The organism is Streptomyces sp. NPDC041124 (genome assembly GCF_055592385.1).
Map to the genome: position 1 here is coordinate 111,328 of NZ_JBVIYR010000002.1, position 54,899 is coordinate 166,226.

53 protein-coding genes, 1 tRNA gene and 1 pseudogene (1 of these 55 running past the window's edge) are annotated in these 54,899 nt (G+C 71.8%); 21 read left to right on the forward strand and 34 right to left on the reverse strand.

The window, feature by feature from the left end; all coding sequences use genetic code 11:
* From ACZ6A9_RS04885 to ACZ6A9_RS04900, 4 genes are all read right to left on the reverse strand, one after another.
* Positions 1-684 carry the 5' portion of a dihydrodipicolinate synthase family protein gene (locus tag ACZ6A9_RS04885; protein ID WP_468978476.1) on the reverse strand. It extends 225 nt beyond the left edge of the window, so the window shows 684 of its 909 coding nt (coding positions 1-684); it begins with the start codon at positions 682-684; the stop codon falls past the left edge of the window.
* Complete coding sequence (locus ACZ6A9_RS04890; RefSeq protein ID WP_468978478.1) at positions 681-1,361, reverse strand: GntR family transcriptional regulator; 681 nt, start codon at positions 1,359-1,361, stop codon at positions 681-683. The genes ACZ6A9_RS04885 and ACZ6A9_RS04890 overlap by 4 nt, the downstream gene beginning before the upstream one ends.
* 136 nt (positions 1,362-1,497) lie before the next feature.
* Positions 1,498-1,737, reverse strand: a complete 240-nt coding sequence (locus ACZ6A9_RS04895; RefSeq protein WP_468978480.1) for a hypothetical protein — start codon at positions 1,735-1,737, stop codon at positions 1,498-1,500.
* 375 nt (positions 1,738-2,112) lie between these two features.
* The gene (locus tag ACZ6A9_RS04900; protein WP_468978482.1) at positions 2,113-2,706 is read right to left on the reverse strand and encodes a TIGR03086 family metal-binding protein; all 594 of its coding nucleotides are present in this window, start codon (positions 2,704-2,706) and stop codon (positions 2,113-2,115) included.
* Positions 2,707-2,925: 219 nt separating this feature from the next.
* Between ACZ6A9_RS04900 and ACZ6A9_RS04905 the strand changes: the two genes are divergently transcribed.
* On the forward strand, positions 2,926-4,167 hold the full coding sequence (locus ACZ6A9_RS04905; protein WP_468978485.1) for an MFS transporter: 1,242 nt from the start codon (positions 2,926-2,928) through the stop codon (positions 4,165-4,167).
* Between the two features lie 210 nt (positions 4,168-4,377).
* Here the strand turns inward: ACZ6A9_RS04905 and ACZ6A9_RS04910 are convergent, their stop codons facing one another.
* Together ACZ6A9_RS04910 and ACZ6A9_RS04915 are read right to left on the reverse strand one after the other, a co-directional pair.
* Positions 4,378-5,544, reverse strand: a complete 1,167-nt coding sequence (locus ACZ6A9_RS04910) for a hypothetical protein (RefSeq protein WP_468978489.1) — start codon at positions 5,542-5,544, stop codon at positions 4,378-4,380.
* Positions 5,541-6,503: a 5-dehydro-4-deoxyglucarate dehydratase gene (locus ACZ6A9_RS04915; RefSeq protein ID WP_468978491.1), complete on the reverse strand. Its 963-nt coding sequence runs from the start codon at positions 6,501-6,503 to the stop codon at positions 5,541-5,543. The genes ACZ6A9_RS04910 and ACZ6A9_RS04915 overlap by 4 nt, the downstream gene beginning before the upstream one ends.
* Before the next feature lie 235 nt (positions 6,504-6,738).
* Between ACZ6A9_RS04915 and ACZ6A9_RS04920 the strand changes: the two genes are divergently transcribed.
* The 7 genes from ACZ6A9_RS04920 to ACZ6A9_RS04950 all read left to right on the forward strand — a co-directional run bounded on the left by ACZ6A9_RS04920 (position 6,739) and on the right by ACZ6A9_RS04950 (position 14,448).
* Positions 6,739-7,548 carry an NAD-dependent epimerase/dehydratase family protein gene (locus ACZ6A9_RS04920; RefSeq protein WP_468978494.1) on the forward strand — a complete coding sequence of 270 codons (810 nt, stop codon included), beginning with the start codon at positions 6,739-6,741 and terminating at the stop codon, positions 7,546-7,548.
* 288 nt (positions 7,549-7,836) lie between these two features.
* Positions 7,837-8,607 carry a DeoR/GlpR family DNA-binding transcription regulator gene (locus ACZ6A9_RS04925; protein WP_468978496.1) on the forward strand — a complete coding sequence of 257 codons (771 nt, stop codon included), beginning with the start codon at positions 7,837-7,839 and terminating at the stop codon, positions 8,605-8,607.
* Positions 8,608-8,717: 110 nt separating this feature from the next.
* Positions 8,718-10,091 (forward strand): ABC transporter substrate-binding protein, encoded by a 1,374-nt coding sequence (locus ACZ6A9_RS04930; RefSeq protein ID WP_468978498.1) that lies wholly within the window; start codon positions 8,718-8,720, stop codon positions 10,089-10,091.
* Positions 10,088-11,029 carry a carbohydrate ABC transporter permease gene (locus ACZ6A9_RS04935; RefSeq protein ID WP_468978502.1) on the forward strand — a complete coding sequence of 314 codons (942 nt, stop codon included), beginning with the start codon at positions 10,088-10,090 and terminating at the stop codon, positions 11,027-11,029. The genes ACZ6A9_RS04930 and ACZ6A9_RS04935 overlap by 4 nt, the downstream gene beginning before the upstream one ends.
* On the forward strand, positions 11,026-11,877 hold the full coding sequence (locus ACZ6A9_RS04940; protein WP_468978506.1) for a carbohydrate ABC transporter permease: 852 nt from the start codon (positions 11,026-11,028) through the stop codon (positions 11,875-11,877). Before ACZ6A9_RS04935 ends, ACZ6A9_RS04940 begins: the two co-directional genes overlap by 4 nt.
* Entirely contained in the window at positions 11,874-12,863 is a 990-nt protein-coding gene (locus ACZ6A9_RS04945; RefSeq protein ID WP_468978511.1) for a zinc-dependent alcohol dehydrogenase family protein, read from the forward strand. The genes ACZ6A9_RS04940 and ACZ6A9_RS04945 overlap by 4 nt, the downstream gene beginning before the upstream one ends.
* Before the next feature lie 385 nt (positions 12,864-13,248).
* The gene (locus ACZ6A9_RS04950; protein WP_468980623.1) at positions 13,249-14,448 is read left to right on the forward strand and encodes a TerD family protein; all 1,200 of its coding nucleotides are present in this window, start codon (positions 13,249-13,251) and stop codon (positions 14,446-14,448) included.
* Between the two features lie 54 nt (positions 14,449-14,502).
* Here ACZ6A9_RS04950 and ACZ6A9_RS04955 read toward each other — a convergent pair whose 3' ends face one another.
* From ACZ6A9_RS04955 to ACZ6A9_RS04965, 3 genes are all read right to left on the reverse strand, one after another.
* Complete coding sequence (locus tag ACZ6A9_RS04955) at positions 14,503-16,086, reverse strand: TROVE domain-containing protein (protein ID WP_468978516.1); 1,584 nt, start codon at positions 16,084-16,086, stop codon at positions 14,503-14,505.
* Positions 16,087-16,450: 364 nt separating this feature from the next.
* Positions 16,451-16,526, reverse strand: a tRNA-Met gene (locus ACZ6A9_RS04960).
* A gap of 196 nt (positions 16,527-16,722) precedes the next feature.
* Positions 16,723-18,159, reverse strand: coding sequence for a hypothetical protein (locus ACZ6A9_RS04965; protein ID WP_468978522.1), 1,437 nt, complete (start codon positions 18,157-18,159; stop codon positions 16,723-16,725).
* A 212-nt stretch (positions 18,160-18,371) separates the two neighbouring features.
* Between ACZ6A9_RS04965 and ACZ6A9_RS04970 the strand changes: the two genes are divergently transcribed.
* Positions 18,372-20,180 (forward strand): endonuclease/exonuclease/phosphatase family protein, encoded by a 1,809-nt coding sequence (locus ACZ6A9_RS04970; protein WP_468978529.1) that lies wholly within the window; start codon positions 18,372-18,374, stop codon positions 20,178-20,180.
* An 82-nt stretch (positions 20,181-20,262) separates the two neighbouring features.
* Here the strand turns inward: ACZ6A9_RS04970 and ACZ6A9_RS04975 are convergent, their stop codons facing one another.
* Positions 20,263-20,625: a DUF3618 domain-containing protein gene (locus ACZ6A9_RS04975; protein ID WP_468978535.1), complete on the reverse strand. Its 363-nt coding sequence runs from the start codon at positions 20,623-20,625 to the stop codon at positions 20,263-20,265.
* Positions 20,622-21,038 (reverse strand): phage holin family protein, encoded by a 417-nt coding sequence (locus ACZ6A9_RS04980; protein WP_468978540.1) that lies wholly within the window; start codon positions 21,036-21,038, stop codon positions 20,622-20,624. Before ACZ6A9_RS04980 ends, ACZ6A9_RS04975 begins: the two co-directional genes overlap by 4 nt.
* Positions 21,039-21,170: 132 nt before the next feature.
* Between ACZ6A9_RS04980 and dapA the strand changes: the two genes are divergently transcribed.
* A complete protein-coding gene (gene dapA, locus ACZ6A9_RS04985; protein ID WP_468978544.1) occupies positions 21,171-22,055 on the forward strand; it encodes a 4-hydroxy-tetrahydrodipicolinate synthase in 885 nt (294 codons plus the stop codon).
* Positions 22,056-22,061: 6 nt separating this feature from the next.
* Here dapA and ACZ6A9_RS04990 read toward each other — a convergent pair whose 3' ends face one another.
* The 14 genes from ACZ6A9_RS04990 to ACZ6A9_RS05055 all read right to left on the reverse strand — a co-directional run bounded on the left by ACZ6A9_RS04990 (position 22,062) and on the right by ACZ6A9_RS05055 (position 33,058).
* Entirely contained in the window at positions 22,062-23,285 is a 1,224-nt protein-coding gene (locus ACZ6A9_RS04990) for a WD40 repeat domain-containing protein (RefSeq protein ID WP_468978548.1), read from the reverse strand.
* The gene (locus ACZ6A9_RS04995; RefSeq protein ID WP_468978550.1) at positions 23,282-23,842 is read right to left on the reverse strand and encodes a SigE family RNA polymerase sigma factor; all 561 of its coding nucleotides are present in this window, start codon (positions 23,840-23,842) and stop codon (positions 23,282-23,284) included. The genes ACZ6A9_RS04990 and ACZ6A9_RS04995 overlap by 4 nt, the downstream gene beginning before the upstream one ends.
* Before the next feature lie 167 nt (positions 23,843-24,009).
* Complete coding sequence (locus ACZ6A9_RS05000) at positions 24,010-24,249, reverse strand: hypothetical protein (protein ID WP_468978552.1); 240 nt, start codon at positions 24,247-24,249, stop codon at positions 24,010-24,012.
* A gap of 127 nt (positions 24,250-24,376) precedes the next feature.
* Positions 24,377-25,366, reverse strand: coding sequence for a 2,3,4,5-tetrahydropyridine-2,6-dicarboxylate N-succinyltransferase (dapD, locus tag ACZ6A9_RS05005; RefSeq protein ID WP_468978555.1), 990 nt, complete (start codon positions 25,364-25,366; stop codon positions 24,377-24,379).
* Positions 25,367-25,419: 53 nt separating this feature from the next.
* Positions 25,420-26,031 carry a TetR/AcrR family transcriptional regulator gene (locus ACZ6A9_RS05010; RefSeq protein ID WP_468978557.1) on the reverse strand — a complete coding sequence of 204 codons (612 nt, stop codon included), beginning with the start codon at positions 26,029-26,031 and terminating at the stop codon, positions 25,420-25,422.
* Entirely contained in the window at positions 26,031-26,351 is a 321-nt protein-coding gene (locus tag ACZ6A9_RS05015) for a DMT family transporter (protein ID WP_468978560.1), read from the reverse strand. The genes ACZ6A9_RS05010 and ACZ6A9_RS05015 overlap by 1 nt, the downstream gene beginning before the upstream one ends.
* A 104-nt stretch (positions 26,352-26,455) precedes the next feature.
* The gene (locus tag ACZ6A9_RS05020) at positions 26,456-26,788 is read right to left on the reverse strand and encodes a metal-sulfur cluster assembly factor (RefSeq protein ID WP_468456583.1); all 333 of its coding nucleotides are present in this window, start codon (positions 26,786-26,788) and stop codon (positions 26,456-26,458) included.
* Positions 26,785-27,249, reverse strand: coding sequence for a Fe-S cluster assembly sulfur transfer protein SufU (gene sufU, locus ACZ6A9_RS05025; protein WP_468978563.1), 465 nt, complete (start codon positions 27,247-27,249; stop codon positions 26,785-26,787). The genes ACZ6A9_RS05020 and sufU overlap by 4 nt, the downstream gene beginning before the upstream one ends.
* A gap of 11 nt (positions 27,250-27,260) precedes the next feature.
* Positions 27,261-28,517, reverse strand: coding sequence for a cysteine desulfurase (locus tag ACZ6A9_RS05030; RefSeq protein WP_468978565.1), 1,257 nt, complete (start codon positions 28,515-28,517; stop codon positions 27,261-27,263).
* Positions 28,514-29,305 (reverse strand): Fe-S cluster assembly ATPase SufC, encoded by a 792-nt coding sequence (sufC, locus tag ACZ6A9_RS05035; RefSeq protein WP_468978567.1) that lies wholly within the window; start codon positions 29,303-29,305, stop codon positions 28,514-28,516. Before sufC ends, ACZ6A9_RS05030 begins: the two co-directional genes overlap by 4 nt.
* A 7-nt stretch (positions 29,306-29,312) precedes the next feature.
* Entirely contained in the window at positions 29,313-29,630 is a 318-nt protein-coding gene (locus ACZ6A9_RS05040) for a non-heme iron oxygenase ferredoxin subunit (RefSeq protein WP_468978569.1), read from the reverse strand.
* The gene (sufD, locus tag ACZ6A9_RS05045; protein WP_468978572.1) at positions 29,627-30,847 is read right to left on the reverse strand and encodes a Fe-S cluster assembly protein SufD; all 1,221 of its coding nucleotides are present in this window, start codon (positions 30,845-30,847) and stop codon (positions 29,627-29,629) included. Before sufD ends, ACZ6A9_RS05040 begins: the two co-directional genes overlap by 4 nt.
* Positions 30,848-30,926: 79 nt before the next feature.
* Complete coding sequence (sufB, locus tag ACZ6A9_RS05050; protein ID WP_037938665.1) at positions 30,927-32,348, reverse strand: Fe-S cluster assembly protein SufB; 1,422 nt, start codon at positions 32,346-32,348, stop codon at positions 30,927-30,929.
* Complete coding sequence (locus tag ACZ6A9_RS05055; protein ID WP_468978576.1) at positions 32,345-33,058, reverse strand: helix-turn-helix transcriptional regulator; 714 nt, start codon at positions 33,056-33,058, stop codon at positions 32,345-32,347. The genes sufB and ACZ6A9_RS05055 overlap by 4 nt, the downstream gene beginning before the upstream one ends.
* 160 nt (positions 33,059-33,218) lie before the next feature.
* Here ACZ6A9_RS05055 and ACZ6A9_RS05060 point away from each other — a divergent pair.
* The 4 genes and pseudogenes from ACZ6A9_RS05060 (at position 33,219) to ACZ6A9_RS05075 (ending at position 36,501) form a co-directional block, all read left to right on the forward strand.
* Positions 33,219-33,701, forward strand: a pseudogene (locus ACZ6A9_RS05060) (AAC(3) family N-acetyltransferase).
* A 31-nt stretch (positions 33,702-33,732) separates the two neighbouring features.
* A complete protein-coding gene (locus ACZ6A9_RS05065; RefSeq protein ID WP_468978579.1) occupies positions 33,733-34,656 on the forward strand; it encodes an ABC transporter ATP-binding protein in 924 nt (307 codons plus the stop codon).
* The gene (locus tag ACZ6A9_RS05070; protein WP_468978582.1) at positions 34,653-35,423 is read left to right on the forward strand and encodes an ABC transporter permease; all 771 of its coding nucleotides are present in this window, start codon (positions 34,653-34,655) and stop codon (positions 35,421-35,423) included. Before ACZ6A9_RS05065 ends, ACZ6A9_RS05070 begins: the two co-directional genes overlap by 4 nt.
* A gap of 52 nt (positions 35,424-35,475) precedes the next feature.
* The gene (locus ACZ6A9_RS05075) at positions 35,476-36,501 is read left to right on the forward strand and encodes a COX15/CtaA family protein (RefSeq protein WP_468978584.1); all 1,026 of its coding nucleotides are present in this window, start codon (positions 35,476-35,478) and stop codon (positions 36,499-36,501) included.
* Here ACZ6A9_RS05075 and ACZ6A9_RS05080 read toward each other — a convergent pair.
* From ACZ6A9_RS05080 to ACZ6A9_RS05095, 4 genes are all read right to left on the reverse strand, one after another.
* Positions 36,459-37,193, reverse strand: a complete 735-nt coding sequence (locus ACZ6A9_RS05080) for a nucleotidyltransferase (RefSeq protein WP_468978587.1) — start codon at positions 37,191-37,193, stop codon at positions 36,459-36,461. The genes ACZ6A9_RS05075 and ACZ6A9_RS05080 overlap by 43 nt on opposite strands.
* Positions 37,194-37,212: 19 nt before the next feature.
* On the reverse strand, positions 37,213-38,319 hold the full coding sequence (locus ACZ6A9_RS05085; RefSeq protein ID WP_468978589.1) for an amidohydrolase family protein: 1,107 nt from the start codon (positions 38,317-38,319) through the stop codon (positions 37,213-37,215).
* A gap of 82 nt (positions 38,320-38,401) precedes the next feature.
* Positions 38,402-38,734: a hypothetical protein gene (locus tag ACZ6A9_RS05090; RefSeq protein WP_468978592.1), complete on the reverse strand. Its 333-nt coding sequence runs from the start codon at positions 38,732-38,734 to the stop codon at positions 38,402-38,404.
* A gap of 96 nt (positions 38,735-38,830) precedes the next feature.
* The gene (locus ACZ6A9_RS05095; protein ID WP_468978595.1) at positions 38,831-39,784 is read right to left on the reverse strand and encodes a heme o synthase; all 954 of its coding nucleotides are present in this window, start codon (positions 39,782-39,784) and stop codon (positions 38,831-38,833) included.
* 344 nt (positions 39,785-40,128) lie between these two features.
* Between ACZ6A9_RS05095 and tkt the strand changes: the two genes are divergently transcribed.
* From tkt to pgl, 5 genes are read left to right on the forward strand one after another with little or no spacing between them, the layout of a single operon-like run.
* Complete coding sequence (tkt, locus tag ACZ6A9_RS05100; RefSeq protein WP_468978598.1) at positions 40,129-42,216, forward strand: transketolase; 2,088 nt, start codon at positions 40,129-40,131, stop codon at positions 42,214-42,216.
* Between the two features lie 34 nt (positions 42,217-42,250).
* Entirely contained in the window at positions 42,251-43,369 is a 1,119-nt protein-coding gene (gene tal, locus ACZ6A9_RS05105; RefSeq protein ID WP_468978603.1) for a transaldolase, read from the forward strand.
* A 4-nt stretch (positions 43,370-43,373) separates the two neighbouring features.
* Positions 43,374-44,897, forward strand: a complete 1,524-nt coding sequence (gene zwf / locus ACZ6A9_RS05110; protein WP_468978606.1) for a glucose-6-phosphate dehydrogenase — start codon at positions 43,374-43,376, stop codon at positions 44,895-44,897.
* Positions 44,894-45,946, forward strand: coding sequence for a glucose-6-phosphate dehydrogenase assembly protein OpcA (gene opcA, locus ACZ6A9_RS05115; RefSeq protein WP_468978609.1), 1,053 nt, complete (start codon positions 44,894-44,896; stop codon positions 45,944-45,946). The genes zwf and opcA overlap by 4 nt, the downstream gene beginning before the upstream one ends.
* Entirely contained in the window at positions 45,943-46,701 is a 759-nt protein-coding gene (gene pgl, locus ACZ6A9_RS05120) for a 6-phosphogluconolactonase (RefSeq protein WP_468978611.1), read from the forward strand. The genes opcA and pgl overlap by 4 nt, the downstream gene beginning before the upstream one ends.
* Positions 46,702-46,803: 102 nt before the next feature.
* Here pgl and ACZ6A9_RS05125 read toward each other — a convergent pair whose 3' ends face one another.
* From ACZ6A9_RS05125 to ACZ6A9_RS05145, 5 genes are all read right to left on the reverse strand, one after another.
* A complete protein-coding gene (locus ACZ6A9_RS05125; protein ID WP_228968125.1) occupies positions 46,804-47,643 on the reverse strand; it encodes a carbohydrate ABC transporter permease in 840 nt (279 codons plus the stop codon).
* Positions 47,640-49,004 (reverse strand): ABC transporter permease, encoded by a 1,365-nt coding sequence (locus tag ACZ6A9_RS05130; RefSeq protein ID WP_468978615.1) that lies wholly within the window; start codon positions 49,002-49,004, stop codon positions 47,640-47,642. The genes ACZ6A9_RS05125 and ACZ6A9_RS05130 overlap by 4 nt, the downstream gene beginning before the upstream one ends.
* 5 nt (positions 49,005-49,009) lie before the next feature.
* Complete coding sequence (locus tag ACZ6A9_RS05135) at positions 49,010-50,338, reverse strand: ABC transporter substrate-binding protein (protein WP_468978617.1); 1,329 nt, start codon at positions 50,336-50,338, stop codon at positions 49,010-49,012.
* Positions 50,339-50,381: 43 nt separating this feature from the next.
* Positions 50,382-52,001, reverse strand: coding sequence for a glycoside hydrolase family 13 protein (locus ACZ6A9_RS05140; RefSeq protein ID WP_468978620.1), 1,620 nt, complete (start codon positions 51,999-52,001; stop codon positions 50,382-50,384).
* A 195-nt stretch (positions 52,002-52,196) separates the two neighbouring features.
* Entirely contained in the window at positions 52,197-53,468 is a 1,272-nt protein-coding gene (locus tag ACZ6A9_RS05145) for an ABC transporter substrate-binding protein (RefSeq protein WP_468978623.1), read from the reverse strand.
* 127 nt (positions 53,469-53,595) lie between these two features.
* Here ACZ6A9_RS05145 and ACZ6A9_RS05150 point away from each other — a divergent pair, with 127 nt between their 5' ends.
* Both ACZ6A9_RS05150 and ACZ6A9_RS05155 read left to right on the forward strand, forming a co-directional pair.
* Positions 53,596-54,111 carry a PadR family transcriptional regulator gene (locus ACZ6A9_RS05150; protein WP_228968121.1) on the forward strand — a complete coding sequence of 172 codons (516 nt, stop codon included), beginning with the start codon at positions 53,596-53,598 and terminating at the stop codon, positions 54,109-54,111.
* Complete coding sequence (locus ACZ6A9_RS05155) at positions 54,108-54,860, forward strand: ABC transporter ATP-binding protein (RefSeq protein ID WP_468978626.1); 753 nt, start codon at positions 54,108-54,110, stop codon at positions 54,858-54,860. Before ACZ6A9_RS05150 ends, ACZ6A9_RS05155 begins: the two co-directional genes overlap by 4 nt.
* Positions 54,861-54,899: the final 39 nt, after the last annotated feature.

Here is a 54,899-nt window from a genome sequence, read left to right on the forward strand (position 1 = left end):
CTCGATCATGTTCAGCGAGACGGACGGGGCGACGTTGACCAGGCCCGAGGTGAAGCCGGTGGCGCCGGCCGAGAAGTAGGAGGGGGCGTACGGCTCGGCGAGCCCCGCCACCCACACGAACCGTTCCAGTCCCGCGTCCCGGGCGAACGCGGCGAACCGTGCGGCGTCCGGCACCGAGTACTTCACGCCGATGACGTTGGGGCAGGAGTCGGCGAGTTCGGCGAGGCGGGCGCCGGTGAGCCGGTCGTTGCGGATGTAGGGGACGACGCCCAGGTCGGGCACCGCCTCGGCGATGGCGCGGTGGTAGTCGACCCAGCCGCTCTGGGAGACGTAGGGGTGGACGGGCTGGTGCACCATCACCATCTGCGCGCCGAGGTCCCGTGCGTGGCGCGCGGAGTCGATGGCGGTGGGCACGTCGTGTCCGACGCCGACCAGGACCACCGCGCGGCCGCCGGCCTCCTCCATGGTCAGCTCGGTGACCAGACGGCGCTCTTCGGGGGTGAGGGCGTAGAACTCCCCGGTGTTGCCGTTGGGGGTGAGGGTGGTGACGCCACCGTCGAGGAGACGACGCAGCAGGGCCCGGTAGGTGCCTGGGTCGACGGAGCCGTCCTCGGCGAACGGGGTCACCGGGATCGCCACCACGTCGGCCAGGGCCGCCCGCTGGGTCTCGAACGTCGTTGTCATGCCTGACCGTCCTCTTTCTGGGCTTCCGGGGCCGCCTCGAACTCCGCTTCGGGGAAGGCCCGCCGCACGAACGACGCGATGTGCGAGTGCAGGGCGCGCGCCGCGCCGTCCGCGTCCCCGCCGAGGGCGAGCCGCAGGATCTCCCGGTGCTCGCTGGCCTCCCGCTCCCAGGAGGGGTCGGCGGCCCAGGCGACGGCGGAGACCAGAGCGGCCTGGTCACGGACCTCGTCGAGCATCCGGCCGAGCAGCGGGTTGCCGCACGGCACGTAGAGGGCGCGGTGGAACTCGCGGTTGGCCAGGGAGCGTTCCGCGGTGTCCGTGGCCCCGTCGGCCCGGGTCAGCGCGGCGCGTGCTGCGTCGAGGGAGGCCCCTCGGCGCACCGCGCGCTTGAGCGCCTCGGGTTCGAGGAGCAGCCGCACGTCGTACACCTCGCGCGCCATGTCCGCGTCGACCATGCGCACCGTGACGCCCTTGTACTGGCTCATCACGACCAGACCCGTGCCGGCCAGGGTCTTGAGCGCCTCGCGCACCGGGGTCTTGGACACCCCGAACTGCGCGGCGAGGTCGGTCTCGACCAGGGCCTGGCCCGGTGTGAACCGGCCGGTGAGGATGCGGCGTTTGATCTCCTCCAGCACGAACTGCGTGCGTGAGGGGATCGGCGTGGGCACAGAGGTCATGCGCGCCTCTCGGATTGCGCGGGATCAGATCTCGCGTATCGCGTCTCATATATGACGTACGAAGTACGACGCGGTTGACCGTAGGAGCGGGCCGAGAGTTTCGTCAATGCTTCTGACAGAGGAACTTGTTGTTGCCTCACGCGGCGTCGGTGCGGCCTTCCCGGGCGGTGGAGGCGGAGCCGCCGGCGACGGTCGCGGCCCGGACGGTGGAGGCCTCGGGGGCGAGGCGGACCCGTTCGCTGTCGCGACGGGTGTCGGTGTCCGCCTCGAGACGGGACGGGGCCGGCGGCGGCGCGCGTCCGGTGAGGGCGGCGCGGGGAGGGGGCGGTGACCCGGTCCGCGCACGCGGCGCGGAGCTCGCGGATCTCGACGTCATGCATGACGTCGGCGGAGGTGAGAGGGCGAAAGGCGGTGCACGGGGCCGTACACGGCGGCGAGGTGATCACGACGGGGGCACCGGCCGGCCGGGCGAGGTCGGGACCCGGGAGACCGGCGTGCGGGTGGGACGTCCGTCAGGGAGCCGCTCCGCTCCGGTCCGTGTGCCGTCGCAATGCGGTGAACCTCTTGGATCCCGCGTCGGCGCTCCGCCCCGGCACCCCGCCGAGGCGAGGGGTCACCCGGTGCCGGGCCGGTCTGGGCCGGTATGCGAACAGGCCGTGCCGGGGACGGCGGGCGTGGAGGGCGGGCGTACGCGGAGGCCGCGGCGGAGGTTTCTGTCCGCCGCGCCCCGGTCGCATGGGCGGTCGCTTCCTTACGCGGGCCGCGTCCAGCCCGGGTCCCGGCCGCTGAGGCCGATCGTCCGGTCCAGGAGCGGGGCGTCGGACGGGACGGGGACGACGGGGCCGAAGATGCCCTCGCCCCGCTCGCCCTCCTGGGCCGCGACCAGCTGGAAGGCGTGCGCGGCCTCCAGCGCGGCCGGGTCGGGGGTGTACGGCTGTCCGGTGGCGCGGGCCAGGTCCCAGCCGTGGACGACCAGTTCGTCGAGGGCGACCGCGCCGGCGACCTCGCCCGGCAGGTCCACCCCGCCCGCGCGCGTCATGCCGGTCCAGGCGGCCGGATCGCGCCACACCCCGGCGAGCTCGTCGAGCACCTTGGGCAGGTCCTCGCGCCAGCCGGGACCGATGTCCGGCAGGGCGGCGTCCGGGCTGGTGTCGGTGGTGACGCCGAAGTCCTTGCGCCCGGCGTCGCGGAAGGCGACGGCCAGTCCGAGGAGGTGGCCCAGCAGGTGGCGTACGGCGTAGCGCGGACAGGGCGTCGCGTCCGCGAGTCGCGCGTCGGTGACGGCCTCGGCGAGACCCGCCACGACGAGGGTCTGCGGTCCGAGGTCGAGCGTGGTGTCGGTCATGTCCTGCTCCCGGGGAACGGTGGTGTGTCACAGGGGTGGACCGGCCTGGGCGGCGGAACTCATCGGCCGCCGCGCCACTCCCTCCGGGCCCGCTCGGACCGCACCCGTCCTCATGGGCCGGATGACCTACCTGCCCTGTCCCCCGGCCGCCACGCGCGCGCCTCGTCCAGGGCATCCGCCCGATGCGGTCGCCCCGCCTCAGCACCACGATGAGCAGGCATGACGACGACGGTATGGACGGCGGTCCGGGTGGTGCGGGACCGCAACGCGGGCCTCTCCCTCACGGGGGTGGTGATCTCCGGGTTCGGCACGTCCGCGCTGTGGCTGGCCTCCGGGGTGTGGGTCAAGGACCTCACCGGGTCGGACGGGCTCGCCGCCCTGTGCGCGCTGGCGATGTGGGCGCCGGCCCTGGCCGGCCCGCTGCTGGGAACGCTCGCGGACCGGGTGCGCCGCAGGCCGCTGCTGATCGGTACGAGCCTGTTCACGGCGGGACTTGTGCTCACCCTGTGCGGCGTCGGGTCGCCGGACGGGCTGTGGCTGCTGTACGCGGTGCTGTTCGTGTACGGAGCGGTGGGCGTCGTCCACGACGCGGCGGAGTCGGCGCTGATCGCCACCGCTGTGGACCGCTCCCTGCTCGGTGACTTCAACGGGCTGCGGATGACCGCCAACGAGGGCATGAAGCTGCTGGCCCCGCTCGCGGGCGCGGCCCTGTACACGGCGTACGGCGGGGCGGCCGTGGCCTTCCTGGACGCGGTCGCCTTCCTGCTGGCCGCGGGGGTGTACGCGCTGCTGCGGGTACGGGAGGACAGGCCGGCACCCTGGGTCGGCGGCCGGCGGGAGCGGACCGGCAGGGCCGCCGAGGGCGCCCGCCACCTGCGGTCGCATCCGCTCCTGCGTCCCCTCGTCCTGGCGGGCGGCGCGACGATGCTGTGCGCGGGCGTCAACGGGGCGCTGCTCTACGCCGTGGTGGAGGACCTCGGCCGCTCCCCCGCGTACGCCGGTGTGCTGTACGCCGTGCAGGGCGCGGGGTCGATGGCCGTCGGCCTGCTCGCCGGTCCGGCGCTGCGCCGTCTCGGCAACCGGTGTTTCGCCGCCTGCGGCATCGCCCTGCTGTCCGTCGCGGTGGCGCTGCGGGCGGTGCCGGACGACGCTCTGGCGTGGGTGTGCGGCGCGGCGATCGGGGTGGGGCTGCCCGCCGTACTGATCGCCACGCTGACCGCCGTGCAGCAGGAGACCCCGGCCCCGCTGCTGGGCCGGGCCACCGCCACCGCCAACACCCTGGTGTTCTCCCCGAACGTCCTCGGGCTCGCGGCGGGAGCGGCGCTCGTGGACCTGCTGGATCACCGGCTGCTGCTGGTCGTGACCGGGGGCGCCCTGGCGGTTCCGGCGGCGCTGCTGCTCCGGCGCCCGTCCGAGCCCGCCCGCGCCACCGGCCGACGGCCGGACCCCGGCACCCCCTGACGACCGGCACCGCCCGCACCGCGGCGACCTCGGCGTGACGCGGTGTCCCCGTCCCGCTCACGCAGGACTCGCCCGCCGAAGGATCCCGGCCGTGAACCGGTGGGCGTGCTCGACGCCCGCGAACTCCCGGCCGCCGCGGGCAAATTAGCGGCGCCGGACCGGGCCGGACGGCGGTGGCACGGCGCCCGCGCCACCGCCGGCCGACCCGTGTCAGAGCGCCGCGAGCGCCGAGCGCACCGCGTCCAGGTCGGCGTCCGACGCCAACCCCGCGTGATAGAGCCGCAGTTCCGTCGCGCCCAGGCGGCGGGCCTCCGCCGCGTCCGCCGCGAGGGTGGCGGGGCTGCCGCCCATGCCGGCGACGACCGTGAAGTTGGCGGCGAGGACCGCGCCCTCGCGCCCCACCCCCGCGAACGGGGTCAGCGGGCCGGCGCCCGAGGTGCAGGGCACGACGACGCCGTCGGCGACCGAGAGGATGTGCGCCGGGTCGACGCCCGCGTTGGCGCCGCCGTGGTAGGACACGGGGTCGGCGTGCAGGAGGATCCGGAAACCTTCGGGGGCCGCCTCCCGTACGGCGGTGACCGCAGCCTCCTGCAGCGTGCGGGCGACCTCCTCGCGCCACGCGCGCGTGACGTTCGCCGGCGTCTCGCCGAGGAGCTTCTCGACGCCCGCCCAGCCCCCGCCGGAGGGCGCCCCCTGCCACACCGGCTCCAGCGCGGTGCGTACGGAGGCGGCGAGCGCGTCGGCGTCCAGGCCCCGGCCCGCGTAGCCGTCGCGGCAGGCCGGGCAGAAGCACAGCGACATCAGGTACTGTCCGGCGTCCCCGAGACCGACCCCGGCGGTCTTGTCGTGGGCGTGCAGGTGGGCCAGCCCGTACCAGCCGAGCGACTCCAGTTCGGTCCCGCGTGCCCCGGGGCGAACCGCCGCCTCGGCGGCCAGGCCCGTCAGGTAGGCGCGGACGGCGGGCCGGGCGATGCACGGTGCCCAGGGGTAGCGGTCACCGTAGGCGTTGAGCACCGAGGTGTCCGGATGTTCCGCGCCGAGGCGGGAGTTGTGGGCGAGCACCACCCAGGTGTGCACCTCCAGGCCCGCGTCGGCGAGCGCGGCGGCCGCCTCGCCGAAGGCGTCCCCGGGCGCCCAGTCACCGGCCGGGTACGGGCGGAGGTCCCGGCCCGACCAGCGGTCCACCGCCATCGGGTAGAGCACGGCCGCGTGCTCCGCGGTGACGATGCGGTGGCGCGGGTGACGGGGCGTCAGCGCGCGGGTGGAGTGGTAGGCGGAGGCCAGCGTCACCTGTGCCGTGCCGAGCGCGGCGATCCGCGCGGGTGCCTCCGGATCCCCGTTGACGTCCCAGGGGTAGACGAACGCCGACGCCTTCACTTGTCCTCCTCGAGCAGCGCGAGTCCCCGCTCGGTCAGGTGAGCGAGCCGCTTGACATGATCTCCCGCGGGTTCCTGCAGCGGCGGCCGCACCTCCCCCACCTCCAGGCCGCGCATCCGCACCCCGGCCTTGACGAGGGAGACGGCGTAGCCGTGGCCCTGGGCGCGCAGTTCGGCGAACGGCCGGTAGAAGCCGTCGATCAGCCGGTCGACGGTGGCGGTGTCGCCGGTGCGGAAGGCGGTGTGGCAGGCGACGGCGATCTCGGGCACGAAGCAGAACACCGCGGACGAGTACAGGGTGATGCCGATGCCCCGGTAGGCGGACTGGGTGAGTTCGGCGGTGGGCAGCCCGTTGAAGTAGAGGAAGTCCCCGGGAGCCGCCGCACGGACGGCGCTGACCGTCCGCTGCATCAGGTCGAGGTCGCCCTGGCCGTCCTTGAGGCCGATGATCCCGTCGGTGCGGGCCAGCCCGACGACCGTCTCCGGTGTGAAGAGGGCGTTGTCGCGCTGGTAGACGATCACGGGCAGGGAGGTGGCCGCTGCGATCTCCCCGTAGTGCCGCAACAGCCCTTCCTGTCCCGCCTTGACCAGGTAGGGCGGCATGGCGAGCAGCCCGTCCGCCCCGGCACCCTCGGCGAGCCGGGCGCAGCGGACGGCGAGCGCGGTGCCGTACCCGGCGCCCGCGATCACCGGCACGCGGCCTTCGGCGGCCTCCACGGCGGCCCGGACGCAGCTCTCGAACTCCTCCGGTGTCAGCGCGTGGAACTCGCCGGTGCCGCAGCAGGCGAACACGGCGGCGGCCCCGGCCTCCACGCCGCGCCGCACATGGATCCGGTAGGTGTCGAGATCGACGGCGCCGTCCGGTCCGTACGCGGTGACCGGGAAGAACAGGGGCCCGCTGGGGACTTCGAGTCGGGCGGCGAGAGGGGCGGCTGACGTCACAAGCTCTCCCATGTCCATATCCGTGACTAGTGTCCATATCTCTGAACAACTGCCACGCTAAGGCGCCCCGGGACCGCCGGTCAAGCGCCGCGCCGCGCCGCGCACCAGCCGATTCCCGCGCCCGACGGGACGCCGGACGATCACCGGGGGATACTTGACGAGCCGCGCCCGACCTCCTTAGCGTGTCCATGAATATGAATGCCGTGCGCCCATATGTACGGGCGGCCGGCCGGCGCCGCAAGGAGACCCGAGGATGCCCGCTCCCCGCACCGTTCTGCTCACCGGAGCCGCCGGCGGCCTCGGCACCCTCATGCGGAACCTGCTCCCCGAGTACGGCTACACACTGCGCCTGCTCGACCTGCGTCCCGTCGACGGCGAGCCCGACGCGATCGTCGCGGACCTCGCCGACAGGAACGCCGTGCGCGAGGCGGTCCGCGGCGTCGACGCGATCGTCCACCTCGCGGGCATCTCGCTCGAAGCGTCCTTCGACAAGATCCTCAAGGCCAACATCGAGGGCACCTACAACCTGTACGAGGCGGCCCGCGAGGAGGGCGTGAGGCGCGTCGTCTTCGCCTCCTCCAACCACGCCGTCGGCTACACCCCGCGCCCCCGCGGCGGCGACCCCCTCATCCCGGTCGACACCCCGCGCCGCCCGGACACCTTCTACGGCCTGTCCAAGTGCTTCGGCGAGGACCTCGCCCAGCTCTACTGGGACAAGCACGGCCTGGAGACCGTCTCCGTACGCATCGGATCCTGCTTCCCCGAACCGACCAGCGTGCGCATGCTGTCGGTGTGGATGAGCCCCGCCGACGGCGCCCGCCTCCTGCACGCCGCCCTGACCGCCGAGAACGTCGGCCACACCGTGGTCCACGGCTCCTCCGCCAACACCCGCCTGTGGTGGGACCTCACCTCCGCGCGGGCGCTCGGCTACGAACCGCGCGACGACTCCGAGCCGTACGCCGGGAAGCTGATCGCCGAACAGGGCGAGCTGGACCCGGACGACCCCGCGCACGCCTGCCTGGGCGGCCACTTCGTCACCGACCCGCCCCTCTGGCCGTACTGACGACGACCCCCACGCGCCACGACGGCGCGAAACGATCGCATACGGCGGCGGGCGGGCACCGAACGGGCCCGCCCGCCGCCGTATGCGGGCACCGGCGCTGCCCGCTCCCACGCCGGCGCGGGCTCCCTCCCAGGTCCGCGCCGGACACCGCCCCCGCCGAACGGGCACAACCGGGCAGGAACGGACGCGCAACAAGCCTGGTCAGTGACGAACACCCGCTGTAGAACTTCCTGCATGGGCCGCACCGGGCCCGAACGGGCAGCGAGATCAGGAAGCAGGTGTCCGGCCATGCGCAGCAGGACGGCCGAAGAGCGCCAGCGGGAGATCGTGCGGGTGGCACGCTCCACCGGCTCGGTCGACGTGACCGCGCTCGCCGCCGACCTGGGCGTGGCCAGGGAGACCGTACGCCGCGACCTGCGCGCCCTGGAGGACCACGGCCTGGTACGCCGCACCCACGGCGGCGCCTACCCCGTGGAGAGCGCCGGCTTCGAGACGACGCTCGCCTTCCGCGCCACCAGCCACGTCCCCGAGAAACGCAGGGTCGCGGCCGCCGCGGCCGGCCTCCTCGGGGACGCCGAGACCGTCTTCGTCGACGAGGGCTTCACCCCGCAGCTCATCGCCGAGGCCCTGCCCACCGACCGGCCGCTCACCGTGGTCACCGCCTCCCTGCCGGTCGCGGGCGCGCTCGCGGAGACCGGCACCGTGTCCGTCCTGCTGCTCGGCGGGCGGGTCCGCTCCGGCACCCTCGCCACGGTCGACCACTGGACCACGAGGATGCTCGCCGGATTCGTCATCGACCTGGCGTTCATCGGCGCCAACGGGATCTCCCGCGAACACGGACTGACCACGCCCGACCCCGCCGTCAGCGAGGTCAAGGCACAGGCGGTCCGGGCCGCCCGCCGGGTGGTGTTCGCCGGTGTCCACACCAAGTTCGGGGCGGCCGGCTTCTGCCGGTTCGCCGAGGTCGGCGCGCTGGAGGCGATCGTCACCAGCACCCTGCTCCCGGCCGCCGAGGCCCACCGCTACTCCCTGCTCGGACCCCAGGTCATCCGGGTCTGAAGCGCACCGGACCGCCACCGCGGCCCACCCCGTCCATGCCTCTCGGGGCGGAGCCCTGCCCGGCGACGCCCGTCCTCTCCCCCTACGCCGCTTTCGCCGAGGAGTGATCCATGCACACGCAGAGCCGATGGAGGCCGCCGCGCGCCGCGCTCGCCGCGGCCGCCGCAGGGACGCTGCTCGCCCCGCTGCTCTCCGGCTGCTGGGCCGGAGCGGGCGGGGCCGGGTCCGGCGGTGACTCCGTCAACGTCCTGATGGTCAACAACCCGCAGATGGTCGAACTGCAGAAGCTCACCGCGGAACACTTCACCGAGGACACCGGCATCAAGGTCAACTTCACCGTGCTGCCGGAGAACGACGTCCGCGACAAGATCAGCCAGGACTTCGCCAACCAGGCCGGCCAGTACGACGTGGCCACCCTGTCCAACTACGAGATCCCCATCTACGCCCGCAACGGCTGGCTGAAGGAGATGGACTCCTACGTCGCCGACGACCCCGGCTACGACCAGCGGGACGTCCTCGAACCGATGCGCCGCTCCCTCACCGGCGACGACGGCAAGCTCTACGGCCAGCCCTTCTACGGCGAGTCGTCCTTCCTGATGTACCGCAAGGACGTCTTCGAGCGGGAGGGCCTCACCATGCCCGCCCGGCCCACCTGGCGGCAGGTGGCCGGCCTCGCCGCGCGACTCGACGGAGCCGAGCCGGGCATGAAGGGCATCTGCCTGCGCGGACTCCCCGGCTGGGGCGAGGTCATGGCCCCGCTCACCACCGTGGTGAACACCTTCGGCGGCACCTGGTTCGACGAGGACTGGAACGCGAGGCTCGACTCCCCCGAGTGGCAGAAGGCGACGAAGTTCTATGTCGACCTGGTCCGCGAGCACGGCGAATCCGGCGCCCCCCAGGCCGGCTTCGCCGAGTGCCTCAACAACATGACCCAGGGCAAGGTCGCCATGTGGTACGACGCCACCTCCGCCGCCGGCTCGCTCGAAGCGACGGGCTCCCCGGTCAAGGGCAAGGTCGGCTACGCCCCCGCGCCCGTGGAGAGGACCGAGTCCTCCGGCTGGCTCTACACCTGGGCCTGGGGCATCCAGGACGCCTCCCGCAACCCCGACAACGCCTGGAAGTTCGTCTCCTGGGCCTCCAGCAAGGAGTACGAGCAGCTGGTGGGCGACGAGATCGGCTGGTCCAACATCCCGGCCGGCAAGCGCGCCTCCACCTACGCCGACCCCGACTACCGCGCGGAGGCCGCCGCCTTCCAGGAGATGACCAAGGAGGCCATCGAACAGGCCCGGCCCGACGACCCGGGGGTGCAGCCCCGCCCCGCGCCCGGCATCCAGTTCGTCGGCATCCCCGAGTTCACCGATCTCGGCACGCGGGTCTCCCAGGAGATCAGCGCGGCCATCGCCGGACGCCAGTCCGTCGAGTCGGCCCTGAGGAAGTCCCAGCAGCTCGCAGAAGAGATCTCCGAGGAGTACGAGGGCCGATGACCGCCACGACCACGGCCCCCGCGGCCGCGCCAGAGACCCGCCCGGCCCCTCGCCGGTCCTCCGGCCGGCTGCGCGCCTGGGCCGCCCGCGGCCCCCTGCTGCCCGCCCTGATCTTCATGATCGTGGTCACCCAGCTGCCGTTCGTGGCGACCCTGGTGATCTCCTTCTTCGACTGGAACTCCCTCTACCCCGACGCCCGCGGATTCGCCGGCTTCGCGAACTACCAGGAGGTCCTCACCGACGCGGACCTGCGCCGGTCCGTCTGGACGACGATCCTGCTGACCGTGGGGGTCGTCCTGGCCAGCCTGGTCCTCGGACTGCTCCTCGCCCTGCTGCTGGACCGCAGGTTCCGGGGCCGGGGCATCGTCCGCACCCTGCTCATCGCCCCGTTCCTGGTGGTCCCGGTCGCGGCCGCCCTGCTGTGGAAGCACGTCCTCTACAACCCCGAGTACGGGCTCCTCAACGGGCTGCTGCACTACGTCGGCGGCCCCCAGCCCGACTGGATCTCCGCCACCCCGCTGCTGGCCGTCGAGGCCGCGCTGGTGTGGCAGTGGACCCCGTTCATGATGCTGATCCTGCTCGCCGGACTGCAGAGCCGGGACCAGCAGCAGCTGGAGGCCGCCCGCGTCGACGGGGCGAGCGACTGGCAGATCTTCGTCCACCTGACCCTGCCCCACCTGCGCCGCTACCTCGAACTGGGCGCCCTGCTCGGCTCGATCTACATCGTGCAGAACTTCGACGCCGTCTTCACCCTCACCTCCGGCGGCCTGGGTACCGCCAACCTTCCCTACACCGTCTACCAGACCTTCTACCAGGCCCACGAGAACGGCCTCGCCTCGGCCGCCGGCGTCCTGGTCGTCATCGGCTCCATCGTCATCGCGACCTTCGCCCTGCGCGTGGTGTCGTCCCTGTTCCGCGAGGAGGTGTCCCGCGCATGAGCAGCAACGCCGTACGCACCCGCGGCCGGTCCCGCGGCGGAGCGGGCCTGGGCCTGGTCGCCTGGCTGGCCGGCATCGTGTTCTTCCTGCCCATCGCCTGGATGGCCCTGACGTCCTTCCACTCCGAGACGGACGCGGCGACCAACCCGCCGTCCTTCGCCGCCGCCCTCACCCTGGACGGCTACCGCGAGTTCTTCGGCGCGGACGGCGGCGCGAGCCCCTGGCCCGCCCTGACCAACTCCGCGGTGGCGTCCGTCGCCTCCACCCTCCTCGTCCTGCTGCTGGCCCTACCCGCGGCCTACGCCCTGTCCATCCGCCCGGTGAAGCGGTGGACCGACGTGCTGTTCTTCTTCCTCTCCACCAAGATGCTGCCCGTCGTGGCCGGCCTGCTGCCGATCTACCTGTTCGCCAAGAACGCCGGGCTGCTCGACAACATCTGGCTGCTGGTCCTCCTCTACACCTCCATGAACCTGCCGATCGCGGTGTGGATGATGCAGTCCTTCCTCGCCGAGGTCCCGGTCGCGGTCATCGAGGCCGCCCAGATCGACGGCGCCCGGCTGCCGACGGTGCTGGCCCGCGTGGTCGCCCCGATCGCCCTGCCCGGCATCGCGGCGACGGCCCTCATCTGCTTCATCTTCAGCTGGAACGAACTGCTGTTCGCCCGGGTGCTGACGGGCGTGGTCGCCGAGACCGCCCCCGTCTTCCTGACCGGCTTCATCACCAGCCAGGGCCTCTTCCTGGCCAAGGTCTGCGCCGCGTCGCTCGTCATCTCCCTGCCGGTGCTCGCCGCGGGGTTCGCCGCCCAGGACAAACTCGTCCAGGGCCTGTCGTTGGGAGCCGTGAAATGAAGGCCGCCGTCATCGAGTCCGCGGGCAAGGCCGTCGTCACCGAGGTCCCGGACCCGGTGCCAGGGCCCCGCGACGTCGTCGTCGAGGTCGCGGCCTGCGGACTGTGCGGCACCGACCTGCACATCCTCCAGGGCGAGTTCGCCCCCAGGCTCCCGATCGTGCCGGGGCACGAGTTCGCCGGGGAGGTGGTCGGCGTCGGCACCGCGGTCACGGAGGTGTCGGTCGGCGACCAGGTCGCGGTGGACCCCTCCCTCTACTGCCACGAGTGCCGCTACTGCCGCACCGGCCACAACAACCTCTGCGAACGCTGGGCGGCGATCGGCGTCACCACGTCGGGCGGCGCCGCCCGGTACGCCCTCGCCCCGGTGGCGAACTGCGTGAAGCTGCCCGAGCACGTGCGCACCCAGGACGCGGCGCTGATCGAGCCGCTGTCCTGCGCGGTGCGCGGCTACGACGTGCTCCGGGCGCGGCTCGGCGCGCACGTGCTGATCTACGGCTCCGGAACCATGGGGCTGATGATGCTGGAACTGGCGAAGCGGACCGGCGCGGCGAGCGTGGACATGGTGGACCTCAATCCGGCGCGGCTGGAGACGGCCCGGCAGCTCGGTGTCTCCGCGGCGGCGGCGACGCCGGACGAGCTGGACCGGCCGCAGGGGTGGGACCTCGTCATCGACGCGACGGGGAACGCGGCGGCGATCCAGGACGGTCTGGAGCGGGTGGCGAAGGCGGGCACCTTCCTGCAGTTCGGTGTCGCCGACTACGCGACGCGGGTGCGGATCGATCCGTACCGGATCTACAACCAGGAGATCACCATCACCGGGTCGATGGCCGTGCTGCACAGCTACGAGCGCGCGGCGGAGCTGTTCGCGGGCGGCGTCCTGGACCCGGACGTCTTCATCAGCGACCGCCTCCCCCTGGACCGGTACCCCCAGGCCCTGGACCAGTTCGCGGCGGGCGTGGGCCGGAAGATCGTGATCGTGCCCTGAGAGCGCCGGCAGGGCAATCCAGCCTCCGGCGCCTGAGAAGCACGGCCCGGGCCGGAGCCCACTCCCAGCCCCTCCGGCGCTTGACGAGCAGGGTCCGGGGCGAAGCCCACTCCCAGCCCCTCCGGCGCTTGAGGAGCAGGGTCCGGGGCGAAGCCCACTCCCAGCCCCTCCGGCGCTTGACGAGCAGGGTCCGGGCCGGAGCCCACTCCCAGCCCCTCCGGCGCCTGAGGAGCAGGGTCCGGGGCGGAGCCCCGGGTAGGGACGGGAAGGGGCGGCGGGGGCGAGAACACCGGGCGAAACACCTCTCGCCCTCCCACCACCCCCGATCGGACCACAGGTAAGGGAACGGTAAAACGCCCTCGCTCGTTCACCCGGCATGACAGCTATGACCCCCGGCTCGAACATCCCCCTCCCCACCGCCCGCGTGACGGTGGACGTCTCCGCGCCCGTGCGGCTCGACGTTTCGGGCCTGCTGCTCACCGCCGACGGCAAGGTGCGCTCCGACGACGACTTCATCTTCTACAACCAGCCCGCGGGCCCCGGCGTGACCTACCGCTCCGGCGGCGGCTCCGCCCCCGACGCCATCACGGTGGACACCACCGCCGTACCCCCCGGCATCGAGAAGATCGTCGTCACCGCGAGCCCCGACGCCGCGGGACAGACCTTCCAGGGCATCGAGCCCACGGCCACCCTCCGCGACGCGGACAGCAACGCCGTCCTGGCGACGTTCACGCCCCCGGGCCTCGGCTCCGAGACGGCTCTCGTGGTCGTCGAGATCTACCTGCGCAACGGCGCCTGGAAGGCCCGCGCCGTCGGCCAGGGCTACGCCGACGGCCTGGCCGGCATCGCCACCGACTTCGGCGTCACGGTCGAGGAGCCGGCCGCTCCCGCCGCCCCGGCCCAGCCGGCGGCCGCCCCGCAGGCACCCCCCGTGCCGGCCGCCGCCCCTGCCGCCCCCGCCGCTCCCCCGGCTCCGCCCGCCCCGCCGGCCCCCGCCCCCGGTTCCGGGAAGATCAACCTCGACAAGGGCCGGGTCAGTCTCCAGAAGAACCAGACCGTGAGCCTGATGAAGGGCGGCCGCCCGCTGCTCTCCCAGGTCACGATGGGTCTCGGCTGGGAGCCCGCCTACCGCGGCAAGGACATCGACCTGGACGCCTCGGTCATCGCCTACGGCCCGCAGCGCAACCACATCGACAGCTGCTACTTCGGCAAGCTCCAGATCGTGGGCGGCGCGATCCGCCACTCCGGCGACAACCTCACCGGCGAGGGCGGCGGGGACGACGAGACCATCACCGTCGACCTCGGCCGGCTTCCCATGGAGGTCAGCGGCCTGGTCTTCACGGTGAACTCCTTCTCCGGCCAGAAGTTCACCGAGGTCGCCAAGGCGTACTGCCGCCTGTTGGACACCACGACCGGCGAGGAACTGGTCCGCTTCGACCTCACCAGCGCCGAACCGCAGACGGGCGTGATGATGGCGAAGCTGATCCGCCAGTTCTCCGGCGAGTGGGAGATGACCGCGATGGGCGACTTCGTGAAGTCCCGCACCGTCCGCGGCATGGTCAAGCCGGCCGCCCAGGCCCTGTAGCCGCGCGGACGGAAACGCCGGGTGTCCCCCTCCGACGGGGACACCCGGCGTTCCTCACGCCGCCCACGGCCAGTCGGCGTCCCGCCCGGCCTCCAGCAGCGGCACCATCCGGAACGCGGCGTCCGTGAGGCCGCCGAAAGTGTGCCGGTTCGCCGTGCCCGACGGGCCGTGGCCCGCACGGTGGCCCGCCAGGTTCCAGGTGTAGACCGGTACGTGCGCCGGGACCTGCTCCGTCGGGTCACCGTGGTGGCTGAAGGCGTACTGCTCGTCGGTGACGATCAGGACCCGGTCGTGCCCCGCGTAGTGCCGGCGCACCGCCCCGGTGGTGTCGGTGCCTCCGAGGTCACCGAACCGGCCGAGGATCCTCAGCACCGACTCGCCCCGGCGGAAACGCACCGGCCGGCTGGTCGAGCCGAACTCGACGAGGTCCGCCTCGGCCGCCCGCAGCGCGAGGGCCGTGCCGAAGACCGCCGCCGCGTCCGCGCGGGTGAGCTCGGAGCGGTCCGACATCCGGGAGTAGAACATCGAACCCGAGCGGTCCACGAGGACCAGCGTCCGTCCCCGCAGCGCCGGCACGTCGGCCAGCGAGTGCCCGAGCGCCCGCTCCAGCGGGTACGACCAGCGCAGCGACGGCGCGTGCTGGTACGCGGCCAGGTACCGGAAGGGGAACTGACGCGACCGCGCGACCTCCGCCGGGTCCGCGATGCGTGCGGCGACCGACGCGGCGACCTCGTCCGAGACGCCCGCCTCGTCGAAGTTCCGCAGGTTGCGCACCAGCGCCATCGTCCCCATGGACGGAATCACCGCCTCCCAGGCAGCCTTGTCCATCGGCCCCTGCAGCCACCCCGCCAGCGTCTCCCAGGTGAGGCCCGCGGCGGCCAGCCGCTCGGCGCCGCCGGGTGCCGTGACGACCGCGCGCCGCTCCTCCACGGGCAGCGCCATCAGCTCGCGGTGCGCGGTGAGGACCCGGTCCGCGGCGGGCGGCACAGCGGTGTCCGGGTGGTGCCGGCGGTCCAGGGCGTAGCGGAACAGCTCGCCCTGCCACGGCTTGTCCGGGTCGGGGGCCGCGTGCACCAGGTTCAGGATGTCGCCGAAGCGGTAGCCCCTGGAGGCGGTGTCGTACTTCAGCAGCGCCTTGCCCCCGTAGAGGCGGCGCACGGCGTCGGCGACACCGCGCTTGACGGGCTTGGGGATGTTCCGGCCGTAGGTCGCCGTCCAGTAGGCGAGCAGCTCACCGGGCTCGTCGGGGCGCCGCAGCACGCAGTCCACGACCTGCCGGTTCGAGGGGCCGGCGGTCGCTCCGGCGTCGAGCCGGGCCTTGACGTACTCGGCGGCGCCCACCAGGGAGGCGGTCCGCAGGTTGCCCTCGCCGCGCAGCCAGCCGAGCAGGCCGGCCGTCCACGACGGGTCGGTCACGGCGAGTTCGCGCACGAGCTTGACGAACCGGTCGTCACGGCGGTCGCCGCTCTCGTAGAAGGTCTGCTGGGTCACGAAGTGGGAGACGGCGAGCAGGAAGAGCTCGGAGCGAGCGTCACGCTCCTGGCCCCGGCCGCCCTGGTGCGTGGTGAGGACGCGGCCCGTCGACGTCACGCGCGAGGTGGGCCGCGCCTTCGCCGCCCTGGTGTTGAAGCGTGCCATGGTGAATTCCCCCGAATTCCCGTTGTCTTCGGAGGGAGGCGCGAGAAGGAGGGTGCCCGAGGAAGAAGTCGGCGACGGAACATGTCAGGCGCGTCTTCCCTTTCCGCCACATCGGCCCCGGGCCGACGACGGGATTCGAACCCGCAACAAACCTGATCCGAGAAGTATCCGCTGCCTGCGCACCGGGCACCCTGCCCTCTGCTGCGCCTCCCGAGATCAGGTCGGCGGCGGCACGGAATCTTTTTGCAGAAGAAGTAGCCGCAGCCCGCGCACCGGGAGGTGCGTGAAGTTATCGGTGTCCAGAGTTCAGGTCGGCGGAACCGACGATGGTGCTCTACCCCTGAGCTACACCGGCGCGTTGTGCCGGTGACGGGACTCGAACCCGTGACCGCCCCATTATGAGTGGAAGTAGGTCCTGCCTGCGCACTTGGACGTACATCACTCTAAAAGGGCGGCCTCGGCGGGGCGAGCGAATTAGGGCCTGTCCGGCGGATCAGGTCGGAGGAGGGCGTCGACGCGGAGCGTCGACAACCGACGACAACGCCGCGGATGGACGTGCCGGACCCCGCGTCTGCGGCATGGTCCGCCGGACAGGCCCTTGATCGGCGGACGATGCCGGCTCCGGGGCCGCGGAGCTCAGCTCCCGTGCTGCGAGCGTGCCTTGAAGGCGGCCTTGCGTGCTTCCTTGGCGACCTTCTTGTCCGGGTGCAGGCGTCCCATGGCCTCCAGCACGTCCGCGGTGGCCGGGTGGTCCACCCGCCAGGCGGTGTCGAAGAAGCCGCTGTGCTGCCGCGCCAGGCCCTCCACCAGCAAGCGCAGCTCCTCGGAGTTGCCCTCCGCGGCGAGCTGGGCGGCGACGGTGTCGATGGTCAGCCAGAAGATCAGGGCCTCGGACGGGGGCGGCACGTCGGCCGCCCCGTGCTCGGCCAGCCACACCCGGGCCAGGCCGCCCAGTTCGGGGTCGGCCAGGACTTCCCGCAGGGCGGGCTCGGCGGAGGCGCCGACCAGCGACAGCGCCTGCTGGCACCGCAGCCGGCGCAGCGGCGCGCCCGCGTCGCTGCCGCGGGCCGCCGCCAGCAACTCACGGGCGGAGGACAGGGGTTCGCGCCGGGCCAGCCACTGTTCCGTCTCCGCGTGGGCGGCAGCGGGCGGGAAGCCGGCCGTGCCGTCGAGCAGCGCGTCGGCTCCCTTGTCGGTGAGCTCCCCGACCGCCGGCGCCTCGAATCCGGCCTCCAGCAGCCGGGCGCGCAGTCCGTAGAGCCCGAGCGGGGTGAGCCGCACCATGCCGTAGCGGGAGACGTCGGTGTCGTCCACCGGTACGGCGGGCTCCTCGTCGGCGTCGGCCATCAGCGCCTCGTCGACCGGGTGGTACTCGACGAGCCCCACCGGTTCGAGCTCGCGGAACTGGTCGTCGAGCCGCATCATCGCGTCGGAGACCTGCTCCAGGACGTCGTCGGTGGGTTCGGGCATGTCGTCGGGCACGATCACCGACGCGGCGAGCGCGGGCAGCGGCACGGGTGCCCCGCCGGGGCCTTCGTCCCCGACGGTCAGCAGGTACAGGTTGCCGAGCACTCCGTCCAGGAAGTCGGCTTCGGCCTCGGGGTCCCAGTCCAGGGCGTCGAGGTCGAGTTCCCCGGAGCCCTCTCCCTCGGCGATGGCGTCGACGAGCCCTCTCAGGTCGGGGACGCTCACGTCGCCGATCACCGTTTCCAGGGCGGCGAGCCAGACCTCCAGCACGTCCCGTGGCGATCCGCCGGTGAGCAGCGCCAGTTCGGCGCCCGCGGTGACGGTCCCCTCCTCCTCGTCGACGATCTCGACGAGTCCGGTGTCGACGGCGACCCGCCACGCCTCGCTCGCCCAGGCCGCGGCGTCGTCGCCGGTCAGTCCGAGTTCCGCGGCGGCCGCGGCCAGTTGCTCCTCGACGAGCCCGCCGCCGGCGTCGACGCGGGTCCCGGGCCCGGCCCAGCGGGCGAGTCCGGCGGCGCGGGAGAGCACCGGGGTGGACAGGGCGTCGCGCGCCAGCTCCGCTTCGGGGCGCAGCCGCGCCGGCGGCAGGATGGAGCTGTCTGACATCGGCTTGTTTCTCCTAGGGACTCTGACGACTCGGCCGCTCAGCCTAGACGGATTTCCACCCATGCCGCCCGCTTCATCTCCCCTTCAGGCGCCGTACATGGCCGAAACCTTGACAAGTGGCTTGGCCAGGCTGGAGATTGACGCGCGTAGACAGGGAGTGACCCACGCTCCACCCTCGTCCCGGCGTAGATCACGTTCCCGGAGGGAATCCGTTGCCGAGCTTGTCGTCCGCGCGTCTCGCCGCGCTCACCGTTGCCGCCGTGTGCACCGCGGCATCCACCGTCGTCCTCACCTCTCCCGCGCACGCGGACTCGCTGCGCATCCATGACATCCAGGGCGACACCCGCATATCGCCGTACGCGGGTCAGCAGGTCAGCGAGGTGACCGGGATCGTCACCGGCATCCGCACCTACGGCTCGTCCCGCGGTTTCTGGATCCAGGACCCCACCCCCGACTCCGACCCGGCGACCAGTGAGGGCGTCTTCGTCTACACCGGCTCCACGCCGCAGGGTGTCGCGGTCGGCGACTCCGTCAGCGTCACGGGCACGGTGACGGAGTACGTCCCCGGCGGCACCTCGTCCGGCAACCAGTCCCTGACGCAGATCTCCCGCCCGGTCTTCACGGTCCTCTCCAGCGGCAACACCGTGCCGGCCGCGACGCCGGTCACGGCGAGATCGGTCCCGGCCGCCTACGCGCCCACCGCCGACGGCTCCATCAACGGCCTCCCGCTCCGGCCCGCCCGGTACGCGCTGGACCTCTACGAGTCCCTGGAGGGCATGAACGTCCAGGTCTCGGACACCAGGGTGGTCGGCGCGACCGACCCGTACACGGAGCTGTGGGTCACGGTGAAGCCGTGGGAGCACCGCAACGCGCGCGGCGGCACGGTCTACGGCTCGTACGACTCCCAGAACACCGGGCGTCTGCAGATCCAGTCGCTGGGCAGGGCGGCCGACTTCCCCGACGCGAACGTCGGCGACACCCTCACCGGTACGACGGCGGGGCCGCTGGACTACAACCAGTTCGGCGGCTACACGCTGGTGGCGAGCACGCTGGGCACCCTCGACTCCGGTGGCCTGCGGCGCGAGACGACCCGGGCGCAGCACGACTCCGAACTGGCGGTCGCGACGTACAACGTCGAGAACCTGGACCCCTCGGACGACACGTTCGCCGCGCACGCCGCCGCGATCGTGGACCATCTCCGGTCCCCCGACATCGTGTCGCTGGAGGAGATCCAGGACAACAACGGCGCCACCGACGACGGCACGGTGGCCGCCGACCGGACCCTGACCCTGCTGATCGACGCCATCGAGGCGGCGGGCGGCCCGCGCTACGACTGGCGTTCCGTCGACCCGGCCGACAAGGCTGACGGCGGCCAGCCGGGCGGCAACATCCGCCAGGCGTTCCTCTTCAACCCCGAGCGGGTCTCCTTCACCGACCGCCCCGGCGGAGACGCCACCACCCCCACCGACGTCGTCAAGGTCCGGGGCAAGGCCGCGCTGACCCTCTCCCCCGGCCGCGTCGACCCGGCCTCGGAGGCGTTCGCCGACAGCCGCAAGCCGCTGGCCGGCGAGTTCAGCTTCCGGGGCCGTACGGTCATCGTGATCGCCAACCACTTCGCCTCGAAGGGCGGCGACCAGGGCCTGACGTCCCAGTACCAGCCGCCGGCGCGCGGTTCGGAGACCCAGCGCCACCTCCAGGCCCGGGCGGTCCACGACTTCACCGCGAAGGTCCTCAAGACCCAGAAGAACGCCCACGTCGTGGCCCTCGGCGACATCAACGACTTCGAGTTCTCGCGGACCACCGACATCCTCGAGGGCCGCGGCACCCTCTGGTCGGCGATCAAGTCCCTGCCGAAGCCGGAGCGTTACTCCTACGTCTACCAGGGCAACAGCCAGGTCCTGGACCAGATCCTGATCACCCCGTCGATCCGCCGCTTCAGCTACGACAGCGTGCACATCAACGCGGAGTTCCACGACCAGATCAGCGATCACGATCCGCAGATCCTGCGCTTCCGCCCGTAGCGGACGGCCGCGCACGGCGGTGGGGGAGAGAACGGCCGCCCGTTCTCTCCCCCACCGTCTGCCGGGCGGATGGCGCGCCCCGTCAGCACCGGTGGCGCCACACCATCACGCCGCCCACCACCGCGGCGACCGCGGCACCCGCGATGATCATCGGCTTGCGGTGCCGTTTGCCGGCCTCACCGGCGTGCGCGGCGCTGCTGCGCATCTGCACCTTCATCGCCCCGGCCCGGTCCCGCAGCTCCTCGGCCCGCGCCCTCGCCCGCCCCTTGACGTCCATCTTCCCGGCCAGCTCCTCGACGGTGTCGCCGAGCTGGTGTCGCGTCTGCTCGATCTGCCGGCGCAGTTCGTCGGGCCCCTTGGCGCCCCGTCCCGTCGCGGCGGCCTCCGCGGCCGCGTCGACATGGGCTCCGGCGGCGGGCCCCGCGCCCCTCACGTCGTGCGTCATCGGTGCGCCCTTTCCTTGATCTCCTCCACGTCGGCCTTCACGCTGCCGAGTGTCTTCTCCGGTTTGGGCGGCGTGGCCCGTCGCAACTGCCCGCGGCCGGCGGCGGCGAGCACACCGGCGATGAGGAACAGCACGCCCGTGACGATGAGTGCCGCGGCCCACAGGGGCAGCACCAGGTCCAGCGCAGCGACACCCGTCCCGGCCAGCGCCAGCAGCCCGGCGTAGCCGAACGCGCCCGCCGCCCCCAGCATCCCGCCGCCCTTTCCGGCACGGCGGCCCTTCTCCGCCAGTTCTTCCTTGGCGAGTGCCACTTCCTGCCGTGCGAGCCGTGAGATCTGCTCGGTGGCCTGCCCGACGAGCTCACCCACGCTGTGCTCGTCACGAACCGGCCGTCGCTCGATGGTTCCGGTCACGATGCGCCTCCTCTCGGGTCGGGAGGAACCGAGTACCCCTGCGCACCCCGCGCTATCCATAAAGCAATGCTTACGCGTACCCGTCATCACATGTAAGTGGAACTTCACGGGCCGACGGCCGACACTACCCCCATGCATCCTCCTTTCGGCCGCACCCTGTGCGCGATGATCACCCCGTTCACCTCCGCCGGCGCGCTCGACCTGGAGGGCGCGCGGCGTCTCGCCGACCACCTGGTGACCCGGGGCTGCGACGGTCTGGTCCTGTCCGGCACCACGGGCGAGTCCCCCACCACCACGGACGCCGAGAAGTCGGACCTGATCACGGCGGTGCGCGAGGCGGTCGGCACCCGCGCCACGATCGTCGCCGGCGTCGGCACCCCGGACACGGCCCACACCGTCGAGCTGGCCCGCGCGGCGGAGCGGGCGGGCGCCGACGGCCTGCTGGTGGTCGCCCCGTACTACAGCCGTCCGCCGCAGGACGCGGTCGAGGCCCACTTCCTTCACGTGGCCGACGCGACGGGCCTCCCGCTCGCCCTGTACGACATCCCGGCCCGTACCGGCACCCGCATCGAACCCGAGACCCTGCTGCGCCTCGCGGAGCATCCCCGGATCGTGGCGGTGAAGGACTGCAGTTACGACTTCCTGTCGGCGCAGAAGCTGATGTCCCGCACCGACCTCGCGTACTACGCCGGCTGCGACGAGCACAACCTCGCCCTCTACGCGGTCGGCGGCGCCGGTTGTGTCAGCACGGTCGCCAACGTGGTCCCCGAGCACGTGCGCGGCGTACTGGACGCCTTCGACGCCGGCGACACGGCCCGCGCGGCGCACCTCCAGCAGCGGCTGATCCCCCTCATCGAGGCCGTGATGTCGGACGGCCTCCCCGGCACGGTCACCGCGAAGGCCCTCCTCACCGCCCTGGGTCTCCCCGCGGGCCCGGTCCGCGCGCCGCTGAGGCCCGCCGACCGGCTCACCACCGACGGCCTCAGGGCGGCGTACGACGGCCTGACCAGCGCCTGACTCACCTCACCGCCGCACGAACACCGGCTCCCACCGCCCTCTCGTGTCGTCCTTGGGCGACCGGAACCCGCTCAGCGGAACCACCTTGTCGCTGCCCACGGTGACCAGCACCAGCCGCTGGTGGAACTCGTTGCCGTCGGCACCGATGTCCCAGGCGACGAGCGATTCGTCGTCGGCCCAGGCCAGCAGCTGCTGCCCGCGGATCTCGGCGACCTGCTCGCCGGTACGGGGATCGAGGATCCAGGAGGACGTCTGGTGTGACTTCCCCGCGAAGTCACCGGCGAGCCTCCGTCCGTCCGGCGACAGACCGGCGTCGACGTGCCAGATCCGGTGCGCCTCACGGGGCGGGGGCTCGACGGCGTTGCCGGCGAGGTCGAAGTAGTCCAGGGGAATCTCCATGGAGATCCGCCCCGCCCACACGAAGCGGCCGTCGGCGCTGAAGTCGAAGTCCTGGCGCGCGTTGATGGTGCCTGCCGGGCCGGACAGGTCGTTGCTGGTCTCGATCTCGACCCAGGACCCCGCCCCCGAGGCCACGTCGACGACCTGGAAGCCGTTCCGGGGCGACATCTCACGCGACTGCCATCCGACCGACCCGTCCGGGTCCTCGATCCTGTGCAGCACATCGGGATTCTCGCCGTACGTCGTCGCCACGAGCTTGCGGCCGTCCGGTGAGAAGGCCAGGCCCGCGACCTTGTGATCGACCGGGATCCAGCGCTTGACCTCGCCACTGGCGAGATCGAGCAGCCCGATGCGCCCGGCGGGCAGTTCCCGCTCCAGCACGGCCGCGGTCCTCAGCCCCGGGGCCACGGCCACGAACGACCACCGGTCGTCCTTCTCGTACTTCTCGGTCCCCGGGTCGAGCAGCCAGTAGGTGCGCTCGGAAACCCTGCGGTCCTCGGCCAGTTGCACCTTCTCGGTGGTGAAGTACGCGGCCATCGCCACCTCCCCGGCGGCCAGCAGATCCCGCGGCGGCGACTGACCGGCCCGGGCGATGACCTCACCCTGCTCCACCCCACCCGAGGGCCGCACCCCCTCCCCGCCTGCGTCCAGCACGGGCACCCCCACCGAGACCGCGATCACGGCCGTCAGCGCGGCGGCGGCGGAGACCAGCCCGCGGGTCCGGCGGCGCCGCCGCACCGCCAGTACCCGTTCGGCGAATCCCGGTCCGGGAGCGGTCAGTTCCGCCGCCTGCTCACGCAACGCGTCACGCACGAGTTCGTCGACGTTCACGACCGCACCTCCACGGGCGGGTAGTCACCGGACGGCCGTCGCTCGGCCTCGGACGCGCCGAGCGAGCGCAGTTCGGGCGCGAGCGCGCGCAGCCGGGCCAGGGAGCGGTGGGTGGTGGACCGTACGGTGCCCACCGAGCAGCCCAGGATGCGGGCCACCTCGGCCTCGGGCAGGTCCTCGAAGTAGCGCAGCACCAGCATGGTCCGCTGGCGTGCGGTCAGCCGGGCCAGCGCACCCCGCATCACCAGGCGCAGCTCCGCGTCGGCCGAGGCGGAGCCCCCGTCCGTACCGGGTTCCGGCGGCTCGGCCACGCTGAGTTCACGCCCGCGCCACTTCAGCCGCCAGCGGCTGATCTGCTGCCGGTAGAGGATCCGCCGCACGTACGCCTCGGGTTCGTCGATGCGGTGCCAGCGGCCCGCCGCCTTGATCAGCGCGTTCTGCAGCAGGTCCTCGCCCGCGTGCCGGTCGCCGCCGCTCAGCAGGACCGCCGTCTTCAGCAGTGCGGACGACCGGTTCGCCACGAACTCCCGGAAACTGTCCTGCGCCTCGGCATCCATCGTCACCTTCTCGTCACCCGGGAGCGAGCCCTGTGTCCGCTCCCCGCGCCTGTGTGGACGCGCGCGGACGGCTCCCGCTATGCCACCGCACAGCGACTTCACGAAAAGAGCGGGCCGGACCGCGCCGCGTTCCCACGCGGCGCGGTCCGGCCCGCCGGAGCGACCCCTCAGTTCCAGGCGTACCCGTCACCGAACAGCAGGAAGTGTTCCAGTACGTCCTCCGCGGGATCGTCGATCTGACCGACGTTGGCGTTGATCAGTCCGACGCGGTGACCGTTGTGGGAGGCCGTGCTGGTCTCGTCCGCGTGCGCGGAACCGGCCAGCGTGCCGCACAGCATCAGCACGGCCGCCACTGCCATCACTCCGACCGCACAGCGGAGCACGCCCCGCACCCACTCGTTCGTCATCGCCCGTTCGTCCCCATTTCCGTATGTCAGTCGTTCCGGCTTCTGATCGGACCTGCGTCCACCCGTTCATCTGCCAAAACGACCCCGAAGTCACGGGCAGTAGCCCGTACGGGGCGCGGACGGCGGGTCAGTTGTGGCTGTGCAGGACGTCGTTGAGGCCGCCCCAGACCGCGTTGTTCGGGCGGGCCTCGACGGTGCCGGTGACGGAGTTGCGGCGGAAGAGGATGTGGGAGGCGCCGGACAGGTCACGGGCCTTGACGACCTCGCCGTCGGGCATGGTGACCCGGGTACCGGCGGTGACGTACAGGCCGGCCTCGACCACGCACTCGTCGCCGAGGGCGATGCCGACGCCCGCCTCGGCGCCGATCAGGCACCGCTCGCCGACGGAGATGCGCACGTTGCCGCCGCCGGACAGGGTGCCCATGGTGGAGGCGCCGCCGCCGATGTCGGAGCCGTCACCGATGACGACACCGGCCGAGATGCGGCCCTCGACCATCGACGTGCCGAGCGTGCCGGCGTTGAAGTTGACGAAGCCCTCGTGCATCACGGTGGTGCCTTCGGCGAGGTGCGCACCGAGCCGCACCCGGTCGGCGTCGGCGATGCGGACGCCCTTGGGGGCGACGTAGTCCGTCATGCGGGGGAACTTGTCGACGGACGTCACGGCGAGGTGCAGGCCCTCGGCGCGGGCGTTGAGGCGCACCTTCTCCACGTCGTCCACGGCGACCGGGCCGAGCGAGGTCCAGGCGACGTTGGCGAGGTGGGCGAAGATGCCGTCCAGGTTCTGGCCGTGCGGCTTCACCAGGCGGTGCGAGAGCAGGTGCAGGCGCAGGTAGACGTCGTGCGCGTCGACCGGCTTCTCGTCCAGCGAGGAGATGACCGTGCGGACCGCGACGACCTCGACACCCCGGCGTGCGTCCGGTCCCACCGCCGCGGTGGCGGCGCCGCCCAGCAGCTCGGCGGCCCGCTCGGCGGAGAGCCTCTCGGTGCCCGAGGGGCCGGGCTCGGCCACGAGTTCGGGGGCGGGGAACCAGGTGTCGAGGACGGTGCCGTCGGCGGCGAGGGTGGCGAGGCCGGCGGCCACTGCGCCGGTGGTGCTCTGAGCAGTCGTGTCGGTCATAAGGGCAACCTAACCGTCCGGCGCCCACGGACGCGAACCGGTCCCCGGGCATCTCACGTGCCGGTCGGGCCGCGCCGGGGCGTGCGCGCGCCGGCGGCCTGCGCCCGTCCACCGTTCCCGCGCCGTCCCTCCGGGATCACCCGTCGCAGAACGTCCCGCGCGTACGCCTCGTCGTAGGGCGTGCCGGTCAGCAGCACCTGGAGGAAGATGCCGTCCATCAGGGCGACCAGCGCCCGGCCGGTGACCGGGTCGGTGCGGCGGGACAGCCGCTCGACGAGGCCCTCGCCCCACTCGGCCGCCACGGGGCGCAGGGCGGGACGGCGCAGGGCGGCCAGGTACAGCTCGTACTCCAGTTCCACGCCCGTGCGTTCACCGGCGAGCCATTCGCCCATCAGGGCCGCCAGCGAGGTCACCAGGTCGGTGCACGGGTCCTCGAGGCCGCCGCGTGCGGCGACCATGCCGGCGAAGCCCTCGTCGGCGCTGCGCAGGGCGGCGACCAGCAGCTCGTCGAGGGTCTTGAAGTGGTACGTGGTGGAGCCGAGCGGAACGTCGGCCTCGGCGGCGACGCTGCGGTGACTGAGCCCGGCGATGCCGCCGCGGCCCACGACCCGGATCGCGGCGTCCATGATCCGCCGGCGCCGCTCGGGGTCGTAGCGCCGGGCCATCAGTGCGAGCCGCCCAGGTTGAGCACCACGACGCCGATGATGATCAGCGCGATCCCGGCGGCCTTGGCGGCGGTCAGCCCCTCCCCCAGGAACGCCACGCCGATGCCGGCGATGGCCGCGGTGCCCACCCCGGCCCAGATGGCGTAGGCCGTGCCGACGGCGACGGTGCGCAGCGTCTGGGCGAGGAGGCCGAAGGAGACGAGGTATCCGAGCACCGTCAGCAGCGAGGGCCAGAGCCTGCTGAAGCCGTCGCTGTACTTCATGGCGGTGGTGGCGCACACTTCGGCGGCGATGGCGCCGGCGAGCAGCAGGTATCCCATGTGTACGAGCGTACGCAGCGGTGGGGTGTGCTCCCCCGCACCAGGACGCACGAGAACGGCGACGCCCCGGGGGGGCGTCGCCGTTCTTCCGTGCGGAGCGGGTGTCAGACGTTGAAGCCCAGCGCCCGGAGCTGCTCACGACCGTCGTCGGTGATCTTGTCGGGTCCCCACGGCGGCATCCAGACCCAGTTGATGCGCAGTTCGCTGACCAGGCCGTCCGTGGCGGACTTCGCCTGGTCCTCGATGACGTCCGTCAGCGGACAGGCCGCGGACGTCAGGGTCATGTCGACGGTCGCCACGTTGGAGTCGTCGATGTGGACGCCGTAGATCAGGCCGAGGTTGACGACGTCGATGCCCAGCTCGGGGTCGACGACGTCCATCAGCGCCTCCCGGACCTCCTCCTCGGAAGCCGGCTTCATCTCCACGGTCTCGCTCATGCCGTTGTCCTTTCGGCGTCGGCGCCCAGCGCCTGGGCCGTCGCGTCCTTCCACGCCATCCAGCTGAGGAGGGCGCACTTCACCCGGGCGGGATACTTGGACACCCCGGCGAACGCCACCGCGTCCTCCAGGACCTCCTCCATCGCCTCGTCGGGCTCGATCCTCCCCTTGGACTGCATCAGCTCCAGGAAGGTCCCCTGGATCCGCTGCGCCTCGGCGAGGTCCTTGCCGACCAGCAGGTCGTTCAGCACGGAGGCGGAGGCCTGGCTGATGGAACAGCCCTGCCCCTCGTAGCTGACGTCGCTGATCGTCGTGCCGTCGTACTTCACGCGCAGCGTGATCTCGTCACCGCACGTCGGGTTGACGTGGTGCACCTCGGCGTCGCCGTCCCTCAGACCACGCCCGTGCGGGTTCTTGTAGTGGTCCAGGATGACGTCCTGGTACATCGAGTCCAGCTTCACGCCTCAGCCCCTCATCCGAAGAAGTTCCGTACGTGCTCCAGGCCGTCGACCAGTGCGTCGATCTCGGCCGGCGTGGAGTACAGATAGAACGACGCTCGCGTGGTCGCGGGAATTCCGTACCGCAGGCAGACGGGCCGCGCGCAGTGGTGGCCGACCCGGACCGCGATGCCCTGCTCGTCGAGGACCTGGCCCACGTCGTGCGGGTGGATGTCACCGAGCGTGAACGAGATCGCGGCACCGCGGTCCTCGGCCGTGGCGGGGCCGATGATGCGCAGGTCCTCGACCTCGGTGAGCCGCTTGACGGCGTACTCGGTGATGGCGTGCTCGTGGGCGAGGACCTTGTCCATGCCGATGGCCGACAGGTAGTCGATCGCCGCGCCGAGTCCGACCGCCTGGGCGATCGGCGGGGTGCCCGCCTCGAACTTGTGCGGGGCCGGCGCGTAGGTCGACGAGCTCATCGACACGGTCTCGATCATCTCGCCGCCACCGAGGAACGGCGGCAGGTCCTCCAGCAGCTCCTGACGGCCCCAGAGGACGCCGATGCCGGTCGGGCCGCACATCTTGTGGCCGGTGAAGGCGACGAAGTCGGCCTGGAGGGCCTGGACGTCCAGCGGCATGTGCGGCGCGGCCTGCGAGGCGTCGATGCACACCAGCGCGCCGACCTCCTGGGCGCGGCGCACTATCGCCTCGACCGGGTTGACCGTGCCCAGGATGTTGGACACCAGCACGAAGGAGACGATCTTCGTCTTCTCGGTGATGACCTCGTCGATGTTCGACAGGTCGAGCCGGCCGTCGTCGGTCAGCCCGAACCACTTCAGCTTCGCGCCCGTGCGCTGCGCGAGCAGCTGCCAGGGCACGATGTTGGAGTGGTGCTCCATCTCCGTGATGACGATCTCGGTCTCGTGGTCCACCCGGTAGGGCTCGTCGGCCCAGCCGAGCATGTTGGCCACGAGGTTGAGCGACTCGGAGGCGTTCTTGGTGAAGATCACCTCGTCGCGCGAGGGCGCGTTGACGAACTCCGCGACCTTGTCGCGCGCGCCTTCGTACAGCGCCGTGGCCTCCTCGGCGAGCACATGCACACCGCGGTGGACGTTGGCGTTGTAGCGCTCGTAGTACTCGGCGAGAGCGTCCAGCACCTGACGCGGCTTCTGCGAGGTCGCCGCATTGTCCAGGTACACGAGCTTCCGGCCGTCGTGGACCTGGCGGTCCAGGATGGGGAAGTCCTTGCGGATCGCCTCTGTGTCGAGGAGGCCCGGCAGCTGTGTCACGCGACTTCCTCCTTTGAGTGGCCTCCGGCCACGGAGCCACCCTTCACGTATGCCTCGTAGCCCTCGTTCTCCAGCTTGTCCGCGAGCTCCGGACCGCCGGACTCGACGATGCGGCCGTTCGCGAACACGTGGACGTGGTCGGGCTTGATGTAGCGCAGGATGCGCGTGTAGTGCGTGATCAGCAGGGTGCCGACCTCGCCGGACTCGCGGACGCGGTTGACGCCCTCGGAGACGATGCGCAGGGCGTCGACGTCGAGGCCGGAGTCCGTCTCGTCGAGGACCGCGACCTTCGGCTTGAGCAGCTCGAGCTGGAGGATCTCGTGCCGCTTCTTCTCACCGCCGGAGAAGCCCTCGTTGACGTTGCGCTCGGCGAAGGCGGGGTCCATGTTGAGGCGCTCCATGGCCTCCTTGACCTCCTTCACCCAGGTGCGCAGCTTGGGGGCCTCGCCGCGGATGGCGGTGGCGGAGGTGCGCAGGAAGTTGGAGACCGAGACGCCGGGGACCTCGACCGGGTACTGCATGGCGAGGAACAGGCCGGCGCGGGCGCGCTCGTCGACGGACATCTCCAGGACGTCCTCGCCGTCGAGGGTGACGGTGCCGCTGGAGATCGTGTACTTGGGGTGACCGGCGAGCGCGTAGGCGAGGGTCGACTTGCCCGAGCCGTTGGGGCCCATGATGGCGTGCGTCTCGCCCTGCTTCACGGTGAGGTCGACGCCCTTGAGGATCTCCTTCGTGGCGTTGTCGGCCTCGACGGTGACGTGCAGGTCTCGGATTTCAAGCGTTGCCATGGGTGCCTCAGGACTCCTGGGTGACGGAGACGAGCACGTCGTCCCCTTCGATCTTTACGGGGTATACGGGGACCGGGCGCGTCGCCGGGAGGGCGTCGGGCTTGCCGGAACGGAGGTCGAAACGCGAGCCGTGCAGCCAGCACTCGATGTGGCAGTCGTCCACCTCGCCCTCCGAGAGGGAGACGTTGGCGTGCGAGCAGATGTCGTTGATCGCGAACACCTCGCCCTCGGTGAGCACGACGGAGACCGGCGTGCCGTCGAGTTCCACCCGCTTCGGGGTGTCCTCCTCCAGCTCGCTGAGCCCGCAGGCGCGTTGGAAGGTCATCCGACCGCCGCCTCCAGCTCCTCCTCGATCTTGGCGATCAGCCGCTCCTCGATGTCCGGGACGCCGATCTGCTGGACGAGCTCGGCGAAGAAGCCCCGCACGACCAGGCGGCGGGCATCCTTCTCGGCGATGCCGCGGGCCATCAGGTAGAAGAGCTGCTCGTCGTCGAAGCGGCCGGTGGCGGAGGCGTGGCCGGCGCCGACGATCTCGCCGGTCTCGATCTCCAGGTTGGGCACGGAGTCGACGCGGGCGCCGTCGGTGAGCACCAGGTTGCGGTTCATCTCGTAGGTGTCGGTGCCCTCGGCCTTGGCCTCGATGAGCACGTCACCGATCCACACGGCGTGCGCGTCGGTGCCCTGGAGCGCGCCCTTGTAGGCGACGTCGGACTTGCAGTGCGGCACGTTGTGGTCGACCAGGAGGCGGTGCTCCTGGTGCTGGCCGGCGTCCGTGAAGTACAGGCCGTACAGCTCGGCCTCGCCGCCGGGGCCGGCGTAGGCCACGCGCGGGTGGAGGCGGACGACGTCGCCGCCGAAGGTGACGACAACCGACTTGAAGGTGGCGTCGCGTCCGACGAGGGCGTTGTGCTGGGCGACGTGCACCGCCTTGTCGTCCCAGTCCTGGACGGAGACGACGGTCAGCTTGGCGCCGTCACCGAGGACGAAGTCGACGTTGGCGGCGAGTACCGCGTCACCGGTGTGGTCGATGACCACCACGGCTTCGGCGAAGGCGCCGAGCTCGACCAGCTGGTGGCCGTAGGCGGTGCCGCCCTCGCCCCGCACCGCGATGCGGATCGGCTCGGTGAGGACGGTCTCCTTCGGCACGGTCACGACCGAGGCCTGCTCGAAGGCGGAGTACGCCTGGGCGGCGACGCGGTCCACGGGGGTGCCGGCGCGGCCGAGCCGCGCGTCGTCGCGGCCGACGGTCTCGACGGTGACGCCCTCGGGCGCCTCGACGGCGACCTTGACGCCCCCGCCGGTGGCGGTGGCGGTGCCGTCGTGCAGCCCTCGCAGCCGCTCCAGCGGGGTGAACCGCCACTCCTCCTCCCGGCCGTGGGGGACGGGGAAGTCCGCCACGTCGAAGGACGGGGGCGCGCTCATGCGGGTGGCGACGGTCGACTCGGCGGCCACCGCGATCGAGCCCGCGGTGGTGGAACCCACGGGCGGGGGTCCCCCCGCCGGAGCGTAGCCGGAGGTGGGGGAGTTCTGAGCCTCAGCCATGGCTGTCGTAGTGCTCGCTTTCCTTACGTAAGGGGCTTGACGGAACGCCGGGGCGGCCGGTGGCCGCCCCGGGCCGGTGTCAGCCGACCGCGCCTTCCATCTGCAGCTCGATCAGCCGGTTGAGCTCCAGCGCGTACTCCATCGGCAGTTCCTTGGCGATCGGCTCGACGAAGCCGCGCACGATCATCGCCATCGCCTCGAACTCGCTCAGGCCGCGGCTCATCAGGTAGAAGAGCTGGTCCTCGGAGACCTTGGAGACGGTCGCCTCGTGGCCCATGGACACGTCGTCCTCGCGGACGTCCACGTAGGGGTAGGTGTCCGAGCGGGAGATGGTGTCGACGAGCAGCGCGTCGCACAGCACGTTGGACTTGGCGCCCGGGGCGCCCTCGCCGATCTCGATCAGACCGCGGTAGGAGGTGCGGCCGCCGCCGCGCGCCACCGACTTGGAGACGATGTTGGACGAGGTGTTGGGGGCCATGTGGACCATCTTGGCGCCCGCGTCCTGGTGCTGGCCCTCGCCGGCGAAGGCGATGGACAGCGTCTCGCCCTTGGCGTGCTCGCCCATGAGGTAGACGGCCGGGTACTTCATCGTCACCTTGGAGCCGATGTTGCCGTCGACCCACTCCATGGTCGCGCCCTCGTAGGCCACGGCGCGCTTGGTGACCAGGTTGTAGACGTTGTTCGACCAGTTCTGGATGGTCGTGTAGCGGCAGCGGGCGTTCTTCTTGACGATGATCTCGACGACCGCGGAGTGCAGCGAGTCCGACTTGTAGATCGGCGCGGTGCAGCCCTCGACGTAGTGCACGTAGGCACCCTCGTCGACGATGATCAGGGTCCGCTCGAACTGGCCCATGTTCTCGGTGTTGATCCGGAAGTAGGCCTGGAGCGGGATCTCGACGTGCACGCCCGGCGGGACGTAGATGAAGGAGCCGCCCGACCACACGGCGGAGTTCAGCGACGCGAACTTGTTGTCGCCGACGGGGATGACCGTGCCGAAGTACTCCTTGAAGAGCTCCGGGTGCTCCTTCAGGGCCGTGTCGGTGTCGAGGAAGATGACACCCTGCTCCTCCAGGTCCTCACGGATCTGGTGGTAGACGACCTCCGACTCGTACTGGGCGGCGACACCGGCGACGAGGCGCTTCTTCTCGGCCTCCGGGATGCCCAGCTTGTCGTAGGTGTTCTTGATGTCCTCGGGCAGGTCCTCCCAGGACTCGGCCTGCTTCTCCGTGGAGCGCACGAAGTACTTGATGTTGTCGAAGTCGATGCCGGAGAGGTCGGATCCCCAGTTCGGCATGGGCTTCTTCTCGAACAGGCGCAGCCCCTTGAGGCGGAGCTTGGTCATCCACTCCGGCTCGTCCTTCTTCGCGGAGATGTCCCGGACGACGTCCTCGTTCAGGCCGCGGCGCGCCGACGCACCGGCCTCGTCACGGTCGGCCCAGCCGTATTCGTAGGTGCCCAGACCCTCCAGCTCGGGGTGGGCAGTCTCCGTGGGGAGAGTCATGCGGGGTTCCTCCCGGACGTGCTTTCAGATGCGTGGTGGGAAATCTTGGGGATGAACGTCGTGCAGACGCCGTCGCCGTGCGCGATCGTCGCCAGCCGCTGTACGTGTGTACCGAGCAGCTCGGCGAAGAATTCCGTCTCGGCCTCGCACAGCTGCGGGAACTGTTCGGCGGCGTGGGCGACCGGACAGTGGTGCTGGCAGAGCTGTTCGCCGACCGGTGCGCTGCGCGCGGTTGCAGCGTACCCGTCCGCGCTCAGGGCCCTGGCCAGCGCTTCCGTCCGCTGCTCGGGGGCCACGCCCTCGACCGCCTTGCGGTAGGTGTCCGCCTGGGCGGCGATCCGGGCGCGGGCGAAGGCGGCGATCGCCTCGCTGCCTCCCTCCCGCTCGCCGATCCAGCGCAGGGCGTCCACGGCCAGCTTGTCGTACGACTGGTCGAAGGCGTCCCGTCCGCAGTCCGTCAGGGCGAACACCTTGGCCGGGCGCCCGCGCGTGCGAGCGCCGTAGACCCGGCGCTCACGGGCTTCCACGACGTTGTCGGCGGCCAGCGTGTCCAAGTGCCGGCGTACGGCCGCCTGGGTGAGTCCGAGGCGCCCGGCCAGCTCGGCGACGGTCGACGGGCCGTGGTCCAGGATGGAGCGGGCGACGCGGTTGCGGGTGGACCGCTCACCGGTTGCCAGTTCCTCGTGGGAAGCCTCGCCGACGTTTTTCACAACGCCATTGTTGCGTAATTCGTCCGGGACCGGCAAGCCGCGCTTGATCGGCCCCACGGTGCGCTACGTCACTTAGGTAAACCTAATCCGACCTGCGGAAACGATCTCTGATCGATCAGATCGGTGGCGCCCGGCGGCGGCTCCCGCACCCTGCCTGACCATGCCCGCACCCGTTCCGACCGGCCCGCTCGTCACCCGCGGCTCCCTGACGGCGCGGCTCGACGCGCTCGGTGTCCGGCCGGGCGAGATCCTTCTCGCGCACTCCTCGCCCAACCCCTCGGCCGGGTCAACGGCAGCGCTGCCACCGTGGTCCGGGCGCTCCTGGACGTGCTCGGCCCGGACGGCACACTGGTCGTGCCCACGCAGACCGGCGGCCTCTCCGACCCTGCGCTGCGGCAGGCCCCGCCGGTGCCGCACGAGTGGTGGGACACGCGACCGACTGCCGGCTGGGCGAGCACAGTCCGCCTCCGAGGGCTTCGACGAGCTGGGGCACGACGTCGAACGCGACCGTCCCGTCGTACGCGGCACGGTGAGGGCGGCCGGGGCCCGGCTGTTCCCGCTGGCGGACGCGGTGGCCTGCGCCGAGGGCCGGCTGCGCACGCACCGTCCCCGTGAGGAGGAGTTCCAGCACCCCACGGCCTGAGGCCCGGGCGGTCTCCCTAGACTCGTGTCCCATGCGAAGTGAGCCCGTGGTCCAGGTGCAGGCCCTGGTGAAGCGGTACGGCACGAAGACCGCGGTGGACGGCCTCGACCTGCTGGCCCGGCCGGGCGTGACCGCCGTGCTCGGCCCGAACGGGGCGGGCAAGACGACCACGATCGAGACCTGCGAGGGATACCGGCGCCCGGACTCCGGCACCGTACGCGTGCTGGGCCTCGACCCGGTGCGGGAGTCGGCGGCGCTGCGCCCCCGGGTCGGCGTGATGCTCCAGTCCGGCGGCGTCTACTCGGGCGCCCGGGCCGACGAGATGCTCCGGCACGTGGCGAAGCTGCACGCGCATCCGCTGGACGTGGACGCGCTGATCGAGCGCCTGGGGCTCGGCTCCTGCGGCCGGACCTCCTACCGGCGGCTCTCCGGCGGCCAGCAGCAGCGGCTGGCGCTGGCCATGGCCGTGGTCGGGCGCCCCGAGCTGGTGTTCCTGGACGAGCCGACCGCCGGCCTCGACCCGCAGGCCCGCCGCGCCACCTGGGACCTGGTCCGGGACCTGCGCGCCGACGGCGTCTCCGTGATCCTCACCACCCACTACATGGACGAGGCCGAGCAGCTCGCCGACGACGTGGCGGTCATCGACGCCGGCCGGGTGATCGCCCAGGGCTCCCCCGAGGAGCTGTGCCGGGGCGGCGCCGAGAACACGCTCCGCTTCTCGGGGCGGCCGGGGCTGGACGTGGCCTCCCTGCTGAAGGCCCTGCCCTCCGGCTGCACCGCCGCCGAGGTGACCTCGGGCACGTACCGGGTCGTCGGCGACGTCGGGCCGCAGCTGCTCGCCACGGTGACGTCCTGGTGTGCGCAGCACGGCGTGATGCCGGACCGGATCTCGGTGGAGCGGCACACCCTCGAAGACGTCTTCCTGGAACTCACCGGCAAGGAGCTGCGCGCGTGACGGCCACCGGCACCTACTCACCGAAGCCGGGCGCGGCGCCCCTGACCCGCATGATCGCGGCGCAGGCCGTGCTCGAGACGAAGATGCTGCTGCGCAACGGCGAGCAGCTGCTGCTGACCGTGATCATCCCCACGCTGCTGCTGGTGCTGTTCGGCACCGTGGACGTGGTGGACCTCGGCGAGGGCGAGGCGGTGGACTTCCTGGCCCCCGGCATCCTGGCGCTCGCGGTGATGTCGACGGCGTTCACCGGGCAGGCCATCGCGACCGGTTTCGAACGCCGCTACGGCGTGCTGAAGCGGCTGGCCTCGTCCCCGCTGCCCCGCTGGGGGCTGATGACCGCGAAGACCCTGTCGGTGCTGGTCACCGAGGTGCTCCAGGTACTCCTCGTGACGGTGATCGCCCTGGCGCTCGGCTGGTCCCCGCAGGGCGACCCGGTCTCCGTGTTCCTGCTGCTGGTACTCGGCACGGCCGCCTTCTCGGGGCTCGGGCTGCTCATGGCCGGCACCCTGAAGGCCGAGGCGACGCTCGCCGCCGCCAACCTGGTCTTCCTGCTGCTGCTCGTCGGCGGCGGGGTGATCGTCCCGCTCGACAAGTTCCCGGACGCGGCCCAGGCCGTGCTCGGCCTGCTGCCGATCTCGGCCCTCTCGGAAGGGCTGCGGGACGTGCTCCAGCACGGGGCCGGAATGCCGTGGGGCAACCTCGGCGTCCTCGCCGTGTGGGCGGTCGCGGGGCTCGCGGCGGCCGGGAAGTTCTTCCGCTGGGAGTAGTCGCGTGCCCGGAGGCGACCCTCGTGAAAGCGTGCACAAGCGGCGCCTTACGATGGGACGCGTGCCAAACGTGACCCGCGCCGACGCCCCTGCGAGCCGGCGCACCCCCCTCGCCCTCATCGCCGCCCGCTGGACCCCGGATCCCCGGACCGTCCGACGGGCGGCCCTCGCCGCGCTCGTCATGGCCGTGGTCATCGTGGTCACCGGCGGTGCCGTCCGGCTCACCGGGTCCGGCCTGGGCTGCCCGACCTGGCCCAAGTGCACCGAGGACTCGATCACCTCGACCCGTGAGATGGGCCTGCACGGCGTCATCGAGTTCGGCAACCGCCTGCTCACGTACGTGCTGTGTGCCGCCGTCGGATGGGCGATCGTCGCCGCGCGCTCGCAGAAGCCGTTCCGGCGCAGCCTGACCCGGCTGGGCTGGGCGCAGTTCTGGATCGTCATGGGCAACGCGATCCTCGGCGGCATCGTGGTCCTCGTCGGGCTCAACCCGTACACGGTCGCGGCGCACTTCCTGCTGTCCTCGGCGCTGATCGCGGTCGCGACGGTGATGTGGCAGCGCACCCGCGAGGGCGACGGCGAGCCCCGCCCGCTGGTCGGCACGGCCGTGCGGCAGCTGGTGTGGTTCCTGGTGGCCGCCTCCGTGCTGCTGATCGCGGTCGGCACGGTCGTCACCGGCGCCGGCCCGCACGCCGGCGACTCCAGCGAGGTCGCGCGGATGCCGGTGGACTGGGAGACGGTCAGCAAGCTGCACGCCGTGCTGGCGTGGATCGTGGTGACGCTGACGTTCGCCCTGTGGTTCGTCCTCAAGGCGGTCGACGCCCCCGAGGGCCCGCTGGCCCGCACCCGCGAGCTGTTCCTGATCCTGCTCGCCCAGGGCGCCATCGGCTACGTCCAGTACTTCACCGACCTCCCCGAGGTCCTGGTCGGCGTCCACATGTTCGGCTCGTGCGTGATGTGGATCTGGGTGCTCCTGGTCCTGCTGTCCCTGCGCGAACGCCCGGCGCTGTCCGCGGACCCGACCGCGCTGCCGGCTCAGGAGCCCGCCACCAGCGCGTCGATCGCCGGCCCGAGGTAGTCCCGGGTCAGCCGGGCCCTGCGCAGCACCCACTCCCCCCGGGGCGGCGGGGCCCCGTCGTAGCGCCGCCTCCGGATGTCCGCGACGACCTCGCCGGGCGCGCCGAGGCCGGGCAGTACGTCCAGGGCCTCCCGCTTGGAGATCAGGCGCCCCTCGCGCAGGGTGACGGTGGCGCGGGCGAAGGTCAGCAGGCCCAGGTCGACCCACACGTCCTGCGTCCAGTTGGTGGCCCGGTCCACTTCCCGCCGCCAGTAGTCGCGCTGGTCGCGCACCACGAACGCGGCGAGCTCACCGTCCGGCACCGGCGGCAGCACGTCCGCGGGCGGGGCCCCGTGGAGGACTCGGCCGAACGTGTGCAGCTCGGCGCGGGTGACCGGGGTGACCGGGCGCCGGAACAGCTGCTGGTGCGCCCAGGTGAGGTGGCGCCGCCCGGCGTCCGCGGCGGTCGGCGGTGTGAGGTAGGTGCAGTGCAGCCGGCCCGCGAGCGGCGCGGTGCGCAGCCGCGTGTGCAGCAGGGCGATCCGCCACACCGTGCGCGGAGGGATCGGGTGGTCGAGGACCGCGATCAGGTCCAGGTCGCTGCGGCCCTCCACGTAGTCGCCCCCGGCCAGTGAGCCGTGCGCCCATACGGCGACGGGGGCGAGCGGTGTCATGGCGGTCAGGAGGCGGTCGAGCAGGGCGTCGGTCGGCATCCGCCCAGTCTTTCCCGCGTCACCCCAGCCCGTACACCCGCTCCGCGTTGCCCGAGGCGATCAGGCCCGCCACCCGCCGGGCGTCCTGGAGGGACCACGCGCCCTCCGTGACCCAGGTGCCGAGCACCCGGTCGAGCGCCTCGCGGAACAGGTGGGCGGCGACCACGTGCAGCTCGGGCAGGCCGCGGGCGCCGCTGGAGAAGAGGATCTTGCCGAAGGGGGCGAGTTCCAGCACCTCCGCGAGGACGCTCGCCGCACGGGCGCCGGTGCGCACCAGGGCGGCCCCGCAGTCGGCGTAGACGTGCGGGAAGGCACCGGCCAGGTGGGCGGCGTGCCGGTGGTAGGGGTAGCCGTGCAGCAGGACGAGGTCGGTGCGCAGTCCCGCGGTCGCCCGCACGAAGTCGGTCAGCAGGACCGGGTCGGTGCGGTCGACGCGGGCGCCCGGCGCGCCGAGGCCGGCGTGCAGCTGGAGGGGCAGGCCCGAGGCGACCGCGATCCACAGCAGGTGCCGCAGCAGGACCGGGTCGCTCAGCTCGTCCCCGGCCCGGCGCCCGGCCAGCCAGCGTCCGGCCGCGCCGCGCACCTCCCCGGGGCCCGGCGGTTCGGGGGCGAGCGCCAGACCGTGCCGGAGTCCGGCGACGGAGGTGAAGGCGACCGCGTGGGCGGCGGCACCGTGCACGGACTCGGCGAGGTTGGCGAGGAAGGAGCCGACGGTGCCGGAGGTGTCGGCGACCTGTTCGGCGAGCTGTTCGAGGCGGACGATCTCGTGCGCCTCCGCATCACCCGCACGGCCCAGCTCACCGGGCCCGGTGAGGTCGCCGGGCAGGCCGGTGTCGACGAGGTAGGCGGTGATGCCGCTGCCCCGCAGCAGTCGGCGCCCGGCCTCGATCCCGCCCAGTTCACGGCGCCGGGCGAGATACCGGGCGGGCGGGCAGTGCGGCTCCAGGCCGAGCAGGGGCGGGCACCAGCGGCGTACGGCGAACCCGGTCTGGGTGTCGAACAGGGTGGTGCCGGGGGCGGGCGGTCCCTCGGTGCGGGCCAGCTGGGCCTCGAAGGTGCCGAGGCCCAGCTCGGTGCGGAGCACGCCGTGGCAGTGCTGGTCCACGAGGGACGGCGGGTCGATCATCTCCGGGCTCCCCGTGTGGACGCTGTCACTGCCTACAGGTCCTAACGGGTGAACCGGGGTGGAGGTGCTGCCCTCGGCCTGTTCAGCCGTTGGAGGGGCCGCCGACCTGGATCCCGGCCATCCGGCTCCACTCGTACGGGCCCGTCCTCACCTTCGCGGCGAACTCGCCGTCGAAGTCGTCGTGGACGGTGATGCCCGCCTTCTCGACGGCCTTGCGGGCGATGTCCATCGTGGGGGCGAAGACGTCGCCCCACGCGCCGTCCTCGCCCACGAGGACGATCCGGGCTCCGCGCTCCCCGAGGTACGCGACCTGTCCCTCGGCACCGCCGTGCTCCTTGGCGAAGCCGCCGATCCGCTGGGCGAGCCGTGCCGCCTTCTTCTCGGCCTTCGCGTCCACCTGCTGCGTGTCTGCCATGAACAGGATGCTACCGACGGGTAGATCGAACGGCGACGGGCGGGGTCCGTGGCCTTGACCACGTACCCCGCCCGGGCGGTGCCTCAGCCGGTGTGGTCACCGCAGGAACGGGTCCACGGCGACGGCGACGAAGAGCAGCGACACATAGGTGATCGACCAGTGGAAGAGGCGCATCTCCTTGAGCTTGCCGCCGGTCACCTCGGCCTTCGCGCGGTTCAGCAGCGCGTGGGCCTCCCACAGCCACCATCCGCCCGCCGCGAGGGCGACGGCCGTGTAGAACCAGCCGGTGTAGCCGAGCGGGGTGAGCAGCAGGGACACACCGACCATGACCCAGCTGTAGAGCACGATCTGCTTGGCGACCGCCTTGTTGCCGGCGATGACCGGCAGCATCGGCACGCCGACGCGCGCGTAGTCGTCCTTCACCTTCATGGACAGCGGCCAGTAGTGCGGCGGCGTCCAGAAGAAGATGACGAGGAAGAGGATGACCGGCGCCCACGCCATCGAGTTGGTGACCGCGGACCAGCCGATGAGTACCGGCATGCAGCCGGCGATGCCGCCCCAGACGATGTTCTGCGACGTGCGCCGCTTGAGGATCATCGTGTAGACGACGACGTAGAAGAGGAGCGCGCCGAGGGAGAGCCAGGCCGAGAGCCAGTTGACGGTGAGGCCGAAGAGCAGCGTCGATACGACCGCCAGGGTGATGCCGAAGGCGAGGCACTCGCGCGGGCTGACCATCCCGGTCACCAGGGGACGCTGCGAGGTGCGGTCCATCAGCGCGTCGATGTCACGGTCGATGTACATGTTCAGCGCGTTGGCGCCGCCCGCGGAGAGGTAGCCGCCGACGCAGGTCAGCAGCACCAGCGTCAGGTCGGGCACGCCCCGCTCCGCCAGGAACATCACCGGGACGGTGGTGATGAGCAGCAGTTCGATGATCCGCGGCTTGGTGAGCGCCACGAAGGCCATCAGACGGGCCCCGAACGGCCGATGTGCGGTGCTCTGACTGCTACCCAGCACTCCCGCTGGACGGGATTCAACGGCCGTCACGTACACCCCTACAGAGACATCCCAGCAAGCCTGCCCAGGTGAAGTGGCGGTAAAGGCTCGCGCGTACCACGCCACTCTAGACGTTGCCCAGACCCGGACATCCGCGGGGGTCGCCTCGTGTTGGGCCGCGCCCTCCGAGGTGCGGCCCGAAGCTCGATTGAGCACCCGGATGAGCGGCTCCGTATTCATCTGCCGAATGCGGAAACTTCCCAGTCAGGAGGCGGATGCACGGCAGTGCCCGCACTCTGGAACGACTCGGAAATCCGCACGTCCCACGGGGGTAGGCTCGACCACGCCGGTGGGCAGTCACCGGCTGTCCGAATGCATGTGGAGAGGAGCCCTGACTCAGGGTGAGCACACAGCCGACCACCACAGACCTCGAGTGGACCGAGTTGGACCAGCGGGCCGTCGACACCGCCCGCGTCCTGGCCGCCGATGCCGTACAGAAGGTCGGTAACGGCCATCCGGGTACGGCGATGAGCCTGGCGCCTGCCGCGTACACCCTCTTCCAGAAGGTGATGCGGCACGACCCGGCGGACGCCGACTGGGTCGGGCGCGACCGGTTCGTGCTGTCCGCGGGTCACTCGTCCCTGACCCTCTACACCCAGCTGTACCTGGCCGGCTTCGGCCTGGAGCTGGACGACCTCAAGGCGTTCCGCACCTGGGGTTCGAAGACGCCGGGCCACCCGGAGTACGGCCACACCACGGGCGTGGAGACCACGACCGGCCCGCTGGGCCAGGGTGTCGCCAACGCCGTGGGCATGGCGATGGCCGCCCGCTACGAGCGCGGCCTGTTCGACCCGGAGGCCGCCGAGGGCGAGTCCCCCTTCGACCACTTCGTCTACTGCATCGCCGGTGACGGCTGCCTCCAGGAGGGCATCTCCGCCGAGGCGTCCTCCATGGCCGGGCACCAGAAGCTGGGCAACCTGGTGCTGCTGTGGGACGACAACCACATCTCCATCGAGGGCGACACCGAGACGGCCGTCTCGGAGGACACCCTCAAGCGGTACGAGGCGTACGGCTGGCACGTGCAGCGGGTCGCCCCCAAGCCGGACGGCGACCTGGACCCGAACGCGATCTACGACGCGATCCAGGAGGCGAAGAAGGTCACGGACAAGCCGTCCTTCATCGCCCTGCGCTCGATCATCGCCTGGCCCGCCCCGAACGCGCAGAACACCGAGGCGTCGCACGGCTCGGCGCTGGGCGACGACGAGGTCGCGGCCACCAAGCGGGTCCTCGGCTTCGACCCGGAGCAGACCTTCGAGGTCACCGACGAGGTCATCGGCCACACCCGCAGGGCGCTGGAGCGGGGCCGCGCGGCCCGTGCCGTGTGGGAGAAGTCCTACCAGCAGTGGCGGGACAACAACCCCGAGCGCGCCGCCGAGTACGACCGGATCGCCGCGGGCGAGCTGCCCAAGGGCTGGCAGGATTCCATCCCGGTGTTCGAGCCGGGCAAGGGTGTCGCCACCCGTGCCGCGTCCGGCAAGGTGCTCCAGGCGCTCGGCGCGGTGGTGCCGGAGCTGTGGGGCGGTTCGGCCGACCTGGCGGGCTCCAACAACACCACGATCGACAAGACGTCGTCGTTCCTCCCGGCGGGCAACCCGCTGCCGGAGGCGGACCCGTACGGCCGCACGATCCACTTCGGCATCCGCGAGCACGCCATGGCCGCGGAGATGAACGGCATCGCGCTGCACGGCAACACCCGCATCTACGCCGGCACCTTCCTGGTGTTCTCCGACTACATGCGCAACGCGGTGCGGCTGTCGGCGCTGATGCACCTGCCGGTGACGTACGTGTGGACGCACGACTCCATCGGCCTGGGCGAGGACGGCCCGACGCACCAGCCGGTCGAGCACCTGGCCTCGCTGCGCGCCATCCCGGGCCTGAACGTCGTCCGCCCGGCGGACGCCAACGAGACCGCGATCGCCTGGCGGGAGATCCTCACCCGCTGGACGAAGGAGTTCGGCAAGGGCACCCCGCACGGTCTGGCGCTGACCCGCCAGGGCGTGCCGACGTACGAGCCGAACGAGGACGCGGCGCGCGGCGGCTACGTGCTGTTCGAGGCCGAGGGCGGCGAGCCCGAGGTGCTGCTGATCGCGACCGGTTCCGAGGTGCACGTCGCCGTGGAGGCGCGGGAGCGGCTCCAGGCCGGCGGTGTGCCCACGCGCGTGGTGTCGATGCCGTCCGTGGAGTGGTTCGAGGAGCAGGACCAGGGGTACCGGGACAGCGTCCTGCCGCCCTCCGTGAAGGCGCGCGTGGCCGTCGAGGCGGGGATCGGTCTCACCTGGCACAAGTACGTCGGAGACGCCGGCCGCATCGTCTCCCTGGAGCACTTCGGTGCCTCCGCCGATGGCAAGGTGCTGTTCCAGGAGTTCGGCTTCACCGCCGAGAACGTGGCCGCCGCCGCCCGGGAATCGATCGCCGCGGCCCGGCGCTGACGCTCACATACGACACGTAGGAGATGGAATTCCCATGACAGACGCACTGAAGCGCCTTTCCGACGAGGGCGTCGCGATCTGGCTGGACGACCTGTCGCGCAAGCGGATCACGTCCGGCAACCTCGCCGAGCTGATGGACCAGCAGCACGTCGTGGGCGTCACCACCAACCCGACGATCTTCCAGAAGGCGATCTCCGAGGGCGACGGCTACGACACGCAGCTGACCGACCTCGCCGCCCGCAAGGTCACCGTCGAAGAGGCCATCCGGATGATCACCACGGCGGACGTCCGGGACGCCGCCGACATCCTGCGCCCGGTCTACGACGCCACCGACGGCCGCGACGGCCGCGTCTCGATCGAGGTCGACCCGCGCCTGGCGCACGACACCCGCGCGACGGTCGCCGAGGCCAAGCAGCTGGCCTGGCTGGTGGACCGGCCCAACACGCTGATCAAGATCCCGGCGACCGAGGCCGGCATCCCGGCGATCGCCGAGACGATCGGTCTGGGCATCAGCGTCAACGTGACGCTGATCTTCTCCCTGGAGCGCTACCGCAAGGTCATGGACGCCTTCCTGACCGGCCTGGAGAAGGCCAGGGAGCGCGGCCTGGACCTGTCGAAGATCCACTCCGTGGCGTCCTTCTTCGTGTCCCGCGTGGACACCGAGATCGACAAGCGGATCGACGCGCTCGGCACCGACGAGGCCAGGGCGCTGCGCGGCAAGGCCGCCATCGCCAACGCCCGGCTGGCCTACCAGGCGTACGAGGAGGTCTTCGCCACCGACCGCTGGGCCGCGCTGGAGCGCGAGGGCGCCAACAAGCAGCGTCCGCTGTGGGCGTCGACCGGTGTGAAGGACAAGGCGTACAAGGCCACGATGTACGTGGACGAGCTGGTGGCGCCCAACACGGTGAACACCATGCCGGAGGCGACGCTGGCCGCCACCGAGGAGCAGGGCGAGATCCGGGGCAACGCCGTCGCGGGCACCTACGAGCAGGCGCGCGCCGACCTCGACGCGGTCGAGGCGCTCGGCATCTCCTACGACGAGGTGGTGCGGCTCCTGGAGGACGAGGGCGTCGACAAGTTCGAGGCGTCCTGGAACGACCTGCTGAAGTCGACCGAGGCCGAGCTCCAGCGCCTCGCCCCTTCGGAGGGCTGAGACCTTGTCGAGCAGCAATCCGCTGCGTGACCCGGCGGACCGGCGGCTCCCGCGCATCGCGGGGCCGTCGGGCCTGGTCATCTTCGGCGTCACGGGTGACCTGTCGCGCAAGAAGCTCATGCCGGCCGTGTACGACCTCGCCAACCGGGGGCTGCTGCCGCCGGGCTTCTCGCTGGTGGGCTTCGCCCGCCGGGAGTGGGCGAACGAGGACTTCGCCCAGGAGGTGCACGACGCGGTCAAGGAGCACGCCCGCACCCCCTTCCGTGAGGAGGTCTGGCAGCAGCTCATCCAGGGCATGCGCTTCGTGCAGGGCACCTTCGACGACGACGAGTCCTTCGAGCGGCTGCGGGACACGATCGACGAGCTGGACAAGGCCCAGGGCACGGGCGGCAACTTCGCCTTCTACCTGTCGGTGCCGCCGCGTTCCTTCCCGGTGGTCATCCAGCAGCTGAAGAAGCACGGGCTGGCCGACCAGACCGACGGGTCCTGGCGGCGCGCGGTGATCGAGAAGCCGTTCGGGCACGACCTGAAGTCGGCCGAGGAGCTGAACCGAATCGTCCACGAGGTGTTCGCCCCGGACCAGGTGTTCCGGATCGACCACTACCTGGGCAAGGAGACCGTCCAGAACATCCTGGCGCTGCGCTTCGCCAACACGATGTTCGAGCCGATCTGGAACCGGTCCTTCGTGGACCACGTGCAGATCACCATGGCCGAGGACATCGGCATCGGCGGCCGGGCCGGCTACTACGACGGCATCGGCGCCGCCCGCGACGTCATCCAGAACCACCTCCTGCAACTGCTCGCGCTGACCGCGATGGAGGAGCCCGCCTCCTTCGACGCGGACGCGCTGGCCGCGGAGAAGACCAAGGTGCTCGGGGCCGTGAGGCTGCCGAAGGACCTGGGCCGCGACACCGTGCGCGGACAGTACGCGGCGGGCTGGCAGGGCGGCGCGAAGGCGGTCGGGTACCTGGAGGAGGACGGCATCGACGCCTCCTCCAAGACCGACACCTACGCGGCGATCCGCCTCGGCATCGACAACCGCCGCTGGGCGGGCGTCCCCTTCTACCTGCGCACCGGCAAGCGGCTGGGCCGCAGGGTGACGGAGATCGCCGTCGTCTTCCAGCGGGCCCCGCACTCCCCCTTCGACACCACGGCCACCGAGGAGCTGGGCTCGAACGCGATCGTCATCCGCGTGCAGCCCGACGAGGGCGTCACCGTGCGCTTCGGCTCGAAGGTGCCGGGCACGTCGATGGAGATCCGGGACGTGTCGATGGACTTCGCCTACGGCGAGTCGTTCACCGAGTCCAGCCCGGAGGCGTACGAGCGGCTGATCCTCGACGTCCTGCTCGGCGACTCCAACCTCTTCCCGCGCACGGAGGAGGTCGAGCTGTCCTGGAAGATCCTCGACCCCATCGAGGAGTACTGGGACGCCAACGGCCGGCCGGCCCAGTACCCGGCCGGCACGTGGGGTCCCGTCGAGGCGGACGAAATGCTCGAGCGAGACGGACGGAGCTGGCGCCGGCCATGAAGACGGACCTCACGGACACCACGGCCAGCAAGATCAACAAGGCGCTGGTCAAGAGCCGCCGCGCCATCGGCACCCCCGCCGTCGGCATGGTGCTGACGCTGGTCGTCGTCACGGACGAGGAGAACGCCTACGACGCGCTGAAGGCGGCGAGCGACGCCGCCCACGAGCACCCTTCGCGCACGCTCGTCGTCATCAAGCGTGTCTCCCGCTCGCTCCGTGACCGGACCCAGTCACGGCTGGACGCCGAGGTGCGGGTCGGCGCGGACGCCGGTACCGGCGAGACCGTCATCCTCCGTCTGTACGGCGAGGTCGTCGACCACGCCCAGTCGGTGGTGCTGCCGCTGCTGCTGCCGGACGCCCCGGTGGTGGTGTGGTGGCCGGTCAACGCCCCGCTGGACCCGGCGCAGGACCCGCTGGGCGCGCTGGCCCAGCGCAGGGTGACCGACACCTACGCCTGCGAGAAGCCGGTGGAGGAGCTGGCCGCCCGGGCCGAGGCCTACACTCCCGGCGACACGGACCTGTCGTGGACCCGCATCACGCCCTGGCGTTCGATGCTGGCCGCGGCGCTGGACCAGGTCGCCTGCGAGGTGCAGGGCGTGGAGGTGGAGGGCGAGGAGTTCAACCCGAGCTGTGAGCTGCTGGCGATGTGGCTCGCGGACCGGCTGGACGTTCCCGTCAGGCGCACCCGCTCCGCCGGTCCAGGGCTCACGGCGGTCCGCATGGACACCGACTGCGGCCCGATCGCGCTGGACCGCGCCGACGGTTCGCTGGCGACGCTGTCCATCCAGGGTCAGCCCCAGCGGGCGGTGGCGCTCAAGCGCCGCGACACGGCGGAGCTGATCGCGGAGGAGCTGCGCCGCCTCGACCCGGACGACACCTACGCCTCGGCGCTGCGGTACGGCGTGGAGCGGCTGAAGTCCTCGAACGGGGCTGACGGGCCGGCCAAAGGAGGACGGGAAGCGGTCCTCACGCCCATCGAGTCGGCTGCGAAGGTTCCCGCGGCCCAGGCGACGGCGCAGGCCCCGGTGAAGAAGGCGGCGGCGAAATGAGTGCGGCACCGCGGCTGGTCGTGCACCGGGACAAGGAGCTGATGGCTCAGGCCGCCGCGGCCCGGCTGATCACCAGGATCGTGGACGCGCAGGCCTCCCGGGGTGCGGCGTCCGTGGTCCTGACCGGTGGCCGCAACGGCAACGGTCTGCTGGCCGCGCTGGCCGCGGCCCCGGCGCGGGACGCGGTCGACTGGTCCCGGCTGGACCTGTGGTGGGGCGACGAACGCTTCCTGCCGGAGGGCGACCCGGACCGCAATGTCACCCAGGCCCGCGAGGCGCTGCTCGACGCGGTGCCGCTGGACCCGAAGCGCGTGCACGCCATGCCCGCGTCGGACGGCCCGCACGGCCCGGACGTGGACGCGGCGGCGGCCGCCTACGCGGACGAGCTCGCCGCCGCGGGCGACCCCGTCCCCGCCTTCGACGTCCTGATGCTGGGCGTGGGCCCGGACACCCATGTGGCGTCCCTCTTTCCCGGACTCCCCGCGGTCCGCGAGACGGAACGCACGGTGGTCGGCGTCCAGGACGCCCCGAAGCCCCCGCCGACCCGGATCACCCTGACCCTCCCGGCGATCCGGGCGGCGCGGGAGGTCTGGCTGCTGGCCGCGGGCGAGGACAAGGCGGAGGCGGTGGCGACCGCCCTGTCGGGAGCGGACGCACCGCAGGTCCCGGCCGCCCTGGCGAAGGGCCGGACCGAGACCCTGTGGCTCCTGGACCAGGCAGCGGCGTCACACCTGAACAGCCCGTCCGGCGTTTGAGGACGAGGCCCGTCCAGGGCCGGAAGGGGGTCCGGGGCGCAGCCCCGGAAACGGGACAGGGAAGGGGCGGCGGGGGCGAAACCCCCCACCGCCCCGCCCCCCCTACTTCACCGACCCCGCCATGACCCCCTGCACGAAGTGCCGCTGGAACGCGAAGAACACCACGACCGGCACGATCAGCGACAGGAACGCCCCCGGCGCGAGCACGTCGATGTTGCTCCCGAACTGCCGGATCTGCGACTGCAGTTGGACCGTCAGCGGCTGCGAGGAACTGTCCGCGAACAACAGCGCCACCAGCATGTCGTTCCACACCCACAGGAACTGGAAGATCGCGAGGCTCGCGATCGCCGGCCGCCCCACCGGCAGCACCAGCCGGGTGAAGATACGCCACTCGCTCCCCCCGTCCATCCGCGCCGCCTCCAGCATCTCCTTCGGCATCTCCGCGAAGTAGTTCCGCAGCAGGAACACGGCGAACGGCAGCCCGTACGCCACGTGGAACAGCACGACGCCCGGAATGGTCCCGAACAGCCCCAGCTGGCCGAAGAGTTTGGCGACCGGCAGCAGGCCGATCTGCACGGGCACGACCAGCAGCGCGACCACGACGAGGAACACGGCGTCACGTCCGGGGAACTCCAGCCAGGCGAAGGCGTATCCGGCGAGCGCCGCGACGACCACGACCAGCACGGTCGTCGGCACCGAGATCAGCACGGTGTTCCAGAAGGCCTGGGTGATGCCCGAATTCTCCAGCAGTGCCGAGTAGTTGTCGAAGGACAGCTGCCCGGGGTCGGTGAACACGGTCCACCAGCCGCCCTTCGCCGTGTCCTCGGCCGACCGCAGCGAGGACAGGAAGAGGCCGGCCAGCGGTGTCATCCACACCAGAGCGATGACCACCAGGAAGGCCTGTACCACCGTGCTGCCGAGCACCCGCCGCACCGCGTTCATCGCTCACTCCTTCGGAAACGGCGCACGTTGAACACCATGGCCGGAACGACCAGGAGCAGCAGCAGCACGCCGAGCGCGCTGCCCAGCCCCTGGTTGTTGCCGCCGCCGAACGACACCAGCCACATCTGCGTCGCGAGCACGGTCGCGTCCTCCTGCACCGGCCCCGGCGCGATGATGTACACCAGGTCGAAGACCTTCATCACGTTGATGACCAGGGTCACGAAGACGACGGTGAGGACGGGCGCCAGCAGCGGGACGGTGATCCGGCGGAAGATCTGCCACTCGTTGGCGCCGTCCATGCGGGCCGCTTCCAGCGCGTCCCGGGGCAGGGCGGCGAGCCCCGCGCCGATCAGCACCATCGCGAACCCGGTCCAGATCCACAGGTACGCCCCGATGATCGCGGGGGTGACGAGCGCCGGGCCGAGCCAGGAGATGCCGTCGTAGGGGGCGGCGAAGTTCGACGACGGCAGCTTCAGGGCGTACGGGCCGCCCTCCAGCCCGGTGAACCGGAACGAGCCGTCGGCGGCGGTGGTGGTGCGGGCGACGGTGTCCCCCTCGCGCACCGCTTCGACCGTGACGCCGGGCAGGCCGCTCTCCCCCGGATCGACCACGCCCGGCTTCCCTCCCCCGCCGGGGGTGAAGTCGAGGTGGACCACGCCGCGCACCTCGTCGGCGCCGGCCTTCCCGGCCGCCGCGAAGGCGGGGGCTGCATCGCCCGGCAGGTCCTTGGGGGCGACGCCGACCAGGCCCAGCACGGCGGCCGTCCCGCCGGGCGAGACGTCCGCACCGGTGACGTACGAGCCGTCCGCCTCCTTGGTCAGACCCTCGCCGTCCCGCGCTCGCGCGGTCGGGTATGAGGAGCTGCCCCGGAAGGCGTCGTGGACGGAGACGACGGCGGCGTTGAGGACGCCCTTGTCGGGGTCCTCGTCGTAGGCGAGCCGGAAGATGATGCCTGCCGCCAGGAAGGAGACCGCCATCGGCATGAACAGCAGCAGTTTGAAGGCGGTGGCCCAGCGGATCTTCTCCACCAGGACGGCCAGGATCAGTCCGAGTCCGGTCAGCAGGGTCGGCGCGACGACGACCCAGACGGCCGTGTTCCGGACGGCGGTGAGGGTGGTCGGGTCGCGGAACATCTCCGCGTAGTTCCCGCCGCCGACGAACTCGTCGCCGGAGGCGTCGAAGAGGCTGCGGCCGACGGAGAACAGCACCGGGTAGACCACGAGCGCGCCCAGCAGGAGCAGCGCGGGGAACACGAACAGCAGGGCGATGACCCGCCCCCGGCGGCGCAGGCGCCGGGCGCGCGCGCCGCCGGGGTGCACAGGTGCCGGAGGGCTCGCCTCTTTCACCAGGGTGGCGGTCATGTCCGTCAGTTCCCGTACGCCTTGGCCGCGGCCTTCTCGAGTTCGGCCGCGGTCTTCGCGGGGTCGGCCGGGTCGCGCAGGAAGTCCTGGAGGATCTTCCACTCGCCGGCGCCCTTGGTGCCGCCGAAGGCCGCGGGGGCCTGGTCGGACATGTCGAAGCGGACCGAGTCGCCGGCGGCGATCAGGGACTTGGCGGTGGCCCGGGTGACGTCGTCGCCGTAGGAGGAGAGGTCGAGCTTCTTGTTCGGGGAGAGGAAGCCGCCCGCCCCGGCCCAGACGGCGGCCGCCTCGGGGCTCGCCAGGTACTCCACGAGCGCCATGCCGGCCTCGCTGTTCCTGCCGTCCTTGAGGACGACGGCCGCGTCGCCGCCGCTGACCACGGGGGCCTCGCCGTCGCCGACCGGCGGGAAGGGGAAGAAGTTGGCGTCGGTGCCGATGTCCTTGCCGAACTGGTCCTTGGCGACGCCGGCGACGAAGTCGCCCTCGTAGACCATGGCGGCCTCGGCCTCGGGGCCGAAGACCTTCTCCACCGAACCGGGGAAGTCGGTGTTGAGGGCGCCCTTCTGGCCGCCGGCGATGAGCTGCTTGTCCTTGAACAGCGTGCCGAGGGTGGTGAGCGCCTCGACGACCGTCGGATCGGTCCACTTGATCTCGTGCGCGGCGAGGGCGTCGTACTTCTCGGGTCCGGCCTGCGAGAGGTAGACGTTCTCGAACCAGTCGGTGAGGGTCCAGCCGTCCTGTCCGGCCACGGAGAAGGCGGCGAGTCCGGAGTCGGAGACGGTCCGGCCGTCCTTCAGCATGGCGTCGAAGGTCTTCGGCGGGGTGACGCCGGCCTGTTCGAGGGCCTCGGGGCTGTACCAGACGGTCGACTTGTGGGCGGCCTTGAAGTAGAGGCCGTAGAGGGTGCCGTCGACGCTGCCGTAGTTCTGCCAGACCTCGGCGAAGTTGTCGCCGACGGTGGCGGCGACCTTCTTGTCCAGGGGCTTGAGCCAGCCGTTCCCTGCGAACTGCTTGAGCACGCCGACCTGCGGGACCATGACGACGTCGGGGGCGTTGCCGCCCTCGATCTTGCTGCCGACGACGGTGGAGACGTTGTCGCCGGTGGAGACGAACTGGGTCTTGGCGCCGGTCTTCTCGGTGAAGGCGTCCAGCACCTTCTGGAAGTTCTTCTGCTCGCTGCCGGACCAGACGCCGGCGACGGTGACGGTCTGGCCGTCGAGCGATCTGTCGCCGCCGCCGGCCGCGACGGGCTCGCTGCCGCCGCAGGCGGTCGCGCCGAGCGCGAGGACGAGGGCGGTGCATCCGGTGAGCAGGGTGGTACGTCGTCGCATCATCATCGATGTCCCTTCGGTGTACGGGCGTGAGGGAGCGTGCTTCTCAGGGGGCGTCGATCCACCAGGCGGCGGTGGAGCCGGGAAGCACTCCGGCCGGGCAGGGCCCGCTGGCGAGCAGCGGGGTGCCGGGAACGGGAGCGGGTACGGGGGCGGTCGTGAAGTTGACGGCGCAGACGAGGCCGTCACCGCGGGTGAAGGCGAGGACGCCGGGCTGGGTCTCCAGCCAGCTCAGCGTGCCGTCGCCCAGCTGCTCCAGTGCGGAACGCAGGTGGAGGCCGTCGCGGTACAGGTGCCAGGAGGAGCGGGTGTCGGCGAGCGCGCGGTGGGTGGCGTACTCGGCGAAGTACTCCGGCTGCGGCAGCCAGGGCTTGGCGAGGGCACCGGAGGTGAAGCCGAACGGGGAGGCCTGTCCCGACCAGGGCAGCGGCACCCGGCAGCCGTCCCGTATCCGCGCGCGGCTGCCGGTGCGGCGGAAGATCGGGTCGGTGAGCACCTCGTCGGGCAGGTCGACGACCTCGGGCAGGCCCAGTTCCTCACCCTGGTAGATGTACGCGGCCCCGGGCAGCGCCAGCATCAGCAGGGCGGCGGCGCGGGCGCGGGCGGCGCCGAGCCCGCTGCCCTCGGGGGCGGGTTCGCCGTAGCGGGTGACGGTGCGGACCTGGTCGTGGTTGTTGAGGACCCAGGTGACGGTGGAGCCGGTGCCGGCGATGTCCTGCATGGCCTCGGAGATGACCTTGCGGAAGGCGTCGGCGTCCCAGGGGGCGCCCAGCAGGTCGAAGAAGAAGGCCTGGTGGAGCTCGTCGGCGCGGACGTACCGGGCGTGTTCGCGGGCGGTGGGGACGGAGACCTCGCCGACCAGGAGCCGTTCGCGGCCGTCGCGGGCGGTGTACTCCTCGCACACGGAGCGCCAGTGCCGCCACACGTCGTGCACCTCGGGCTGGTTCCAGGCGAGCGGGTTGACCGAGTCGCGGGTGCGGGCGTCGGCCTCGGGGTCCGGGGAGTCGGGCAGTTCGGGGTGCTTGAAGAGTCCGGCGGCGACGTCGATGCGGAAGCCGTCGACGCCCCGGTCCAGCCAGAAGCGCAGGGTGCGGTCGAAGTCGGCGGCGACCTCGGGCTCGCGCCAGTTCCAGTCCGGCTGTTCGGGCGTGAACATGTGCAGGTACCACTGGCCGGGGCGGCCGTCGGGCTCGGTGACCCGGGTCCAGGCGGGGCCGCCGAACATGGCGTGCCAGTTGTTGGGCGGCTCGGCGCCGTCCGGTCCGCGGCCGTCGGCGAAGTGGAAGCGGGCGCGCTCGGGGCTGCCGGGGGCGGCGGCGAGGGCCTCGCGGAACCAGGGGTGCTCGCTGGAGCAGTGGTTGGGGACGATGTCGAGCAGGATCCTGATGCCGAGCCGGCGGGCTGCGGCCACCAGCAGGTCGAACTCGGCGAGGTCGCCGAAGACCGGGTCGACGTCGCGGTAGTCGGCCACGTCGTAGCCGTGGTCGTGCTGCGGCGACGGGTAGAAGGGGCTCAGCCAGATGCCGTCCACGCCGAGCTTCCTCAGGTAGGGCAGTCCCGCTCTGACTCCGGCGAGATCGCCGATGCCGTCACCGGTGCTGTCCAGAAAGCTGCGGACGTACACCTGGTAGATCACCGCGTCACGCCACCAGTTCTGCCTGTTCACACCATTGACCTGTCTCTGAGAAGGCCTAGTTGTTATGCATGCATGTTAAGTAGGGATGTCGAGAGGGTGTCAATGAACCTGCGCAAGCTACCGGGCGGTTGGGTGAAGCAAACCGGGACGAAAGTCCAGACAACGGGCACAGTTGAGACGTTCGCGTTACCTAACAGGTAACTAGAAAGGCGAAAGAGTTCCGGTCTATCGGGAGGAGACGGCGGCGAGCTCGCCCGCCAGCCGGCGCACCGCGGCCTCGGGCGTCTGCCGCCCGGCCATCGCGTCGTGCACCACCGCCTGCACCACCAGGCTCACCTGGTCGTAGTGCGGGCTCTTCGGGCGCGGAGCGGCGGCCCGCACGCTCTCCCGCAGGGTCGGCAGGTACGGGAACCGCCGGACCAGCCCGGGATCGTCGTACAGGTCGGCCCGTACGGGCGGCAGCGCGCCGCGCGTGAGCACCTGGCGCTGGACGCGCTCGCTGGTGAGGTACGCGATCAGGCGCGCGGCGGAGTCGGGGTGCCGGGCGTGGCTGCTGACGGCCAGGTTGGAGCCGCCGAGGACACTGGTGCCCGGGCCCCCGGGACCGGGCAGCGGCACGGCGCCGACCTTGCCGGCGACCTTCGATCCCGGGGCGGAGGCCGCGACGTAGGCGTAGGGCCAGTTGCGCAGGAAGAGCAGCCGCCCGTCCTGGAAGGCGTGCCTGGACTCCTCCTCCTTGTACGCCAGCGCCTCCTTCGGTATCCATCCCTCACGGATCCCGCGGGCCAGGAAACCGATGCCCTCCCGGGCCGCGCGGGAGTTCACGGTGACGCGTTCCCCCTCGTCGCCGAGGATGGTGCCGCCCGCCGAGTAGACGGCCTCGGCCGCGTTCACCGTCAGCCCCTCGTAGGGGAGGAACTGGCCCGCGTATCCGTCGAGTCCGTGGCGTGGGGCGAGGGTTTCGGCGGCGTGTTCCAGCTCGGCCCAGGTGCGCGGCGGCGGGACGCCCGCCGCGTCGAGGACGTCCTTGCGGTACAGCAGCAGCCCGGCGTTGGTCACGTACGGGACGGCGTGGAGCCGGCCGTCGTAGGTCGCGGTGCCCACGACCGGGCGCAGGAAGGTGCCGAGCGGGAAGCGGTCACGGGGCAGCGGACGGATCCACCCGGCGGCGGCGAACTCCGAGGTCCAGCTCACGTCGATGTTGAGCACGTCGAAGCGGCCGCGTTCCCCGCCGCGCAGGTCGGTGATCATCTGCGCGCGGGTCTCGTCGGCCGAGTCGGGCAGCTCGACGAGGGTGACCTTCTCGCCGGGATGGGTGCGGTTCCAGCCGTCGAGGACGGCGCCGAGATAGCCGGTGAGGTCGCCGGCCGTGGCCAGGGTGAGCGGTCCGCGGCCACTCCCGGCGGGCTCGCCCGCCCGTGCGCCGGAGGCGACGTGACCGGTCAGGACCACGATCAGGACGAGGAGGCCCCTACCCGCGGCATGGATCCACCGCATAGGTTCCTCCCTGTACACCGGCACCCGGGCACCATCGTCCGAGTCAGAGGCCATGTATACCCGTTAGGTATGGGCGATACTAGGGCCTGCGGCACATTGCCCCCAGGACGCGAGGAGGAGAGCACGAGTGCGGCTTGCCCTCCTGGCCCTGCTCGCCCGCGGCCCGGCCCACGGCTACGAGCTCAAGCAGGACCTTGAGCAACTGCTGGGCGCCGCGTACCCTCAGCCGAACGTCGGCCAGATCTACGTCACCCTCGGCCGCCTGGAGAAGACCGGACTGATCGAGGGCGAGGACGTCGAGCAGTCGAGCCGGCCCAACAAGAAGGTCTACCACCTCACCGACGCCGGGCGGGAGGCGCTGCGCGCCTGGTACGAGGAGACGGCGGACGAACCGCGGGTGCGGGACGAGTTCTTCATGAAACTGGCCCTCGCCCCGCAGACCGGTCTCGCCGACCAGATCGCGCTGATCAACAGACAGCGGCGCCAGTACCTGAACAGCATGCGGCAGCTCTCGAAGCTGGCCGCGGCCGAAGACCGGGACAACCGCATCTCCCACCTGCTGATCGAGGGCGCGATGCTGCACCTGCAGGCCGACCTCGACTGGCTGGAACGGTGCCAGGAAGAGCTGGAGGAGCTTCAGTGAGCGAGAGCACCGCTGAAGTGCTGCGCGCCGAGGGCCTGGTCAAGACGCACCACGGCGAGGGCGCCCCGGCCCGGGCCGTGCGCGGGGTGGATCTGCGGGTGACCCGGGGCGAGTTCGTGGCGATCACCGGCCCGTCCGGTGCGGGCAAGTCGACGCTGCTGCACCTGCTCGGCGGGCTCCAGCGGCCCGACGCGGGCAGCATCTGGCTGGACGGCGAGTGCACCGACGGCTACGGCGAGGCCCGCTGGGCCGTGGAGCGCCGCAGGCGCATCGGAATCGTGTTCCAGTTCTTCAACCTCGTCTCCGACCTGTCGGTCGCCGACAACGTGGAGCTGCCCGCCCTGCTCGCCGGGGTGCCCCCGAGGAAGGCCCGCGCCGAGCGCGAGGAGCTGCTGGCCGAGCTGGGCCTCCAGGGCAAGGAGCGCAGCATGCCGGGCGAGCTGTCCGGCGGTGAGCAGCAGCGGGTCGCCCTCGCGCGGGCACTGGTCAACCATCCGCCGCTGCTGCTGGCCGACGAGCCCGCGGGCAGCCTCGACAGCAGGGGCACCCGCGAGGTGATGCGGCTGCTGTCCCGCTTCCACCGGCGCGGGCAGACCATCCTGCTGGTCACGCACGACGCCCGGCTGGCCAGCGCCGCGGACCGGGTGATCAGTTTCTTCGACGGCCGGATCGCCGACGACGCGGAGCTGGACGGCGGCGCACCGACGCGCCGGGCCGGCACCTCGGGCGTGCTGGAGCTCAGGGACTGACATGCGCCGCCACGACCTCCCTTCGAAGGACTGACCACC

What these genes read in the sequence shown, in the direction of transcription:
- ACZ6A9_RS05145 (WP_468978623.1), bottom strand. Translation starts at nt 53,468, where the DNA reads ATGCGGTGGATCCATGCCGCGGGTAGGGGCCTCCTCGTCCTGATCGTG.
- ACZ6A9_RS04950 (WP_468980623.1), top strand. Translation starts at nt 13,249, where the DNA reads ATGACCCCCGGCTCGAACATCCCCCTCCCCACCGCCCGCGTGACGGTG.
- ACZ6A9_RS05040 (WP_468978569.1), bottom strand. Translation starts at nt 29,630, where the DNA reads ATGACCTTCCAACGCGCCTGCGGGCTCAGCGAGCTGGAGGAGGACACC.
- ACZ6A9_RS05020 (WP_468456583.1), bottom strand. Translation starts at nt 26,788, where the DNA reads ATGAGCGAGACCGTGGAGATGAAGCCGGCTTCCGAGGAGGAGGTCCGG.
- ACZ6A9_RS05125 (WP_228968125.1), bottom strand. Translation starts at nt 47,643, where the DNA reads ATGAACGCGGTGCGGCGGGTGCTCGGCAGCACGGTGGTACAGGCCTTC.
- pgl (WP_468978611.1), top strand. Translation starts at nt 45,943, where the DNA reads ATGAGTGCGGCACCGCGGCTGGTCGTGCACCGGGACAAGGAGCTGATG.
- ACZ6A9_RS05015 (WP_468978560.1), bottom strand. Translation starts at nt 26,351, where the DNA reads ATGGGATACCTGCTGCTCGCCGGCGCCATCGCCGCCGAAGTGTGCGCC.
- ACZ6A9_RS04890 (WP_468978478.1), bottom strand. Translation starts at nt 1,361, where the DNA reads ATGACCTCTGTGCCCACGCCGATCCCCTCACGCACGCAGTTCGTGCTG.
- ACZ6A9_RS04905 (WP_468978485.1), top strand. Translation starts at nt 2,926, where the DNA reads ATGACGACGACGGTATGGACGGCGGTCCGGGTGGTGCGGGACCGCAAC.
- ACZ6A9_RS04925 (WP_468978496.1), top strand. Translation starts at nt 7,837, where the DNA reads ATGCGCAGCAGGACGGCCGAAGAGCGCCAGCGGGAGATCGTGCGGGTG.
- ACZ6A9_RS04935 (WP_468978502.1), top strand. Translation starts at nt 10,088, where the DNA reads ATGACCGCCACGACCACGGCCCCCGCGGCCGCGCCAGAGACCCGCCCG.
- ACZ6A9_RS04965 (WP_468978522.1), bottom strand. Translation starts at nt 18,159, where the DNA reads ATGTCAGACAGCTCCATCCTGCCGCCGGCGCGGCTGCGCCCCGAAGCG.
- sufC (WP_468978567.1), bottom strand. Translation starts at nt 29,305, where the DNA reads ATGGCAACGCTTGAAATCCGAGACCTGCACGTCACCGTCGAGGCCGAC.
- ACZ6A9_RS05135 (WP_468978617.1), bottom strand. Translation starts at nt 50,338, where the DNA reads ATGATGCGACGACGTACCACCCTGCTCACCGGATGCACCGCCCTCGTC.
- ACZ6A9_RS05090 (WP_468978592.1), bottom strand. Translation starts at nt 38,734, where the DNA reads ATGGCAGACACGCAGCAGGTGGACGCGAAGGCCGAGAAGAAGGCGGCA.
- ACZ6A9_RS04955 (WP_468978516.1), bottom strand. Translation starts at nt 16,086, where the DNA reads ATGGCACGCTTCAACACCAGGGCGGCGAAGGCGCGGCCCACCTCGCGC.
- ACZ6A9_RS04915 (WP_468978491.1), bottom strand. Translation starts at nt 6,503, where the DNA reads ATGGACATGGGAGAGCTTGTGACGTCAGCCGCCCCTCTCGCCGCCCGA.
- ACZ6A9_RS04940 (WP_468978506.1), top strand. Translation starts at nt 11,026, where the DNA reads ATGAGCAGCAACGCCGTACGCACCCGCGGCCGGTCCCGCGGCGGAGCG.
- ACZ6A9_RS05065 (WP_468978579.1), top strand. Translation starts at nt 33,733, where the DNA reads ATGCGAAGTGAGCCCGTGGTCCAGGTGCAGGCCCTGGTGAAGCGGTAC.
- ACZ6A9_RS05080 (WP_468978587.1), bottom strand. Translation starts at nt 37,193, where the DNA reads ATGCCGACCGACGCCCTGCTCGACCGCCTCCTGACCGCCATGACACCG.
- dapA (WP_468978544.1), top strand. Translation starts at nt 21,171, where the DNA reads ATGCATCCTCCTTTCGGCCGCACCCTGTGCGCGATGATCACCCCGTTC.
- sufB (WP_037938665.1), bottom strand. Translation starts at nt 32,348, where the DNA reads ATGACTCTCCCCACGGAGACTGCCCACCCCGAGCTGGAGGGTCTGGGC.
- ACZ6A9_RS05075 (WP_468978584.1), top strand. Translation starts at nt 35,476, where the DNA reads ATGGGACGCGTGCCAAACGTGACCCGCGCCGACGCCCCTGCGAGCCGG.
- ACZ6A9_RS04995 (WP_468978550.1), bottom strand. Translation starts at nt 23,842, where the DNA reads ATGGATGCCGAGGCGCAGGACAGTTTCCGGGAGTTCGTGGCGAACCGG.
- ACZ6A9_RS05085 (WP_468978589.1), bottom strand. Translation starts at nt 38,319, where the DNA reads ATGATCGACCCGCCGTCCCTCGTGGACCAGCACTGCCACGGCGTGCTC.
- ACZ6A9_RS04900 (WP_468978482.1), bottom strand. Translation starts at nt 2,706, where the DNA reads ATGACCGACACCACGCTCGACCTCGGACCGCAGACCCTCGTCGTGGCG.
- ACZ6A9_RS04920 (WP_468978494.1), top strand. Translation starts at nt 6,739, where the DNA reads ATGCCCGCTCCCCGCACCGTTCTGCTCACCGGAGCCGCCGGCGGCCTC.
- ACZ6A9_RS05000 (WP_468978552.1), bottom strand. Translation starts at nt 24,249, where the DNA reads ATGACGAACGAGTGGGTGCGGGGCGTGCTCCGCTGTGCGGTCGGAGTG.
- ACZ6A9_RS05010 (WP_468978557.1), bottom strand. Translation starts at nt 26,031, where the DNA reads ATGGCCCGGCGCTACGACCCCGAGCGGCGCCGGCGGATCATGGACGCC.
- sufD (WP_468978572.1), bottom strand. Translation starts at nt 30,847, where the DNA reads ATGGCTGAGGCTCAGAACTCCCCCACCTCCGGCTACGCTCCGGCGGGG.
- ACZ6A9_RS04975 (WP_468978535.1), bottom strand. Translation starts at nt 20,625, where the DNA reads ATGACGCACGACGTGAGGGGCGCGGGGCCCGCCGCCGGAGCCCATGTC.
- ACZ6A9_RS04945 (WP_468978511.1), top strand. Translation starts at nt 11,874, where the DNA reads ATGAAGGCCGCCGTCATCGAGTCCGCGGGCAAGGCCGTCGTCACCGAG.
- tal (WP_468978603.1), top strand. Translation starts at nt 42,251, where the DNA reads ATGACAGACGCACTGAAGCGCCTTTCCGACGAGGGCGTCGCGATCTGG.
- ACZ6A9_RS05130 (WP_468978615.1), bottom strand. Translation starts at nt 49,004, where the DNA reads ATGACCGCCACCCTGGTGAAAGAGGCGAGCCCTCCGGCACCTGTGCAC.
- opcA (WP_468978609.1), top strand. Translation starts at nt 44,894, where the DNA reads ATGAAGACGGACCTCACGGACACCACGGCCAGCAAGATCAACAAGGCG.
- dapD (WP_468978555.1), bottom strand. Translation starts at nt 25,366, where the DNA reads ATGACCGACACGACTGCTCAGAGCACCACCGGCGCAGTGGCCGCCGGC.
- ACZ6A9_RS04895 (WP_468978480.1), bottom strand. Translation starts at nt 1,737, where the DNA reads ATGACGTCGAGATCCGCGAGCTCCGCGCCGCGTGCGCGGACCGGGTCA.
- ACZ6A9_RS04930 (WP_468978498.1), top strand. Translation starts at nt 8,718, where the DNA reads ATGCACACGCAGAGCCGATGGAGGCCGCCGCGCGCCGCGCTCGCCGCG.